Annotated in this window: 54 protein-coding genes and 2 pseudogenes; 21 read left to right on the top strand and 35 right to left on the bottom strand. The window is 53.2% G+C overall.

The window, feature by feature from the left end; all coding sequences use genetic code 11:
- The 11 genes and pseudogenes from C7J97_RS12170 to C7J97_RS12110 all read left to right on the top strand — a co-directional run.
- Nucleotides 1–267 (top strand): annotated as a pseudogene (locus C7J97_RS12170) (VirB4-like conjugal transfer ATPase, CD1110 family); the annotation flags it as partial.
- The gene (locus C7J97_RS12165) at nucleotides 264–1997 is read left to right on the top strand and encodes a C40 family peptidase (protein ID WP_113993098.1); all 1734 of its coding nucleotides are present in this window, start codon (nucleotides 264–266) and stop codon (nucleotides 1995–1997) included. The pseudogene C7J97_RS12170 and the gene C7J97_RS12165, both read left to right, overlap by 4 nt.
- Nucleotides 1998–2011: 14 nt before the next feature.
- Nucleotides 2012–2278 carry a DUF4315 family protein gene (locus C7J97_RS12160; RefSeq protein WP_113993099.1) on the top strand — a complete coding sequence of 89 codons (267 nt, stop codon included), beginning with the start codon at nucleotides 2012–2014 and terminating at the stop codon, nucleotides 2276–2278.
- Nucleotides 2268–2993, top strand: a complete 726-nt coding sequence (locus tag C7J97_RS12155) for a DUF4366 domain-containing protein (protein WP_170126669.1) — start codon at nucleotides 2268–2270, stop codon at nucleotides 2991–2993. Before C7J97_RS12160 ends, C7J97_RS12155 begins: the two co-directional genes overlap by 11 nt.
- Before the next feature lie 100 nt (nucleotides 2994–3093).
- Nucleotides 3094–5127 carry a DNA topoisomerase gene (locus C7J97_RS12150; protein ID WP_242983513.1) on the top strand — a complete coding sequence of 678 codons (2034 nt, stop codon included), beginning with the start codon at nucleotides 3094–3096 and terminating at the stop codon, nucleotides 5125–5127.
- A complete protein-coding gene (locus C7J97_RS12145) occupies nucleotides 5127–6014 on the top strand; it encodes an LPD16 domain-containing protein (protein ID WP_113993101.1) in 888 nt (295 codons plus the stop codon). The genes C7J97_RS12150 and C7J97_RS12145 overlap by 1 nt, the downstream gene beginning before the upstream one ends.
- Nucleotides 6015–6022: 8 nt before the next feature.
- The gene (locus C7J97_RS12140) at nucleotides 6023–6538 is read left to right on the top strand and encodes a YodL domain-containing protein (protein WP_113993102.1); all 516 of its coding nucleotides are present in this window, start codon (nucleotides 6023–6025) and stop codon (nucleotides 6536–6538) included.
- Nucleotides 6528–6731: a transposon-transfer assisting family protein gene (locus C7J97_RS12135; RefSeq protein ID WP_113993112.1), complete on the top strand. Its 204-nt coding sequence runs from the start codon at nucleotides 6528–6530 to the stop codon at nucleotides 6729–6731. Before C7J97_RS12140 ends, C7J97_RS12135 begins: the two co-directional genes overlap by 11 nt.
- A gap of 150 nt (nucleotides 6732–6881) precedes the next feature.
- Nucleotides 6882–7271, top strand: coding sequence for a hypothetical protein (locus tag C7J97_RS12130; RefSeq protein ID WP_113993103.1), 390 nt, complete (start codon nucleotides 6882–6884; stop codon nucleotides 7269–7271).
- 81 nt (nucleotides 7272–7352) lie between these two features.
- Nucleotides 7353–14927: a DEAD/DEAH box helicase family protein gene (locus C7J97_RS12115; RefSeq protein ID WP_455709121.1), complete on the top strand. Its 7575-nt coding sequence runs from the start codon at nucleotides 7353–7355 to the stop codon at nucleotides 14925–14927.
- Nucleotides 14924–15256, top strand: a complete 333-nt coding sequence (locus tag C7J97_RS12110) for a plasmid mobilization protein (protein WP_097791173.1) — start codon at nucleotides 14924–14926, stop codon at nucleotides 15254–15256. Before C7J97_RS12115 ends, C7J97_RS12110 begins: the two co-directional genes overlap by 4 nt.
- Nucleotides 15257–15308: 52 nt before the next feature.
- Here the strand turns inward: C7J97_RS12110 and C7J97_RS12105 are convergent, their stop codons facing one another.
- The gene (locus C7J97_RS12105; protein ID WP_242983512.1) at nucleotides 15309–15719 is read right to left on the bottom strand and encodes a hypothetical protein; all 411 of its coding nucleotides are present in this window, start codon (nucleotides 15717–15719) and stop codon (nucleotides 15309–15311) included.
- Nucleotides 15720–15746: 27 nt separating this feature from the next.
- Here C7J97_RS12105 and C7J97_RS12100 point away from each other — a divergent pair, with 27 nt between their 5' ends.
- The gene (locus C7J97_RS12100; protein ID WP_113993105.1) at nucleotides 15747–17132 is read left to right on the top strand and encodes a relaxase/mobilization nuclease domain-containing protein; all 1386 of its coding nucleotides are present in this window, start codon (nucleotides 15747–15749) and stop codon (nucleotides 17130–17132) included.
- A gap of 325 nt (nucleotides 17133–17457) precedes the next feature.
- On the opposite strand, the gene C7J97_RS12095 is transcribed toward C7J97_RS12100, so the two are convergent.
- From C7J97_RS12095 to C7J97_RS11930, 34 genes are all read right to left on the bottom strand, one after another.
- Entirely contained in the window at nucleotides 17458–18063 is a 606-nt protein-coding gene (locus tag C7J97_RS12095) for a DUF3885 domain-containing protein (RefSeq protein ID WP_015565836.1), read from the bottom strand.
- Between the two features lie 15 nt (nucleotides 18064–18078).
- Nucleotides 18079–18438 (bottom strand): hypothetical protein, encoded by a 360-nt coding sequence (locus C7J97_RS12090; RefSeq protein ID WP_015565835.1) that lies wholly within the window; start codon nucleotides 18436–18438, stop codon nucleotides 18079–18081.
- An 11-nt stretch (nucleotides 18439–18449) separates the two neighbouring features.
- Nucleotides 18450–18986: an SF0329 family protein gene (locus C7J97_RS12085; protein ID WP_006059612.1), complete on the bottom strand. Its 537-nt coding sequence runs from the start codon at nucleotides 18984–18986 to the stop codon at nucleotides 18450–18452.
- 26 nt (nucleotides 18987–19012) lie between these two features.
- Nucleotides 19013–19564: a DUF4304 domain-containing protein gene (locus tag C7J97_RS12080; protein WP_113993106.1), complete on the bottom strand. Its 552-nt coding sequence runs from the start codon at nucleotides 19562–19564 to the stop codon at nucleotides 19013–19015.
- 9 nt (nucleotides 19565–19573) lie between these two features.
- Nucleotides 19574–20437 (bottom strand): CbrC family protein, encoded by an 864-nt coding sequence (locus tag C7J97_RS12075; RefSeq protein ID WP_015565834.1) that lies wholly within the window; start codon nucleotides 20435–20437, stop codon nucleotides 19574–19576.
- Nucleotides 20438–20452: 15 nt separating this feature from the next.
- The gene (locus tag C7J97_RS12070) at nucleotides 20453–26650 is read right to left on the bottom strand and encodes an immunity protein Imm33 domain-containing protein (protein ID WP_113998226.1); all 6198 of its coding nucleotides are present in this window, start codon (nucleotides 26648–26650) and stop codon (nucleotides 20453–20455) included.
- A 3-nt stretch (nucleotides 26651–26653) separates the two neighbouring features.
- Nucleotides 26654–27124, bottom strand: a complete 471-nt coding sequence (locus C7J97_RS12065) for a DUF4259 domain-containing protein (protein ID WP_113998225.1) — start codon at nucleotides 27122–27124, stop codon at nucleotides 26654–26656.
- Between the two features lie 42 nt (nucleotides 27125–27166).
- Nucleotides 27167–28144, bottom strand: coding sequence for a hypothetical protein (locus tag C7J97_RS12060; RefSeq protein ID WP_097784802.1), 978 nt, complete (start codon nucleotides 28142–28144; stop codon nucleotides 27167–27169).
- Between the two features lie 11 nt (nucleotides 28145–28155).
- Entirely contained in the window at nucleotides 28156–28566 is a 411-nt protein-coding gene (locus C7J97_RS12055) for a DUF6966 domain-containing protein (protein ID WP_097784803.1), read from the bottom strand.
- The gene (locus C7J97_RS12050) at nucleotides 28566–28880 is read right to left on the bottom strand and encodes a DUF6881 domain-containing protein (protein ID WP_097784804.1); all 315 of its coding nucleotides are present in this window, start codon (nucleotides 28878–28880) and stop codon (nucleotides 28566–28568) included. The genes C7J97_RS12055 and C7J97_RS12050 overlap by 1 nt, the downstream gene beginning before the upstream one ends.
- 10 nt (nucleotides 28881–28890) lie before the next feature.
- Complete coding sequence (locus C7J97_RS12045) at nucleotides 28891–29154, bottom strand: hypothetical protein (RefSeq protein WP_003524806.1); 264 nt, start codon at nucleotides 29152–29154, stop codon at nucleotides 28891–28893.
- Nucleotides 29151–29591, bottom strand: a complete 441-nt coding sequence (locus C7J97_RS12040) for an Imm51 family immunity protein (RefSeq protein WP_097784805.1) — start codon at nucleotides 29589–29591, stop codon at nucleotides 29151–29153. The genes C7J97_RS12045 and C7J97_RS12040 overlap by 4 nt, the downstream gene beginning before the upstream one ends.
- Nucleotides 29588–29902, bottom strand: a complete 315-nt coding sequence (locus C7J97_RS12035; RefSeq protein ID WP_097784806.1) for a hypothetical protein — start codon at nucleotides 29900–29902, stop codon at nucleotides 29588–29590. The genes C7J97_RS12040 and C7J97_RS12035 overlap by 4 nt, the downstream gene beginning before the upstream one ends.
- Before the next feature lie 212 nt (nucleotides 29903–30114).
- Nucleotides 30115–31596 (bottom strand): hypothetical protein, encoded by a 1482-nt coding sequence (locus C7J97_RS12025; RefSeq protein WP_113993107.1) that lies wholly within the window; start codon nucleotides 31594–31596, stop codon nucleotides 30115–30117.
- A gap of 18 nt (nucleotides 31597–31614) precedes the next feature.
- A complete protein-coding gene (locus C7J97_RS12020) occupies nucleotides 31615–31848 on the bottom strand; it encodes a hypothetical protein (RefSeq protein ID WP_097784808.1) in 234 nt (77 codons plus the stop codon).
- An 8-nt stretch (nucleotides 31849–31856) separates the two neighbouring features.
- The gene (locus C7J97_RS12015; RefSeq protein ID WP_097775147.1) at nucleotides 31857–32816 is read right to left on the bottom strand and encodes an NTF2 fold immunity protein; all 960 of its coding nucleotides are present in this window, start codon (nucleotides 32814–32816) and stop codon (nucleotides 31857–31859) included.
- Nucleotides 32817–32827: 11 nt separating this feature from the next.
- Entirely contained in the window at nucleotides 32828–33559 is a 732-nt protein-coding gene (locus tag C7J97_RS12010; protein WP_330601408.1) for a DUF4241 domain-containing protein, read from the bottom strand.
- A gap of 221 nt (nucleotides 33560–33780) precedes the next feature.
- Nucleotides 33781–34107: a DUF5713 family protein gene (locus C7J97_RS12005; RefSeq protein WP_006877302.1), complete on the bottom strand. Its 327-nt coding sequence runs from the start codon at nucleotides 34105–34107 to the stop codon at nucleotides 33781–33783.
- Between the two features lie 36 nt (nucleotides 34108–34143).
- Nucleotides 34144–34647, bottom strand: coding sequence for a DUF2004 domain-containing protein (locus C7J97_RS12000; RefSeq protein ID WP_097775149.1), 504 nt, complete (start codon nucleotides 34645–34647; stop codon nucleotides 34144–34146).
- A gap of 4 nt (nucleotides 34648–34651) precedes the next feature.
- Nucleotides 34652–35275, bottom strand: coding sequence for a hypothetical protein (locus C7J97_RS11995; RefSeq protein WP_113993108.1), 624 nt, complete (start codon nucleotides 35273–35275; stop codon nucleotides 34652–34654).
- A gap of 4 nt (nucleotides 35276–35279) precedes the next feature.
- On the bottom strand, nucleotides 35280–36359 hold the full coding sequence (locus C7J97_RS11990; RefSeq protein ID WP_002569147.1) for an ankyrin repeat domain-containing protein: 1080 nt from the start codon (nucleotides 36357–36359) through the stop codon (nucleotides 35280–35282).
- Nucleotides 36360–36366: 7 nt separating this feature from the next.
- Nucleotides 36367–36708: a hypothetical protein gene (locus C7J97_RS11985; protein ID WP_002569148.1), complete on the bottom strand. Its 342-nt coding sequence runs from the start codon at nucleotides 36706–36708 to the stop codon at nucleotides 36367–36369.
- Nucleotides 36709–36728: 20 nt separating this feature from the next.
- Complete coding sequence (locus C7J97_RS11980; RefSeq protein ID WP_100932250.1) at nucleotides 36729–37886, bottom strand: hypothetical protein; 1158 nt, start codon at nucleotides 37884–37886, stop codon at nucleotides 36729–36731.
- A complete protein-coding gene (locus tag C7J97_RS11975) occupies nucleotides 37883–38095 on the bottom strand; it encodes a hypothetical protein (protein WP_008982527.1) in 213 nt (70 codons plus the stop codon). The genes C7J97_RS11980 and C7J97_RS11975 overlap by 4 nt, the downstream gene beginning before the upstream one ends.
- Before the next feature lie 13 nt (nucleotides 38096–38108).
- Nucleotides 38109–38342: an immunity 17 family protein gene (locus C7J97_RS11970; protein WP_002576934.1), complete on the bottom strand. Its 234-nt coding sequence runs from the start codon at nucleotides 38340–38342 to the stop codon at nucleotides 38109–38111.
- On the bottom strand, nucleotides 38343–38852 hold the full coding sequence (locus C7J97_RS11965) for a hypothetical protein (RefSeq protein ID WP_008982526.1): 510 nt from the start codon (nucleotides 38850–38852) through the stop codon (nucleotides 38343–38345).
- Between the two features lie 21 nt (nucleotides 38853–38873).
- Nucleotides 38874–39152: a hypothetical protein gene (locus tag C7J97_RS11960; RefSeq protein ID WP_015563520.1), complete on the bottom strand. Its 279-nt coding sequence runs from the start codon at nucleotides 39150–39152 to the stop codon at nucleotides 38874–38876.
- A 16-nt stretch (nucleotides 39153–39168) separates the two neighbouring features.
- On the bottom strand, nucleotides 39169–40284 hold the full coding sequence (locus C7J97_RS11955) for a hypothetical protein (protein ID WP_113993109.1): 1116 nt from the start codon (nucleotides 40282–40284) through the stop codon (nucleotides 39169–39171).
- Nucleotides 40285–40299: 15 nt separating this feature from the next.
- Nucleotides 40300–40470 carry a hypothetical protein gene (locus C7J97_RS15060; RefSeq protein WP_008723379.1) on the bottom strand — a complete coding sequence of 57 codons (171 nt, stop codon included), beginning with the start codon at nucleotides 40468–40470 and terminating at the stop codon, nucleotides 40300–40302.
- 107 nt (nucleotides 40471–40577) lie between these two features.
- Nucleotides 40578–40925 (bottom strand): SLOG family protein, encoded by a 348-nt coding sequence (locus tag C7J97_RS11950; RefSeq protein ID WP_242983511.1) that lies wholly within the window; start codon nucleotides 40923–40925, stop codon nucleotides 40578–40580.
- A complete protein-coding gene (locus C7J97_RS11945; RefSeq protein ID WP_015565820.1) occupies nucleotides 40912–41700 on the bottom strand; it encodes a DUF975 family protein in 789 nt (262 codons plus the stop codon). The genes C7J97_RS11950 and C7J97_RS11945 overlap by 14 nt, the downstream gene beginning before the upstream one ends.
- Nucleotides 41701–41891: 191 nt before the next feature.
- On the bottom strand, nucleotides 41892–42227 hold the full coding sequence (locus C7J97_RS11940) for a hypothetical protein (protein WP_015565819.1): 336 nt from the start codon (nucleotides 42225–42227) through the stop codon (nucleotides 41892–41894).
- Nucleotides 42228–42502: 275 nt separating this feature from the next.
- Nucleotides 42503–42706 (bottom strand): helix-turn-helix domain-containing protein, encoded by a 204-nt coding sequence (locus tag C7J97_RS11935; protein WP_223383275.1) that lies wholly within the window; start codon nucleotides 42704–42706, stop codon nucleotides 42503–42505.
- Between the two features lie 19 nt (nucleotides 42707–42725).
- Entirely contained in the window at nucleotides 42726–43553 is an 828-nt protein-coding gene (locus C7J97_RS11930; RefSeq protein WP_097776430.1) for an XRE family transcriptional regulator, read from the bottom strand.
- Nucleotides 43554–43801: 248 nt separating this feature from the next.
- Between C7J97_RS11930 and C7J97_RS11925 the strand changes: the two genes are divergently transcribed.
- From C7J97_RS11925 to C7J97_RS11885, 9 genes and pseudogenes are all read left to right on the top strand, one after another.
- Nucleotides 43802–43960 carry a hypothetical protein gene (locus C7J97_RS11925; protein ID WP_242959119.1) on the top strand — a complete coding sequence of 53 codons (159 nt, stop codon included), beginning with the start codon at nucleotides 43802–43804 and terminating at the stop codon, nucleotides 43958–43960.
- A 43-nt stretch (nucleotides 43961–44003) separates the two neighbouring features.
- Entirely contained in the window at nucleotides 44004–44285 is a 282-nt protein-coding gene (locus C7J97_RS11920) for a hypothetical protein (RefSeq protein ID WP_097775158.1), read from the top strand.
- Nucleotides 44285–44992 (top strand): ImmA/IrrE family metallo-endopeptidase, encoded by a 708-nt coding sequence (locus C7J97_RS11915; RefSeq protein WP_097784816.1) that lies wholly within the window; start codon nucleotides 44285–44287, stop codon nucleotides 44990–44992. Before C7J97_RS11920 ends, C7J97_RS11915 begins: the two co-directional genes overlap by 1 nt.
- Nucleotides 44993–45525: 533 nt before the next feature.
- On the top strand, nucleotides 45526–46017 hold the full coding sequence (locus tag C7J97_RS11910) for a sigma-70 family RNA polymerase sigma factor (RefSeq protein ID WP_015565818.1): 492 nt from the start codon (nucleotides 45526–45528) through the stop codon (nucleotides 46015–46017).
- 374 nt (nucleotides 46018–46391) lie between these two features.
- Nucleotides 46392–46619: a hypothetical protein gene (locus C7J97_RS11905; protein ID WP_097775161.1), complete on the top strand. Its 228-nt coding sequence runs from the start codon at nucleotides 46392–46394 to the stop codon at nucleotides 46617–46619.
- Between the two features lie 86 nt (nucleotides 46620–46705).
- On the top strand, nucleotides 46706–47380 hold the full coding sequence (locus C7J97_RS11900; RefSeq protein ID WP_097771475.1) for a type II toxin-antitoxin system PemK/MazF family toxin: 675 nt from the start codon (nucleotides 46706–46708) through the stop codon (nucleotides 47378–47380).
- Complete coding sequence (locus tag C7J97_RS11895; protein WP_097775162.1) at nucleotides 47371–48180, top strand: DUF6551 family protein; 810 nt, start codon at nucleotides 47371–47373, stop codon at nucleotides 48178–48180. Before C7J97_RS11900 ends, C7J97_RS11895 begins: the two co-directional genes overlap by 10 nt.
- A 113-nt stretch (nucleotides 48181–48293) precedes the next feature.
- Nucleotides 48294–48659: a helix-turn-helix domain-containing protein gene (locus tag C7J97_RS11890; protein WP_113993110.1), complete on the top strand. Its 366-nt coding sequence runs from the start codon at nucleotides 48294–48296 to the stop codon at nucleotides 48657–48659.
- Between the two features lie 2 nt (nucleotides 48660–48661).
- Nucleotides 48662–48852, top strand: a pseudogene (locus C7J97_RS11885) (tyrosine-type recombinase/integrase); the annotation flags it as partial.

Below are 48852 nucleotides of genomic sequence, written 5' to 3'. Positions count from 1 at the left end.
TCTTCCCGTGAAGTCGAGAATATTTTCGAGAACAGTGACATGATCATCATGCTGAATCAGGCGGCGGGAGACCGGCAAATTCTCGCAAAGCAGCTCAATATTTCGCCCCATCAGCTTTCCTATGTGACCCACTCCGGCGAGGGCGAAGGGCTGCTGTTTTTCGGCAATGTCATTCTGCCGTTTGTGGACCGTTTCCCCACCGATCTGGAACTCTACCGCATTATGACCACCAAGTTGGGTGAAGTCTCGGAGGGCGCGCAGAAATGAGTGAACCGAAGCTGAACATCAAAGAGGAAACGTCCGCAAAAAAGACCCGTTCTCCCCCGAAGAAAACCAAGGTAGAGCAGACGGTGCCCAAAACGAAAAAGCTGAAAACCGATGCAGATAAAGCTGCGGAAAAGGCACAGCATCTGCGGTTTGGCAAGGCGGAACTGACCCCGGACGAACTGAGCCGGTTGAGCAAGGCGCAGAAACGAGAAATGTACGCAGCCCATGCTGCCCGGTCTGCGGTGCATCGGGAGGTTGACCAGTACGAGGACGATAATGTGGGCACGCAGGCTTTAAGCGAGGGCGAAAAGGCAGCAGGAAATGTCCGTGATATTTCCAAAAGCCGCTATGCCCGGAAGCTCAAGAAGAAAGCCAAGATGCAGGGCAAGAAAGGCACCAAAACCGCAAAATCTTCTGCACAGAAGCCGACTTCGGCACAAGATGCAGGCGCATTCGGCACCGGTGAAGGCGGCTCCAACTGGCTTTCCCGCTGGAAACAGCGGCAAGAAATCCACAAAAACTACTATGCCGCCGCACGGTCGGGCACGGCGGCGCAGACCGCAGGCGGCAAAGCGGCATCCAACGGTGCATCTGCTGCCCGGTCCGGCGTGGAACAAACCGTAGAAAAAGGTAAAACCGCCGTCAGCACTGCCGTAAAGGGGCTGATGAATGCTGCCAAAGGCAACGCACACGTTCTGGTGATCGTGGGCGTTTTTCTTTTGCTCATCCTCATGGTGATGTCTGGCTTTTCCTCCTGCGGCATCCTCTTTTCCGGCGGCACACAGGTATCCGGGCAGACCATGTACTCCGCCGAGGACCGAGACATCCGGGGTGCAGAGCAGGACTACAAGAAGCTGGAAAAGGAACTGGACAAAAAGATCAAGCGCACTCCTACCGACCACCCCGGCTACAACGAGTACCAGTACCATCTTGATCCCATCGAGCACGACCCATGGCAGCTGACTTCGTATTTAACCACCCTTTACGACGATTACACTCGCAGCGAGGTACAGGGCAAATTGAAGGAGACCTTCAAAAAGCAGTACAAACTGACCACATGGGTAGAGGTGCAGATACGGTACAAGACCGTTTGGGTCATCAGTCCGGCAGGAATCCCGGTTCCCACGCAGGTGCCCTACGAGTACAAAATCTTCCACACCAAATTGGTGAACAAAGGGCTGGAAGTAGTTATCCGGGAGGAACTGGACAACGACCAATGGAAACGGTACGAGATCTTTCAGGACACCTTGGGCGGTCGGCCTTATCTGTTCAACGGTGGTCTGCCGCCCGGTGGCTCGGATGGTTCCGGCACGCCGGGCATCGACTATCAGGTTCCGGCAGAAGCCCTGACGGATGAGGAATTTGCCGCCATCTACAAGGAAGCCCAAAAGTATGTGGGCACGCCCTACGTCTGGGGCGGCTCTACCCCGGAAACAGGCTTTGACTGTTCGGGCTATGTCTGCTGGGTATATAACCAGAACGGCTACGATGTAGGGCGTACCACCGCCAACGGATTATGGCAGAAAAGCCAGCACATCTCCGAAGCCGAAGCAAAGCCCGGAGACCTTGTTTTCTTTGAAGGAACGTATGATACCCCCGGAAAAAGCCACGTTGGAATCTACCTCGGAAACGGCATGATGGTCAGTGCCGGAGACCCCATCAAGTACGCAAACATTCACTCGTCCTACTGGGAGAAGCATCTCGCCGGGTTCGGACGGCTTTCAAAATGATTGGAGGAATTACTATGAGCGAAAAATCGGATAAGCTGCGGGCGATGTTGGCAAAAGAGAAGGAACGCCGCATCAAACTGAACAATCGTATCGAGATTCTGGAGCGGCGCATTCAGGAGGAGGATTCCGCCGAGGTCAACGAGATGGTGCGAACTGCAAAGGTCACGCCGGAACAGCTTGCTGCCTTGCTGCGGCAGTCGGCAACCGCCACCCCGACCCCAGCTGCGCTGTCTGCCGTGGGTGCAACTTTTGAGAAGGAGGTCGGTGCAGATGAAGATTAAGAAACTGGGTGCGCTGCTGGTATCGGCGGCACTGTGCGCTGGCATGGCGGCTCCCGCTTTTGCTTTTGAGGGAGAAGCCGCCCCGGTGGAGCAGCCGGTTCTGCCGGAAGTCGTGGAGGAGGATGTTGTCACCATCACAGATGAAACCTCTGGTGCCCTGACCCCGGAGGGCAATCTGACGCTGGTAGATGACTACCACACCGACTATTCCGATGGCAGCGGTCAGCAGTTTATTACGCTGGTCAGCAAGTCGGGCAATACGTTCTACTTGGTCATCGACCGCAACGCCAAAGGACAGCAGACCGTTCACTTTATGAACCTTGTGGACGAAGCTGATCTTCTGGCTTTGATGGAGGAAGAAGATGCGGATGCCTATACCGCTGAAAAGGAAGCAGCGGCGCAGGCAGAACAGGACAGACAGAAAGCCGAGGAAGAAGCCAAGAAAGCCGCAGAAGAAGCGGCGGCATCTGGCGAGGAACAGCCCAAGGAAAACAAGGTCACAAAGATCGCATCGGGCTTTCTGGGTGTGGTCGTGCTGATTGCGCTGGCGGCAGGCGGCGGCTTCTATGCTTTCACAAAGCAGAAGCAGAAAAAGCAGGCCGAAGAAGAAGCCCTTGACCCCGATGCAAACTACACCGAGGACAAGGGCGATTTTGAGATTCCTGTGGAGGATGAGCCGGAAGAGGCCGGCGAGGAGGATACCGAACCCATCTGATTTTAAGGCGGCGTTTTGCCGCCGTACATATCCAAATGAAAACAGATTGGAGGGAACGCTTATTTCAATTCTAGTTGTAGCAGAAAAGCCATCCGTCGCTATGTCCTATGCAAAAGTCCTTGGCGCTACCAGCCGCAAAGACGGCTACCTTGAAGGCAATGGCTATCTGGTGAGCTGGTGTATTGGTCATTTAGTGGAGCTGGCACCGCCCAATGTCTACGATGCCAAGTACGTTAAGTGGAGCATTGCAGATTTGCCCATCCTGCCGCAAAAGTGGCAGTATCTGGTGTCTGCGTCCACCAAAAAGCAGTTTGGCATTTTGCAAAAGCTGATGCACCGCCCGGATGTGGATAGCATCGTGAACAGCTGCGACTCAGGGCGCGAGGGAGAACTGATCTTCCGCTTGGTGTACCAGCAGACTGGCTGCAAAAAGCCCTTTTCACGCCTGTGGCTGTCCAGCATGGAGGAAAACGCTATCCGAGAGGGCTTTGTCCACCTCAAACCGTCAACTGAATACGATGCGCTGTACAATGCAGCACTCTGCCGGGAACGTGCCGACTGGATGGTCGGCATCAATGCGTCCCGGCTTTTTTCATGCCTGTACGGTCAACCGCTGGCGGTAGGGCGTGTTATGACCCCGGTGCTTGCCATGACCGTGGTACGAGAAGCCGCCATTGCTGCCTTTGTGCCAGAGAAATTCTGCACGGTTGCCCTGACCCTTGCAGACGGCGGCACCGCATCCAGCAAGCGGTTTGCACAGAAAGCGGATGCTGAACTGCTGCTTTCCAAGTGCCGAAAGGAGGGGCGCGTTACGGTGCAGAAGATGGAACGCAAGGAGAAATCCGAAAGCCCGCCGCAACTCTATGACCTTACCGCATTGCAGCGGGATGCCAACCGTCTGCTGGGATTTACGGCACAGCAGACCTTGGATTATGCCCAAAGTCTTTACGAAAAACGACTCATCACCTACCCCCGCACAGACAGCCGATTTTTGACGGAGGATATGGCGGCATCCCTTCCGGGGCTGGTGACAGATACGGGCAGGGCGTTTACTGTGGAAGAGTCGTTTCCCATCCATGTGCAGCAGGTCATCAACGGCAGCAAGGTCACCGACCACCATGCGCTGCTGCCTACGAAAAGCATGGCAAACGCAGATCTTGCCGCCCTCCCTGCCGGGGAGCGGAATGTTCTACGGTTGATTGCTGCACGGCTGCTCTGTGCCGTAGGCGAACCGCACTGCTATGCAGAAACTACGCTCACCACCATCTGCGCTGAAGAGGAGTTTTCCGCAAAAGGCAAGGTGGTGCTGTCCGACGGATGGAAAGCTATCGAGCGGAAAATGCTGGGCGATTTGCTGGGCAAGAAAAAAGAACCTGCTGTTCTGCCGGATGTGCAGGAGCAGAGTGAGTGCGGCATTATCGGGGCCGAACTGAAAGAGGGTCAGACCTCAGCTCCAAAGCATTTTACGGAAGATTTACTGTTACACTCGATGGAAACCGCCAGTGCAGACAGTATGCCGGAGGGCGTGGAGCGTCAGGGCATCGGCACCCCAGCTACCCGTGCTGCCACCATTGAAAAGCTTGTGCAGAAGGGTTTTCTGGAACGCAAGGGCAACAAGAAAACCAAGGTGCTGCTGCCTACCGACAAGGGCAAAGCCCTGATTACGGTGATGCCCGAAGAAATCCAATCCCCGGAAATGACCGCCGATTGGGAAACGAAGCTGCTGCGCATTGAGCGCAGCGAAATGGAGCCGGAAATTTTTATGACTGAAATCAAAGAGATGATCTCCTCGCTGGTAACGACCACCGAGGCTAGGAAAGGAGCGAATGCGCTTATGAAAAACAGAATCATTGGTGTCTGTCCGAACTGTGGGAAGCCTGTCGTAGAGCGTGAAAAGGGCTGGTTCTGCGAGAACCGGGAGTGCCGTTTCGTGCTGTGGAAGGATAATGCGTTCTTCAAGCGTCTGGGCAAGCGTCTGGACGCTCATGTGGCGGACAAGCTGCTGCGGGATGGTCGGGTCCGTCTGAAGGACTGCAAGAGCGCCAAGGGCAAGACCTACAACGCCACCGTGCTGCTGTCCTGTGAAGCCGATGGCCGCAGCAAGTTTTCTCTGGAATTTGAAGGAGGGTGCTGATGGAGCAGATAAAAGAAGCGGTCTACCTTATCAACGATGAACGCTATCTGCATCTCCGAGAAAACGGTGCAGGGGTCGGCTTTTCCACTTATAACAAGGTAACTGGTGAGCCGCTGGAAAGCGGGCAGATCTCGGAAAAGAACCTGCCGCCCGATGGCAGGAACGCCATTCCTGCTGCCCGGAACTGGTATCTGTTTGAACTTTCGGACGATGACCGCAAGGCCATCCAACAGGAAAGCGTAAAGATCCTCGAAAACATCCCGCAAGCTGGTATCGGCAGACGGCGCATCTGGGAGCCTGAAACGCTACCGAAGGATATTCGTCTCATCAACAGCCACTATGACGACCTCTACCGCATTCCCGATGGCGGAGTTGTACAGGTGGATTACCCGGATGGGCGCAGCTTTACGGCACGGCTGGAACATCTGGATGATTACCACTTTGACATGGGCGGTTTGGGCAATGTGTTCCACATCTGCCAGTTTGCCGAGGTCATGGAACGAAACCATGCAGACTTCTACCCCGAAATTCAGACACAGGACGAGCAGGCTACATGGGAACTGGGCGGCAAGGGCTATCTTGCTATCCAGTCCTGTGAGGACGGCTGGGACTACACTATTTACCACAGTGATTATTCCGTAATGGACGGTGGGCAGCTGGATGCCCCGGAACTGACCATTCAGGAAGCCCGTGAGCAGATTCTGGAAGCGCACCACATGGAAAAGGGGCGGCGGCTACTGCAGGACTACGATGCCGTCATGGACAAAGTTGCGGAAGCCGAGGAGCTGAGTGCAGACCATCGCCCTTCCACACTGGAAAAGCTGGCAGAACTGGCAAGTGATACGTCTACGCCAAAATCGTCTGCACGTTCTGCGCCAGAACTGTGAGGTGGACGATGCAGCAAAAATGGAACCAGAATTTTGACGGTGAACCCATGACGGACATCCCGCAGAAGTTTCTGAACGCAGGGTGCGATGTTTATATGGTGATGCAGCTGCGGCATGACGAAAAAAACCTCGATGAAAGATTTGCTTCCATGCGGGAACTGCATCGTCGTGGCAAAACGCCAGACCCGGAGCATTATGAGGTCACCTACTATGCTGATTTGCCCGCCATGTGGCAGGATGTGCCGAACAACGAGATTTTGGAAGAACTATTTCAGATGTTCAACCTCTCCCGTCCGCAGGATTTTGAGGGGCACAGCCTGTCGGTCAGCGATGTGATCGCACTCAAACACAATGGCGAGGTGTCTGTGCATTATGTGGACAGCATCGGCTTCAAAGATTTACAGAGGTTTCTGGACAAGCAGCCGGAACGCCATTCGGTACTGATGAATTTCAAGGAAAAGTGCGATGCCCCGGAGTGCAATCCAACCGTCTGCCGGAAAGCGAGGGATGCCCATGAACTTTAACCACGAAGAGCTCATGCTGATGATGCTCTACAACTCCGGCACCCGGCTGGGGCTTATCCATGAACTGCGGCTCATGCAGTGCTACCTGATGCCCGATGAGACTGCCCTGCGGGAACTGTCGGAGGGAGTTATCGAAAAGCTGAAACTGCTGACCGATGCAGAGTTTGCCGAACTGAAATTCCCCCCGGACTGACCTTTGCCGCCTGCGGGCGGCGTACATAGGCTCTTTTGTTACGAAAAATTTTCGCAAACCGCAAGAAACTGGGCTTGATAGAATACTTCCATTCATGCTATACTAAAGCCAGTTTTAATGCACAGAAAAATTGAAAGCGGAGGATAGCCAATGGATACCACTAAAAGATCACCCATCGACCGCCTGCTCTTTGCCACTTTTCTGAAAGGCCGCACTTCTTCCCGTGATGTATGGGAAGAAAAAGGCGATATGACCCCCGAAGATAACCAGAAGATCATCGAGGAGACCAACGAGATCATCAACGATGATTCTACCTATCCCTTCATCAGCTACCTGTCCGACCTGCTTGCAAAATCCAAGCCTTCCGATGATGTCAAGAAGCTGCACGACTGCATTGAAAAAGTTGCAGTTGCATTGGGGCAGGACAGCACCGATGTGTTCCGTGCGCTCCTTGCCAAGCTGATCGAGGAGCCGGAAGAAAAGCAGACCTTTGACCGTCTGCTGGAGATGGCAGAAAAGTTTGCTGCAAAACACGAATAAAATACCATAGATTCCATAAGCGAGTGACCTGAAAAGGCCGCTCGCTTTTTTGTTTACCATGAACTTGAAGGGAGGAACGCTATGCCAAGCAAAACTGAAGAATATCTCGCCCTTGCCCAGCGCACAGCGAACGGGATGACCCGGTACTGGGAAAGCTGGACAGCATACCTGACCACCGCATCCCGGCTGTATAAGTACCCCTTTGCAGACCAGCTTATGATCTACGCCCAGCGACCGGATGCCACCGCCTGCGCCGACTTTGACATCTGGAACAACCGGATGAACCGCTATGTGCGCCGGGGAGCCAAGGGCATCGCCCTGCTGGACGAATCCAGCGGATTCCCTCGTCTGCACTACGTTTTCGATGTGTCGGACACCGGGGTGCGCCGCAATTCTCGTGACCCGGAGGTGTGGCAGCTCGGCCCTGATTTGGTGCAGCCGGTTTCGGAAATGCTCGCCGCCACCTATGGCATCAGCGGAGAGCGTGTCAGCCAGCAGCTTGCGGACGTTGCAGGGAAACTGGTGGCAGATTACTGGGACAACAACGGCGGGGACATCCGCGCCATCGTTGACGGTTCGCTGCTGATGGATTATGATGATGCCGGGGTGGAGATGCAGTTCAAAAGCGCTGCTGCAATCAGCGTCACCTACACGCTGCTGGAACGCTGTGGATTTGAGCCTGCCGGGTGGTTCGACAAGGACGATTTTCAGGCGATCTACAACTTCTCCACCCCGGATGCCGTCTTTGCCCTCGGCGCAGCCGTCAGCGACATGAGCCGGGAGGTCTTACGCCAAATTGAGCGCACCGTTAAAACAACCATTCGCCGCCGCAATGCAGAAAGGAGCCAATATGAATACGAACAGCAGGAACGTGACTTACTCGACCGTCGGGGACTACCAGCTCCCGAACCTGATTCTGAACCAGCCCCGGAAGCCGCTGGGCAAGTACGGCAGGCTGCGCCGGACGTACCTGAAAGACCATCGCCCAGTGCTGTACAACACGATGCTCCTGAACGGGAGCCTGTACCCGCACCTGATGGAGGTGGAGCAAACAGCAGAGGACCGGATGCAGCAGACCATAGCACAGCTCTTGAAACAGACCCCCGCCCCGGACAAGGAGCAGAATCAGATGGCATGGGTGCAGCACATGAACAGCCTGCGGGCACAGGCAGAGGAACTGGTGCTGATGGAATTGATTTACAGTTAAGTTTCTTTGATGCCCACATCCCCACCGAAGTCCAGCAAATTGAAAAAATCGACCAAGCGGAGAGCGAAAAAACGCCCTCCGCTTTTTCGTTATCTCAAGCGGAAATTGAGAACGAACTGCGCAAGCACGGTTCAGGATTTATGGGCGGTAAACAGCGCATTATGGCACTGTACCAGACCCAGCCTGACCGCAGCCTCCGTGCCAAGGCTCTGGCAAAGGAGTACGGTATCGGTGGGCACTCCCACGATTATCTGGATGGCAGCAGAGGGTTTGTCAACCACGACTGGAAGGGACTGGAATTCGACCATTATCCCGACCACCAGAAAATCACCTTAAAATGGGCACAGGTGGAACAGTATATCGACCTGATGATCCAGTCCGACCGTTACCTGACGGACAAAGAGAAAGAGCATTACACGCCCCCTGCGCCTGTCAACGCAGAGCCGGATGTTGAGCTTGCTCGTGCCAAAAACCTGATTCGGGAGTTTTGTCAGGAGGAATACGACTCTGAGCCGGACTTCTCCAATTTGTCCAAGATCGGCGTTGCCTACACCAACGCCACGGATGAGGAGATCCCCATTCAGGTCAACGTCGATCTGGTGGGATACCGTGTGGAGCGGTATCTGGGCGAGGTGCTGATAGACGAGCGGCAGTATGAAAGTCTGGAGGACCTGGCCGAAACCGAGCTGGAGGCGCTGGATTTTTCGGAACTGGTCAGCGTCACGGACGAGGAACTGGAGCACTACCACAGTAAGGCGGAGGAACGCCCGGCACTGTTGCCGCTGGATGCCGCTACCGAGTACAACGCCCTGAAGGAGCAGCACCCGGATGCGCTGGTGGGCTTTGAGCAGAACGGACAGTTTGAGTTTTACGCAGATGACGCGCAAAAAGTCAGTGAACTTCTGGGCGGAAAGCTTCTGGAAAAGGAAACGCCACTGGGCACCGTCCCGGTCACCGGCTTTCCCCGCGACCAGTGGGCATACCGTGCCAAGCAGCTGTGGCAGTGCGGCGAGAACGTCTATCTTGCCGGGCTGAACGAGGACGGCACTCATCACCAGACCAAGTACCTGCGCCGGGAGGATTATCTGCCGCTGGGTGCTACCATCCACATGGAAGGGCGTACCTTCCGAGTGGATACGGTAAACTTTGATAAGGACAGCGTTACCCTGCAGGATGTGGCACTGGCAGAAATGCGGATGCCGATTTTCCGGGAGGAGCCGCTGGCTCTTGTCCGGGAGTTGTACGAGCAGGAACAGGATGTGATGGAACACCCCCTACCCGATTACAAGGTCGGTGACAATGTTATCGTTGACCTTCCTACCCGAACTATCGAAGGCAAAATCGGCTATGTAGGCGAAACGGATGTGCGCATCGACACCAGCGCACAGGGGCAGTCGTGGGATAACGAAGTTATCAATAAGCAACAATTCGAGGACGGTCTGCGGCAGGTCACGCCGGAACTGACTGACGAAGAACTGGATGCGCTACCCATTTCTGCCGTGATGGACAGAAAGGTGCAGACCTTCCCGGATGCCGCAACCTTGGATGAAGCCCTGAATGCTGAACCTGCGCCAGAACCTGCCGGGAACTTCCACATCACGGATGATGATTTGGGTGTCGGAGGCCCCAAACAGAAATTCGCCCGGAACATCGAAGCCATCCGTACCCTGTTCAAGCTGGAGGAGGAGCACCGTGGTGCCACCGCTGAGGAACAGCGGGTTCTTTCCCAGTATGTAGGCTGGGGCGGTTTGGCAGATGCCTTTGACCCCGGCAAAGATAGTTGGGCAAAGGAATATGCAGAGTTGAAAGGACTGCTCTCCGAGGACGAGTATGCCGCCGCCCGTTCCAGCACTCTGAATGCTCACTACACCTCTCCGGTGGTGATTCGCTCTATTTATGATGCGGTCGAGAAGATGGGCTTCCAGTCGGGAAACATCTTGGAACCGTCTATGGGCGTGGGCAACTTTTTTGGTATGTTACCAGATTCTATGCAGAGCAGCCGCCTGTATGGTGTAGAACTGGACAGCATCACCGGGCGCATTGCGAAAAAACTGTACCCGCAGGCTGACATTACCGTTGCCGGATTTGAAACCACCGACCGCCGTGATTTCTACGATTTAGCGGTGGGCAACGTGCCTTTCGGTCAGTACAAGGTCAACGATAAAGCGTACAACAAGCTGGGATTTTCGATTCACAATTATTTTTTTGCGAAAGCCATCGACCAAGTGCGTCCGGGCGGCGTAGTGGCGTTCGTCACCAGCCGCTACACCATGGACAGCAAGGACAGCACTGCCCGCAAACACATGGCAGAACGCGCCGATTTGCTGGGGGCTATTCGATTGCCCAACAATGCGTTCAAGGCTAATGCTGGCACGGATGTTGTCAGCGACATTATCTTTTTGCAGAAGCGTGACCGCCCTGCGGATATTGAGCCGGACTGGGTGCAGCTTGGCAAGACCGAGGATGGCTTTGCCATCAACCAGTATTTTGTAGATCACCCGGAAATGGTTCTGGGCGAGCTGACCACCGAAAGCACCCAGTACGGACGAGAGGAATTGACCGTTGCACCTATCGAGGGCACCAGCCTTGCCGACCAGCTTGCAGAAGCGGTACAGCATATTGAGGGGCAATACACCGAAGTTGAGGTAGAAACACCAGATATTGCGGATGTCGAAAACGAGAAGCACATTCTCCCGGCTGACCCGGACGTGAAAAACTTCTCCTACACGGTGGTGGACGGCGAAGTGTTCTACCGGGAAAATTCCGTGATGACGCAGGTGGAGCTGTCTGACACCGCCAAGGGGCGCGTCACCGGCATGGTGGAACTGCGGCAGATCGTCAACGAGCTGATCGAACAGCAGTTGAACGATTACCCGGACGAGGACATCAAGGCAACACAGGAGCGTTTGAACACCGCCTACGATGCTTTTACCGCAAAATACGGTCTGCTGAACGACCGCAAAAACGGGCGGCTGTTTGAGCAGGATTCCTCCTACTATCTGCTGTGTTCGCTGGAAAATCTGGACGAGCAGGGGCAGCTCAAATCCAAGGCGGCGATGTTCACCAAGCGCACCATCCGCCCGGAGCGCACCGTCACCAGCGTGGATACCCCCAGTGAAGCGCTGGCAGTGTCCATCGGGGAACGCGGCAAGGTGGATTTGCCCTATATGGCAGAGCTGCTGGGCACTCCCGGTGAGTACGGGCGCATTACCACCGAACTGTCCGGTGTGATCTTCAAAGACCCCAGTGCCGACCCTGCCGATCCGGAAGCGGGGTGGCAGATGGCAGACGAGTACCTGTCCGGCGATGTACGGGCAAAGCTGCGAATGGCGCAGTTCGCCGCCGAAACCAACCCGGAATTTGCGGTCAATGTGGATGCGCTGATTAAGGCACAGCCCAGAGAACTGGAAGCATCTGAAATTGATGTGCGGCTGGGTGCCACATGGCTTGCGCCTGAAATCATTCAAAAATTTATGACCGAGACTTTCCAGATCCCCTACTATCTGCGTCATGCAGTCAAGGTGAGATATTCTCCGTATACCGCAGAGTGGCGTGTGGAGGGTAAAACTGCCACCGGGCGGGGCGATATTATCTCCTCCGAGACCTACGGCACATCCCGTGCCAATGCCTACAAGATTCTGGAAGAAACCCTGAACCTGAAAGATGTCCGCATCTACGACACCATCGAGGATGCTGATGGCAAACCCAAGCGTGTGCTGAACAAGCGGGAGACCATGCTGGCGCAGCAGAAACAGCAGGTCATCAAGGACGCTTTTGCGAACTGGGTCTGGCAGGACCCCCAGCGGCGCATTGCGCTGGTGAAGCAGTACAACGAGCTGTTTAACTCCACCCGCCCCCGTGAATACGATGGCTCCCACATCCATTTCGTCGGCATGAACCCGGAGATCACTCTCCGGGAACACCAGCGCAACGCCATTGCTCATGTGCTTTATGGCGGTAATACGTTGCTTGCACACGAAGTTGGCGCAGGCAAAACCTACGAAATGGCGGCATCCGCTATGGAAGCAAAACGGCTGGGGCTGTGCCAGAAAAGTCTTTTTGTAGTGCCCAACCATTTGACGGAGCAATGGGCATCGGAGTTTCTGAATCTCTATCCTAACGCCAAACTCTTGGTGGCACGGCGCAAGGACTTTGAAACTGCCAACCGCAAAAAATTCTGCGCCCGCATCGCCACCGGCGACTACGATGCCGTCATCATCGGCCATTCGCAATTTGAGCGCATCCCGCTGTCCTTTGAACGGCAGGAGCGCATCATTCAGGAGCAAATTGATGAAACGCTTGCCGCCATCAACGAACTGAAAGCCCATGCAGGTGAGAATTTCTCCATCAAGCAGATGGAAAAGACCCGGAAAACGCTGGAAACCAAGCTGGAAAAACTGCGCTCCGATGAGCGTAAAGACGATGTAATTACCTTTGAACAACTGGGCGTTGACAGGCTTTTTGTGGACGAGAGCCATTTTTACAAGAACCTCTTTTTGACCACAAAAATGCGGAATGTCGCAGGATTATCCACCAGCGAAGCGCAGAAATCCAGCGATATGTTCGGCAAGTGTCGCTATCTGGATGAGATCACCGGCGGGCGGGGCGTGGTGTTCGCCACGGGCACGCCCGTGAGCAATTCCATGACCGAGTTGTACACGGTCATGCGGTATTTGCAGTACAGCACCTTGCAGCAGAAAAAGCTGACCCACTTCGACTGCTGGGCATCCACTTTTGGAGAGACCACCACTGCAATCGAGCTTGCGCCGGAAGGTACAGGCTATCGGGCGAGAACGAGATTTGCCAAGTTCTTCAACCTCCCGGAACTGATGTCCATGTTCAAGGAGGTTGCGGACATTAAAACATCCGACCAGCTCCATCTGCCTGTGCCCGAAGCGAAGTTTGAAACCGTGGTGGCGAAACCGTCCGACATCCAAAAGGAAATGGTGCAGGAACTGAGCAAACGTGCCGCAGAAATCCACTCCGGTACCGTGGATGCCTCAGTGGACAATATGCTCTGTGTCACCAACGACGGCAGAAAGATCGGCTTGGATGTGCGCCTGATGAACCCCATGCTGCCGGACGACCCCAACAGCAAGCTGAACGTATGCGTTCAGAACGTGCTGAAGATCTGGGAGGAAGGCAAAGACCAGAAGCTGACCCAACTTTTGTTCTGTGACCTCTCAACACCAAAGAACGATGGCAATTTCAACGTCTACGATGACATTCGCAAAAAGCTGGTTGCTGCCGGTGTGCCGGAAAACGAGATCGAGTTTATCCACAACGCAGATACCGAAGCAAAAAAAGCGGCATTGTTCTCCAAAGTGCGCTCCGGCGATGTGCGAGTTTTGCTCGGAAGCACGGCGAAAATGGGAGCGGGCACCAACGTCCAGTCCCGGCTTGTGGCGGTGCATCATCTGGATGTTGGCTGGAAGCCCAGCGACATGACCCAGCGCAATGGTCGCATCATCCGTCAGGGCAATATGAATAAGGAAGTCAAGGTGTTCAATTACGTCACGGAAGGGACATTTGACTCGTACTTGTTTCAGACCCTTGAGAATAAACAGCGGTTTATCAGCCAAATCATGACTTCCAAATCTCCTGTTCGCTCCTGCGAGGATGTGGACGAACAGGCACTTTCCTATGCGGAGATCAAGGCATTGTGTGCTGGAAATCCATTGATTAAAGAAAAAATGGATTTGGACGTGCAGGTGGCAAAGCTGAAGGTGTTGAAAGCCGACCACCAGAGCCAGAAATTCCGCTTGCAAGACAAGCTGCTCACAAAATTCCCGGCTGACATTCAGGAAACGAACGCCTATATTGCCGGGCTGAAAGGGGATGCACAGCTTGCCGACGCCTATCCGCAGGGCAAGGAGGAGTTTTGCGGCATGACCATCAAAGGTGTTGCCTACGATGAGAAAAAGACCGCCGGTGAGCGTCTGGTGCTTGCCTGCTCCGAACTGCCCAACGCCGAAGAAAAAGTGATCGGCAGCTACCGGGGCTTTGAGTTGTCTCTGCGGTTCGATACCTTCCGCAGCGAATATCAGGCGATTCTGAAGGGGCAGCGGAGATACCCGGTGCCCTTGGGCACCGACCCACTGGGCAACATCATCCGTCTGGATAACTCCCTGAACAACTTCCCGGAGCGTATCACCGCCGCAGAAAACGAGCTGGATACCCTGCATCAGCAGCAGGCAGCGGCACAGATTGAGGTGGAAAAGCCCTTCCCGCAGGAGGAAGAACTGGCAGAGAAGTCCGCACGACTTGCAGAATTGAACGCTCAGTTGGATGTGGACGAAAAGAGCCACGAGCCGGAACAGGATGAGGAAGAACAGGAGGATGCACCTCGCCGTCCCTCGGTGCTGGCGGCACTGGAAGAAAAGTCGGACAAGACGGAGCCGGTGAAGCCCTTCCGCAGTTATTACGACAAGGATGGTGATGCCCGGTGAGCGACCGCCGCGACCAGCAACTCCATTTCCGGGTCAGCAAGCCGGAATTGGAGCGGATTCGGAACAAAATGGAAGCCAGCGGCATCCTGAGCATTGGCTCCTATCTGCGCAAGATGGCACTGGACGGGTATTGTCTGCATCTGGATCTGCCGCAGCTGCGCCGGATGGCGTATCTTTTGCAGATGTGTAGCAACAATCTGAACCAGTACGCCAAAGTAGCCAATGAAAACGGTCAGATTTATACTGCCGATCTGGAGGATTTGCGCGCCCGGTTGGATGAACTGATCAGCGTCAGCAAGCAAATTCTTGCAAAGCTGACCGAGCTGTAACACTGCCCGCAGTCAAACACTGCGGGTTACATAAATTTTATTAGCATAAGGATTACCACTCATCTTCGTCCTCGTCATCCTTATTGAGCAGTAAATCTTCAAATTCATCGGCATCATCCGACGCAAGCCGTTCCGGGTGGAAGCGCATATCAAGCTGCTCCTGCGCAAGCTTCCGAATCTCAGGCCGCTTGTCATGGGCTTTGTTGTTCAGCCATTTTATTTGTTCTTTGGAAAGTCTCCATGGCAAAGAAAGCAGCTTGTTTTCGATCATCTGCGCAGAGCGTACATCTGGCGGCAGAGCAGCGCACTTTTTACAGATGTGCGCTGTATGACCTTTGCCCGAAAACTTTTCATTTGCTTTGTACTCGTCGCAGACTTTACAATAATGTCCGTGCTTTTTCATGGGACAGATTCCTTTCACAGATATTTTTACCAGTGTATCAGATTTTGAAGTCAATTCCAATTTATTTTTAAGAAAAGGGGGCGTTCGATGGCCGCAACACGTTTGATTGCGCTGCACAAAAACAGGGGCAAGTCGGTTGCGGCCTGCCTGAAAAGCCGCACGGACTACGCGAAGAATCCTGACAAAACGAACAAGGGAGAACTGGTCAGCAGCTATGAGTGCAGCCCCTTGACCGCAGACGAAGAATTTATGCTTTCCAAGCGGCAGTATGAATTTGTCACTGGGCGCATACAAAAAAATGATGTGATCGCCTATCAAATTCGACAGTCTTTCAAGCCCGGTGAGATTACCGCCGAGGAAGCCAACAAGGTGGGCTATGAACTTGCCATGCGGTTTACCAAGGGCAAATACGCTTTTATCGTTGCCACCCACACAGACCGGGAACACATCCACAATCACATTATCTACAACTCCACTGCGCTGGACAGCACCCGAAAATTTCGGGATTTTTTATTATCCGGGCTGGCCGTGCAGCGGTTGAGCGATTTGATTTGTCTGGAACATCAGCTGTCTGTTATTGAAATCAAGCCGTACCGAGAGCGGCAGAAGCGCACCCTTTATCCACCCAGAGAAAGTAATCGTGATAAGCTGTGTGCCGTAATCGACAACATCCTGCTGAACGAGAGGCCCGCAAATTTCGAGGGCTTTCTTCAGAAGCTGGAACAGCAGGGCTACGAAATCAAACGGGGAAAGTACACTTCGGTCAAAGGAACACGGCAGAAACGCTTTATCCGTTTTCGGACACTGGGCGCGGGATACAGTGAAGATGAAATCAAGGCGGTCATTGCCGGAGAATCCGAACACCGCCCGTATCAGAAGCAGCCACCGAAAGAGCAGCCGTTCCACCTGTTGGTGGACATTCAGGCAAAACTCTCCGAGGGCAAAAGCGAAGGCTATGCACGGTGGGCTAAACGCTACAATTTGAAAGAGATGTCCAAGACCCTGATTTTTTTGCAGGAAAATAAAATCGGCAGCATTGAGGAGATGCAGGAGCGTGTGGATGCTGCTACTGCTCACTATCACGAACTGGGCGATTCCATTAAAGATTCTGAAAATCGACTGGCAGAAATTGCGGTGCTGAAAGCACACATCATCAACTACGCCAAGACGCGACCAGTCTATGATGCCTACCGAAAGACCGGATACAGCAAGCACTTTCTGGAAGGTCATCGTGCAGAGATCACACTGCACAAGGCAGCGAAAGCGGCATTCGATGAAGCTAACCTGAAAAAGCTCCCCAAGGTGAAAGAACTGGATACGGAATATTCCAAGCTGCTGACGGAAAAGAAAGCACTCTACCCGGACTATCGTAAAGCGAAAGAAGAAATGCAGGAGCTTCTTCGTGCAAAGAGAAACGTAGAACTGTTCTTTGCAGAGGAAAAGAGCAGCACCGAAAAAACGAAGTCCCGATAAACGAAGATAGCCTAGGACCCTTCCCTCATGGAAGAGCCCTAGGCTATCTTTTTTGTTATAAAAGTGTTTGGAACAAACGCGCAGCCTGCATCGCACGATGCGGAACGATAGGGGATTGGGCACAGCCCAACAAGCATTTTGAATTTGGATTTGAAAAATCTGATTCAAAAATCGCGAGTTGGTACCAGCTCGCCCTGCTTGCCACAACAATGCGTCCTTTTTGTCCGCAATTTGTAATTTTCAGATTGGAGAAAAACGCCATGGCAAAGACGAAGGCTGAAGAAAAAGCTCTCAACCTTGATTAGATTTTGTTTAACTGCCGGGATTATCTGCGCGCTGCGCGCAACTCCGGCTCGTTCTTTGAAAAGCGTGATAGCAGCTTCTGTGAGCCGCCCAGCACATCCAGCCCACGGTCATCGTACAAATGGTAGAGGAACGGCCCCGGCCCAGCCAGATAGACGCTGGACACAAAGCCGTTCCAGCCGCCGATGTCCCCCAGAATGATTTCCCGAAGAAGCAGCTCTGGTTGAAAGCTGATCTTGCTGAGATCCCAGTAAAACTGCACTTGTGCATGGGTATCCCCATCTTCATCCTGCTCTGTGGCCGAAAGTTGTTCATCGGGAACTGGGAGGCCCACTCGCTGCCGGATAACGGTCAGCAGGGACTCGGCGGGTTCTTCATCGGGATACCCGTCGATCCGCAGAAGGTCCGGCACCGCCGGAAGTGCCCGATAGATCGCGGCGGCTCGGTCCAGCGCCCCCTGAACATAAGCGGGGTTGGTTTTCAGCTTCGCCGCACGCCTATCCAGATAGATTGGTTCCTCCCCGCCGATCTTAAAACGAATGCCCACCGGTGCATGGTAGAACAGAGGGTGTTCCAGCCCAGCCATGCCCAGATCATGTAAAATGTGTTCAAACCGCTTTGCCAGCATGGTATCCCTCCGTTCTCATGTCATTTCATACAGCAGAGCAGCATCGCCCTGCACCAGTTCCAGATGGGAGCGCAGCGTATTAAGCCCGCTTTGCACCGCCTCGGTGGGCAGATCCCAGTCCGGGGCAATTTCAGCGGCCAGCTCCGAGAGATCCTGCTCCCGCAGAGCTGCCAGCAGTTGAGACGCCAGCTCTCCCTCCAGCAGAGCGCAGTCCAGGGTGTCTTCCGTCTGGGGAGCAGGAAAACGGACATCCAGATCCAGTTCGCTCTCACACCAGTCCCAGATGGCCATATAGACCGCGCCGGAGCAGTCACCGTCGGACAACTCCTGCCGCTGGTTATTTTTTATCAGATAAAAGGACGCGATCTGTGACATGGTGGTTCCTCCTAAATGTTATTCGCTTCCATCAGCCCTTCGGCCTGCAACCGGATCACATAGAAAGCCCGCACCCAGTCCAGTTCCTGCTCCATGGAGTCCTCCAAAGCCAGCAGGCGGCGCTTGCCAAGCCTGCGATCCAGAAGGGCAAAGATACGGACAAGGGGATTCTCGCTGACAAGGCTTTTCTCGATGCTCTGGTTGTCAAAGATCCCAAACGCCTCATAGAACACCTTTTGGTCAAAGGTGCCCTGCTCCAGCGCATAGGCATGAGCCTGATTGATGGCCTCTTTTGCGGAGTCGTGATCTTTCAGCGTGGTGGAGCGCAAGTGATGAAATTTCGTCCACACATTTTCAAAATAGGTGTAGTAGTTGCTCCGCAGCACTTCCACGCCGTCCACACGAATGGCGGCCCGGCCCTCATGGTCGGCGCTTTTGCTGTAACTGGTGGCAAAATACTGGATGTGGCCCCGGAGTGCCGGGCACAGGTAGTCATTCTCCAATTTGTTCCGGATTCCACTCCAAGTGGATACTCTACTGTTTGACATAGGTGTTGTTTCCTTTCTGCTGATTCCTACTGCTTTTGGAGATACTCCCGGAAGCATTCGATGAACTCCCGATTCCGCTTAGGGACATCGAACCCCTTCCGATGGGGGAAGAACCCCTCCTGTTCCACATCGTCCAGCAGCTTGGGCAGATTGGAAAACCGGGCAAAGAATGGTAGTGCATAGTCCTGGATCTGCCCGGAAATTTCCTGGATAGAGCGTTCCCGCTCCAGCAGAGTAGATATCTCATAGCGGGGGAAGTCATCATACCGGTGGGTCAGCCGGGCGATGGAGGTACCCACGATACCATCATAGGTTTCCTCCGTCCCTTCCTGCTCACTGCGCCACTGGGCAATCACCGGGGAACTCACATCGAAGAAGGCAGTAAAAGTGGTGGAGCCAAAGCGGATGGAGGGGGAAAAGTAAAAGGAGAACACAAAGATGCCGTCTTTTTTGTAGATGTCATTTTTGCTCTTGCGGTATTTGTAGCCCAGCGGGTTCAAAGGCTCCGCGATCCGCTCACAGGTATAGACGAAGATCTCACGGGGCTTGGTTCCCTTGGGAAAATCCTTCTTCTCCATGTTGCCACCTCAATCAAAATCCATCCAGACCAGGTGTTTTCCGCAGTGGAGGCACTGGAACAGATAGCATTGCAGATGCCCGCCATTGACAGATTCCCGGATCATTTCTTTTTGCTCATCGTCCCACATCGGATCGTCCAGTACCTCCTCCAGCACACCCAGGGCCCGCAGTTCCCTGGCACCCACATGGCCCAGGTAGGCGCAGTAGTCGCCGCAGTGGGCGCGCCAGTATTCCTGCTGCCAGCCGGAGTAGCCCGGGGTGCGGTGGATCGGCTCGTCCAGCTTCTCCGGATCGTCTACACCATCATCCACAGAGAAATCATCTTGAAAACTACCGTCATATTTCCGGGCTGCTTCGCCGTTGGCGATGCACTCTGGGCACAGATATGCAATATCCTCCACGGCGTAAAAGGGGGCTGTATAGAAAATATGGGTCGTCTTGCCACAGCAGTCGCAGACAACGCCGTCTGCGGATTCCTCAAAAGCCCCAGTTTCCAGAGGATTGGGGTGATACCGGAAGGCGGGCAGGCCCAGCTGGGCCTGCCGTTCCTTCTCTTTCTGCTTCTCCTCCGGCGTTTTGGGCCTGGGGAGGGCATAATGATTGCCCCAGTTTTCCGCATAGTCCTTCAAGATGCCCAGCCGCTTGAGGGTCTTCTTGTCGGAACGATTTCCGATTTGGCAGAGCAGTTCGTAGGCATCCTTCTTGAAGTCCAGCAGATCATACACATCCACCAGCACTTCCTTGGCCTGCTTGTCTTCCGACAGCTCCAGTTTCTCCTTGAAGGTATAGAGAGCACGGACACTGTCCGGATCTCCTTCTGTCTCCCGAAACTGCTTTTGGAGTTCAATATATTGCTTCAGGTATTCGTTCATGGTCACAATCTCCCATCAATCCCACCAGAAATACCAGACGGTGGACAGCCACAGGACATCTGCCAAGGAGCCAATGCTTCCATCCTCATTCTGATCCAGATCTGGGCAGAAACCATATTGCTCCACAGCCACCTCCATAGCTCTTTCCTTGGAGATCGGAGTTGGAAGTTCAAACTCCAATTCATCGTGGCTCATGGCGGCAGGGATGGCACCATGTTGCTCGAACCAATATTTCGCCACTGCCATCAGGTCCGGTGTGTCGGGACACTCATTCCAATTTCCAAAGGGCAGGTAGGCGAAGATCTCCCAGGGGTTCTTTACCGGAATTTTAGCCAGAATGAGCGGATATGTCATTCCGGTATCATCGTTCCAATAGTTTGCGAAGCGGTCGTTGGGTTCTCCGCCCTCCATCTCGCCCAGGACTTCCTCCTCCCAGTCCAGATCATCGTCCTCGGCTTCTTCCTTGCGCTGGCCGGTCAATTCCTCCAAAATCGCCTTTCCGTCCTTAACAGGAGCGGAGAGCATCTTCTTCCGGTACTCCTCTACCGTTTTGAGGTCAAATTCATAGCAGTCCGCATCATGCTCCGGGTCGGCGTTCATTACCAGACATTCCAACAGCGTTTCATCATCCGCCTGGATAAGTACGGGAACAAAGCCCTCCCGTACCCCCAGCCGCTGGGCGTAGCTGTATGCCGACATGATGGGGTCATCATCTGCCATGGATGGGAAATAGGTACACTCGCAGTCCAGATACTCCATGATGGCATGAGCCACTTCGGAAGGCTCCAGCGTGTCCTCGTCGAAGTCCTGTCCCTGCCAGTTTTCAAAGCGTTCCTCAATCACTTGAGCCATGGTCTGATAGTATTTCTCATCAAATGGGATGAATAAGTATGCCTCCTGTTGAAATTCATTGGAGTGGTATCGGGACGGACCAAAATATTTCAGGGCATAGCCATCAATGTCGGCAGGATAGTAGGGACTGTCGCCCTCTCCGTAGTAATAGCCTGCAAAGGCACGGCCTTGCTGATTGAACAGCACAGAGAACAGACAGCCGTCCAGCTCATCCCGGATAAACTCCCGCAGATCCACGCTGGCAGGGTCGGCTTTGACCTGTTTGGCCACTTCGCTGTATTCTTTCAGGAAGTCCTCGCCCATCAGGTCGTGCTCCATGCACCAGCGCAAGTAGATGGCCATGTGGTTATAAGCATTGATGGGGTCAATAGGCAGTTCCTTCTCCTCAATGCTCTCAAGGTGATAGGAAGCGTCGTCCATCTCACCGTCAAAATTATCATTGGAAAGGGTGCCACGGGTGATCGCATTCTGACGAGTGGGGTTTACAACAAAACTGATCCCCCTCATCTTGTTCAGCAGAGCGTCTACATCATGTTCCAGTTTATAGTCCAACTCGTCCTCATAAAGCGGAATGACCTGATAGAAGTTGACCTCCTCGCCGCCCGGCAGGGTGCAGACCTCGCCGCCCTCCTCTGTACTTTGGGGGCCGGTGAGAATGGCGGCACACAGCTTCGTATTTTCCGCAAAGTTCTCCTTGTTATCCATGGTATGTCCAAAGCCCAGCCAGGTATCGCTGGCAATGGGAAGGCGGGCCAAGGATTTCAGCAGGCGGATGGGCCAGTACCACTTTTCGTCTTTCATGGACTCCTGATCCAGCTTCCAGTCCGCAGGCAGGGCAATGGCCAGCTCCGCCCGCTCCAGCTTATATTCCGCCAGTTCCTCCGGCACATTCATCCGGTGAGCGCCCATGCCCATGGTGACCAGGGTGCAGTAGTCCCGCTCCTCAGAGGGCGGCACCACACAGATGTCCACATGGATGTCGGGAGAAACCAGCTCATGGAACACATTCTCGAACTTGCCGAAATACTGCTCAATGTGCTCCTCGACGGCTTCCATCTCCTCCTCGGTGTAGACTTCGGGATTACTGAATTCTTCCTCATCCTGCGTGTCATCATTGTCTGAGTGGTCGCAGCTGTCATCCTCCGGATCTCCCTTTATAGGCTCGTAACCGATCTTCAGGGTCATCTGTTCTTCTGGCAGAGAGATGCCGGGGCTGCGGGTGATGGTGTGCTTATCGTCCGCAGAAAAACCGATGGTCTCGCCGTCTTGCAGCGTCACATCACACGCCAGCACATAGGAGGCAAGGCTGGCCAAAAAGTCCCGCAGTTCCTCCGGCTCAGCGTCGGTGTTCAACACCTCCATTTCCTCCTTGCCAAACACATCCATGCCGTAGGTGTAGCCGTTTAGGCCCCCCTCGCTCCGGTACAGGCCGAACCAAACCCAGTTGAAGATGGGCAGTTCGTCCTTTTTGAGCATATCGGCAAGGCCCTCATAGAAACGAGGCTCAAATACCACGCCGCTGGTGTAGACACCGGTGGCGTATTTCTGCTTGCAGCACACTGCCATCGCCTTGGTGAACAGCTTACCTCGTTCCAGCAGTTTTTCCTCCTCGCCCAACACAGCCACCATGATATGGGCCTTGTGCGCTTTGGCCACTTCTACGGCCTCTGGCCACATATAGTTGTTTTCGGCGTTGATCTCTGCTTCATTGTCCGGGATGTGACCGTGGAAGAGTGTCACGATCAGCATCATATTGCCGACCCGCATTACCACAGCGTCATCGCTGTTCTCAACATCTTCGTCGCCCTCATCCGGCTCCTCATCTACGATGCCCCATTCTTCCCGTAGATTCCGGATCAACTGCTCCTTGTCCCATTCCGCTTTGGAGAGGAGCACAGACCCGGCAAAGGAGCCCTTACGGTCAGTTTTCTCCTCGTCGGCGTCATCCTCAAGATCCTCTACATCTTCATCCGGATCATAGAGGGATTCATGCTCCAGTCCGCGGACAAATTCCTCAAAGCTGTCTGTCAGATGGGTAATCTTGTAGTCGTTTTCCTGATCCACATGGACTACCGCAGGCTCTCCCTGGGGGCCACAAACCCGGTAGTCCAGGAAGATCATATCGTGTCCGGCGCTGGGACAGTCGCAGATGGCCACTCCGATGGCAGGATACTCCCACTCATCGATCATAAACTGGCTTCCCAGCTCTCCGCAGAGGGAGCAGCTCTTTTCCCGCCCGATGCCGAAAATGCCGGTGATGGCCACATGGTCATCTGCCCAGCAGGTAGGTTCATCGCAGGGATAGCAGGTGTTCACCGGAATGCCGCCGTTGTGCTGCTTCATCAGCCAGATGTAGGCGGCGGGCAGCTTGTAGCCCAGTTCCTCCTCCACGCTGGCAATCAGCTCATCGGAAGGCGGCTCACTGACATATTCTTTCAGTGCATACCAATTATCATCCCAGAAGTTGGTGAGGTCGAAGCCCTCAAATGGGGTATCACCGGGCACGAATTTGGCCTTCTTCTTCCGGCTGCGCTGGTGTTTCCGGATCTCCGCCTTACACTCCCGAATCACCGCCGGAGCATTTTCATCCTCCGGGTCCAACTCTGCCCACCGCTGGGCGTAGGGAATGGCCTTTTCCTCCTGGCCGTAGAGATACTGATAGCCATAGGCCATCCGCATATTCCACTCCGCCTTGTCCTGGCCTTCCTCCCGGACGGACTCCAGCACCTCAATGGCCCTCAGAAGGGCTTTGTCTCCCTTGGATTTCAAAGTACCTTCGTCATGGTCCCCGATGATGGCGTAGTTCTCCAGTGCACGGGCCAGGGCGTAGGCGGTGCGGTAGTTCCTCCAGTTCTCCGGGATGGCATTCAGTGCCTGGATACAGCGGGTGTACTCGTCTTCGGCGTTCCACTGCTCCAGCTGAGCGAAGAATGCTTCGGCGTTCTGTTGGGTATAAGGAATATAGTCCATGCCCGTCAGCGTTTCGTCCAACTCGTCATCCTGATTCTTAGTTTCTGGCCCATCATCTTGTTGCTTTAGGGGTACAGAACCTGCTTCACGGCGGAAGGTGTGGAAGATGGCCCAGGGGATGTCCGTGCCTTCAAAGAACTCTTTCGCCATGTTCAGCGCCTCTCGGATGTCCCAGGCGATGAAGTCCACATAGCCGCAGTAGAGGCCGGTTGCCCCGCCGGTGAGAGTGAGCACTTCCGAACCATCCCCGCCGGTGAGCACTTCCTCCAGTTTGTCCCGGAAGTCGAAAATTTTCTGACTGCCTTCCTCCTCCCGCAGGGTATCCAGGGGATAGCAGAAGAAGCCCGCCACCGCGCCGTCGGCATGGAGATCGTCCATAAAATCATTGTCGGCATTCAGATAGCCGTTGATGAGCGGCACACAGCAGGTGGAACCGGCCATTACATCCAGCCGCCAATCGGCGTCCGGGTCCTGTTTGGGTTCCATTTTGTAACCAAGGTAGCTCTCCAGATAGGCTTCCGGGTCGGTGGAGAGCTCCAGGCCCTGCTCCCGCAGTTTGTCGGGCAGCTGGGACAGGAGGAAGGACGGCTCTGCCTTGGGTTCCTCCAGCACATCAAAGCTGTCTATGTATCTCATGTGGGGGATCTCACCCAGCACCTGATCGGTGAGGGTGGTGAGCATCCACCAGGCCCGGCCTTCTTCCTCCCGGAGCATAGGCAGCAGCTTTTCGCAGTAAGCGGAGATGGCGAAGCTGTTTTCACCCTGCTCCTCCAGCCAGATCTGCACATCCTCCCCGGAGATATCCCAGCCGTCCTCGGTGCGCAGGCCGATGTTCTGGAGGGGCTGACGGCCCACCAGGATGTTCCAGTGCTCCAGCACCTCCTTGGGGGCGTGCTTCTGGAAGTAGACCAGCTCAAACAGCTTGACCTTGTCGCCCTCCGGGGTGAGGATCAGCTCATGCTTTTTGCCGTTGAAGCCCATCTCGAAGGAGATTTCGTCAAACGCCTGGTTCAAAGCCCCTTCCATTGGGGCCACGAGTTCTGCGCCGCGGGTGTAATCTTTGTCCTCATCCATCATCTGGCGCAATTCTGCTTCCATCTCGGCAAAGGTTTCCCACCAGTTCTCTGTCCGCTCCCGGAAGCACTCCCAGAACTGCGGCAGAGAAATACCCTGCTTGCACCGTTCGATAAACTCTTTGGTGTCATCGTCACCAGGGCGGACTTCCAATGCCTTTTCAAAATATCGCAGAGCCCGGCCCTCCTGATCCAGATAAAAGTAAGAGTAACCCATGCGGAAGTTCCAGTAATAGTCGTCCTCGAAGTATTCCTCATGGGGCTTTAGCAGAGCGAGGGCCTTTTTGAGCATTTCTTTGCAAGTTGGCTTATGTGGGTCTGCCAGATTGTTATAGGCGCGGGCCAACTCGCTGTCCATCTCAGGGGTACGCTCCTCGGCGGGGATGGCCTCCAGCGCATCAATAATTTTATATTGTTTGCTCTCCTCATGCCACTTCTGGCACTGCTTCAAAATGTCCATATCAGGGTCCTCCTCGTCCTCATCCGGCTTCCAGTCTTTGATCTTCTGGAACACGCCATTTTCATCCCGCTCAAAGGCGCAGGGAGCGGGGGTGTTCAGCAAAGGGATGATGTCGGGATCGTCATTGCAGATCGTGTTCAGCTTGTAGATCCCGGCGTTGTTAGGGTCGTCCATGTACTCGTCGCTCTCATCACCGGCGGTAAAGCGCCAGCCGCTGTCCCAGCCGCCGTCCGGCTCCTCCCGGTAGCAGTAGCCAATCTTGCGGCCCTCTACTGTGATGCGGTTGGTGGCGATGCAGCCATCGGCGCCCTCCCAGTCAGGGAGCAGAGATTTCACATCCTCCGCTTTCACATGGTAGTCCCGGTTGCGGCCAGCGGCCTCGTACAGTTCCTTCCGCAGCGCCTCCACATCCCGAGCCATCTCCTGGATCTCCTCGTTGTCCATCATCTCACTGAGGTCATATTCCAGCGGATTCTGGGCAAAATCCGCCAGTGCCTTGTTCATGGCGTCATGCTCCTCTGGCGTGACGGTGATGCGGATGCGGCGGGCAGGGGTGTTGTACTCGTCCAGATCCTGAAGGTTCACACTGCCACTGACGCTGCACTCCAGCAGGATGGCGGCCAGATCAGTGACCACATCAATGGCGAAGTGGAAGTCCATCTCCACGCCATCGGAGTGTGTAAACTCCAGATACTCCACGGTCTGGCGGAAGTCCCAGTTCTGCTTGTCCAGCCCGATCTTGGCGAAGATCTCGCTGAGGGGGATCTCCTCCTTCTTCTGATCTACCAAAAAGGCCACAAGGTTCAGGCTGTCGTCCGAGCCTCCGATAAAGTTACCCCAGTATTTTTTGATATACATTTGTTACGCCTCCTGTTCCGAAATTAGTCGCTTGATGAGCCAGTCCAAATGCTCTGGCCACGCAGGAGCGATCTCACCGCTGTCCTCGTTCTTCCAAAGATCCACAATCTCACGGATGCCGTCCTCGTCCGGCACCTCGTTTTTGATGTCGGTGAGTTGCCGCAGCAGGAAAGCAAGGGCTTCTTTGGATGCTGTGAAACCGGTGACTTTATCCCATATAGCTTCTTCATGATCGTAGTCCAGCTTGCCATTATCCTTCCATTGGAAATACAGCTCCGCCAGAGCCATCGCAGTATTGTCAAAGAGGAAGTCGATTTGTGAGAAGTCAGCTCCCAGCATGACTTCCTCTTTCATCAGTTCGATCATCTCGCCCAGATCCATTACCGGATGCTCCGGTACATATTCATTTTTGAGGATGTCCAGTACATCCAGTCCTTCGTCACGCTCTAATGCTTTTATGCCCCATGCTCCCATGTCGGCACCTCTCTTTCTTTATTTTGTATCAAGCTTCTATTGTCAATCATAGTTCTCCAGCCGAATGATAGGCCGATAAAAGTCATAATCTCCGTTTAGTTCATTGTCCTCCTGCACTTCCGGCTTACAGTGGGGCGAACAGGGTAGGAAACCGAGAAATGGACCCAGCCCGCCGCAGATATTGCACCCGCCATCGCCACCGCAGGTGGTAAGCCTATCAGCCTGCACCACTTCCCGCATATAGGGATCGTAGGCGATGGACAGGCCGAAGAAGTTGGGTTCCTCCATGTCATAGGGCCGGTTCTCATCCTCATCCATGTCCTCAAACCAGCGCAGACGCATGGAGTAGTCTAACCCATCTCCCCACGGGAACAGGGTCCGACACCCGCCGCCACACAGGTAGGCCCACTCGTCCGCCGTGGGCAGGGAGAAGCCCCTGTTTTCCAGCATGGCAAGGAGTTCATCGTAATCAGTGCGGTTATAGATCCAGGTCTGAAATCCATCTTCCGTCCGCTCAATACGGGCCGACTGATGCAAGGTAAGACTGCTGCTGTCACTCCAGGCAAAATCCCGGAACTCCTTCAGCCAGTCAGGGTGGGCAGTCAGCCTGGGATCGTCCATTTTGACTGGCTCCCAGTTAATTTCCTCCAACTCCCGGCCCACCAGCATGGGGCCAATGGCCGCTTTCCGGACGGGAGCCATGCTTTCCCGGATCATCTCCTCCGGGTTCTGCGGTTCCATTTCCCATTCCCGGAACAGATACTCCAATTCCTCCCGGCTCTCCTGATTCAGTCCCACGGCAAACTGCTCCCAGCCCAGGGTGACGGTATCGCCGGGGACAAAGACGAACTCCCGACCATCTTTCTTGAAGATGCCGGTGGTGCAGTTCTGGCCCCAGCGGTCAAAGGTATGTAGACCGAGAAAGGTCATATTATAACGAGCAGCCAGGCTTTCCATCAGTGCCTGCTTCTCGGTGGTTTCCATTTGATTAAATTGGGGGCGGAATAGTCTTTTGTTCATAACAAGTCCTCCTACAGCCTATCCAGGTTTTCCTGTAAATCGCCCTGCATCAAGTGCTGGGCAATGGCTCGGTTCAGTGGCTTATGTGGGTGATAGGCTGCCTGCTCTACATCGTGCAGGCACTCCTCCATCAATGCCTCTGGCGAAATGCCTTCCCGTTTGCCATAAAGGTGGCCGAAGGTATAGCACACGGACTTGAGAAAGCCGAAAATATAGTCGTGATTGCCACGCATACTGGGTAGGTCGTTGAACGAGCCCATACCTCCGTATGCCCGAAGGTGGTGGGCGACCTCACGGCGCTGGGTCCAATCCTCAATATCCCGTTCCAGCCAGTCGATCCAGTTTTGGAATTCTGGATGGTCTGCCAGAAGGATGGAGCGCAGACAGGTCAGAGCCTCGGTATAAATATCGGTCTGTTTCATCAGAACCCTCCTGATTCTTTTAACGCTCCATTATAGGTGTGGCTTTCCCAGATAGCCTCAAATTCCGCTTTCTCTATGACGCAGGCGTGGAACTCCTCGCCCCAGATATGGGCGTTTAATTCCTCCACGGTGGGGATGGGCGTGATTTCAATGGCTCCATCGTAAAGGTCGGGTATGTTGTGGGTGTGACCGTCCATAAAGATGTCAATGGAGCGGAGAGCCAGCCGCTCATTTCCTGTATCCACTTCATAGAGGATGACCGATGGTTCCCCCTCCGGTGCGTCCTCCCAAAAGAGCTTGATGTACTCGATCATTCCATTTCCTTCATTTAAACCAATGCCACCCCGTCATGGTGCCGGTTACTTCATCTATCTGTACCGCAATATCATAATTGCCACGACAGCCCAGCAAAGCTGTAGGATGGTCGTTTTCCAGAATCAAATCATAAAACTCAACCGCTATGTCTTGAAATTCCTTCGGAATCTCCAGTGCAGAGAAGAAATCCACTGATTGAGCATTTTGGAAAAATTCAATGGCCGTTTTACTGCATTTTACTATAATCCCTGTTTGAGTGGTCAATTCTTTCATGCTTTCGCAACCTCGCTCATGTTCAGATACATCCCCATCGTTTTTTCATTGTCACAGGCCGCCCGGATCATTTTGGACAGCAGCATCAGGTCATCGATGTATTGGGAGTACACGCAGAACACATCTTCGTCGGAGTCGAAGTGAAACAGATCCACGCCGCTGTTGTTTTCCTCGAACTCCTGGATCACGCCCCGGACAAGCCGCTCCCAATCCTCGCTGCTGCCGATCAGTCCCAGCCGTCGGAATTCCTCTGTCCGGAATCCGTCACTGATTTTCAGCAGAAGGGAGATCGCATAGGGGTGGTGGGGAACGAGAAAGAATGGCGCGATCTGCTCCGGCTTTACCCAAATTTTGAAGGGCGGGCGCGGGTCAGGTATCCAGGGCAAGATTTCCCATTCGACCTCCGGTCGGTTTCCGTATTTGCAAAGGTCTTTCATGGCTTCACCGCCTGTTCAAGTTTCTTTCTGCATTTCTCAATGTGGGCTTGCTTGGTAGCTGTGATCTCCCGCACCAACTCTGTCTTCATCTGCAATAGAAGCGCAATCTTCTCAGCAGGCATCCCGTCCGCTGCCAGCATACAGAGAATTTCCTTCTGTGCGGAGGCTTTTCCAGCAGCAAAACCAGTATCATAGTCGTGAGACAGCAGGGCAAAGAATTGCTCTGGTGTCAGAGTGGAAATCAGTTCCTGCTCCCCGTGATAGATCCTGCTGCGGAGCATTTCCAGTTCATAAAGTTTCATTTCTGCCATGCTGTACTCCAATCGTCAAATCGGTCTATGTAATCCTCCCCATAGCCCATGCGCCAGCCAATGGAGTATCGCTCGATTTCCCGGTGGGCCAGCCAAGGGGGAGGCATGATTTTCTTATCTTGTAGTGCCATATTGTTTTCCTCATTTTTCTTTCAGGCTTCGCATCCGTTTCATGATCTGCTCCTGTTTTTTCGCGGTTTTACGCTACCTTCTCAAAAATCCCGCAGCTGTTCAAACTGCTCCAGCAGAGCATCTTTTTGGAGCGTTTCGCCCGGCAGAGCATCCAGAATATCCCGCAGGGCCATGTAGATTTCATCCCGTTCCTCGGTTTCGATAAAGCCCATCTTGTTGAAGGTCTGGGTATAGGCTGTCACCGCATCCAGCGCCTGGGACTGGGCGTCCTCGCCCGGTTTAGCGGCCAGCTGCATCAGCTGGGAACGAGTCTTTCGGTATTGATTGGCTGCCTTTTTCGCAGCAGAAGCAGGGATATGCTCCGCGCCGTCCCAGCCTCGGAAGGGATTGTCCAGGTTTTGCGCCAGCCACTCCGGTTTCCGGGGCTTGGTGATCCGCAGATCCATTCCCGGCTTGCCTTTCCAGATCTGCTTTGCCGCTTTTGCCGCCGTCTCCGGCAGGCTGGTCATCCAGAACCAGCGAAGCTCCGGCATCTGCTCCGGGGTAGGGATGTCAGCTGCGCCGAAGCCGAACAGGTCGAAGGTGGAAAGGTTCGTCAGTTCCCGAGCCCCTCCCACGGCGGAGAAGTTCTCCAGGTTTCCCGGCGCGCCCCAGAGCCGCAGTTCCTTTAAGTGGGGATGGACAGCAGCCAGTCCGCTCAGATCAAAGTCCTTCAGCTCGATGCCATGCAGCCCCCGTAGGTTCGGCAGTTCCGTGTGCGGGCGGTATTCCCCGATAAATTGGAGGGTCAAACCGCTGCCATCTTCGGGGGCATGGATGGCACAGGCGTCCGGCCCCTTGTTCTGGAACAGGAGCAGCTCCGTTCCCTCACACAGCCACAGTTCCTCCAGCCCGGTCATATCCAGCATCAGCTTTCTGATGCTGGTGCCCCGCAGATCAAGTGTCCTCTGACCGTGGTTCAGCAAAGTCACTTCATCAACAAAGGGGGATTCCCGCAAAAACTCCAGCAGATCCGGGTGCCACCGCTGGCAGATGAGTTCGGAGAGGCAGGGCAGAGCCTTTAGTTCCAGCGCCGAATCGAATGGTGCGTACTGGTCCATCACCCGATGGTTGTTGACCTTCAGCTGGATACCGCCGATCTCCGTTTGCTTGTCACTGTCCATGGCCTCCTTGAAGGCCCGCCGCCGTTCCTCCGGAATGGCCTGCCACCGGATCTGGAGATACACATCATAGCCGTCACTCCAGCCTCCGTAGGAGCGGCAGGGCTGGTCGGTGAAGGGCGGAAGTGTGCCCACCAGTTTATATTGGGGCGGGACCTCCAACGGCACCCGCAGCAGGTGGAGGTCGCGGGACCAGTACATGAAGTCCTTGTAGAGCGGGCGGAGATGGGGCAGTTCCTCCGCAGTTAGAGGGGCGTCGCCCACCCAATCCAGAGAGAGGATCACCGCCCAAGACTCTTTGCTCACCGTGTCTGGCGGCGCAATATAGGCCACCTGGCAGGCGGTGTAGCGTTTCAGATATTGGTTATAGACTGTATAGACCTCTCCGGCGGTGGCTTTCATGGTATCACGCTCCTCTCGTCAGTTCTTTTCCAGATAGAATCCCCATACGCAGTTGGAGAACTCCCCGGCAGCAAAGCGGTGAATCTGCCCGTTGATCTCCACCTGCCAGACCTCGAAGGTATGGTCTTGATGATAGATCGGGTCTTTGACTTTTACTCGCTTGCCGGTGGTTTGCCAGTTGTAGTCAAAGATGTTCACACCGAACAATTTGCATTGACCGTCCGGGCCAAAGGTTTCATATTCCCAAGCCATGTGATGCCTCACACTTCCGTGCGCTGCCAGCCGTTCAGCCGCTCCTGCACCGCATCAATCTTCCAGCCTTCGCCCACACGCTTCATAAGAAAGCGGCGGTCAAAGCCGGTGTTTTTCTCCCTGGTGTAGATGTAGAGCTTGTTTTTGGTGATCTGCTCTGCGTCAAGGAATTCTTCCCCGTTGTAGGTGCCTTGGGCGCTGTATGAGAGGCCCAGAGGTCGATAGCCCGGACGGGGCTTTTCGCTCACATATTTCTCCCAGATCGTCAGCAGACGGGGCACTGCCTCAGCACCTTCAAACCCGGCCTGCTCCATGTACTGCTCCCACTGCGTCATCTCGGCAAAGAAAGCGGACAGCACCCTGCGGCATTCCGCCGCCGCCTGCTCATCCAGCTGGACGGGCTTTTTGGCCTTTTCCCGCTGGAGCTGGAAGAAGTGTTCCATCTGCTCCTGGGTGAATTGCACATGGGCCACTGGCTCGATGCGGTTGTTGCCAGCGATGGCCAGCAGGCCCTCATAGGTAACGGCGGTATGGTCGATCTGGATGTGGGAGAGCTTGGGGATGGAGGCCGCCTGGAGCAGACCGGCATCATCCAGCCCGGTACGGTTGAGCGTCAGAAGGTCCAGCTTGCAGCCTTGCAGAGCGGACAGACTGCTGCCGTGGATGGCGGCGTTACCGTCCAGCAGCAGATAACGCAGCTTGGGCATAGCGGAAAAAACGGGGAAACAGGCGTCAGTGAGCGCACCGTCCTCCACGCCGAAGTTGGCCATGCTTTTATGTCCGGCAAAAGGGGCAAGCAGTTCATCCGTCACCGGATAGCTTTTCACATGGAAGCCCACCAGGGTGTAACCGGCCAGCTGCTCCATGATCTCTACGGTCAGTTCCGGGACTTCAAACTGCTTTTCTCCGTCTAAGGTCAGGACACCGCTCTCCCAGTTCACTGTCCGCGCCCGTTTTGGTAATTCCATAGCGCGCCTCCTTATTCCTGCTCTTTGTAACTGGCTTCAATGTCGATGAAGCGCACATACACGGCGCAGACTTCGCCCTTTGCGTCATAGCCGAAGTAGACGGGATAGTAACCGTCACCCCAGCCAGAGGCAAAGATGGGCAGATTGCAGTCCGTGTCCGGCACCGTCCAGTTGAGCCAGTCGCCGCAGTCTCCCTGATATTTGGGGTGGGCTTTGGCGTTTTCCTCCAGGAGATCGCAGAACAGGTCGTTGTAGGGGTCGATGTCCGGGTCCTCCTCCAGCCGCTTGGCCCAGTAGGTCTTGAAGGCCGCCTGGGTCTGGATGTCCGCAACACAGCCCATTCCAGCGTCTACGCCAAAGCCAAAATACTCGTCCTCGCCCAATTCCTCGTCCAGATCCTCGTTGCCCACCATGCCCAGCTCATAGCGGACAGGCTTTTCCTGAGAAACCTCCACCTTGACGCAGGCATAGCGGTCGCCGTATTGTTCGCTGGGCACCACACAGATCTTTACGGGGTAAGTCCCGGCGGGGATGGTCTGCATAAACGGCAGAGTGTCCTCCAGCTCCACCAGCGGATCGCAGGCGAAGATCTGCCCGGTGGGGAAATGGACGGCACCGATGTCCAGTACATCCACCGCCATGTTCCCAATCACTTTCTCTGTGAAATGGGCCTCCAAGTCATCTTTACAGGTCAGTTTGTTCTTGATTGCTTCGTATTTGTTCAGCCATTCAGTTGTAGGCATATCAGTTTCCTCCTGTTGATTTTGTTTCTTGATGTACATACTCTTTGAGCCATCCCAATAGCAGTTCACACACCGGCCATCCTGAAAATGATGGTCACAATTCGGGTAGCCATAGAGAATATGGGCACATTCCGGGCACAGCCCCATCATCTGTGAGGAGCCTTTGAAAAACAGGCTGCCGCACTCATCACAAACGGCCAGTTCTTTTTCTGTCATAGGGCTCACCAGTCCCGTTCCCGGATAGCCTCCTCGGTGTCGATGGGGATGTTGAACCACTCCAGAATGTAGGCCACAGTTGCCGCAATGCATTCCCGTGCCACCGTTTCGATCTCGCTGTCGTTCTCGTCAAACTCCTCCTGGAGATCATTGATGCCGCAGACCGCCTCGTCCAGCGTTTCCTGTACCACTTCGGGGTCGGTTTCGCCGTTCTCCAGCAGGTCGATGACCTTCTGAAGCTCGTCCTTGACCTTGTCCACCAGAGAAGCAGGATAGTAATCGTCCTGATACATCTCGTCCAGCAGTTTGTAATTGGGATCAAATGCTTTCATCGGGATTGCTCCTTTCCTCGTGTATGTCAGTCACGCTCAGCTCTCATGGGTGATACAGAAAATCTCCTTGTTCAAGTCAAAGTAGGTCACCATCAGTTCGTCAGTAATCTCCGGATTGAAGGACAGGTCCAGAATGAAAACTTGCTGATCCATCTCGTCATCCACCAGACTGCCGAACCGCTTGAGCTTCAAAAAGTCCACCATCTCGGCAAAGGACAGCTTGGATGGGTCGGTTCCCGGAAAAAGTTCCGCCGCAATATCCGGGCCTACATCGTCCCGGTGGAACTCCATGAAAAATGTCACAACGCTATGGTAGCGGCTATCCTCGTCCGCCAGTGCTGCTTTGATGGCGGCTTTGGCCGTCTCCGCCAATTTCTCCGCCTCATCCAGCATTTCTCCCACCGCATCCATGGCAGCAGGATCGCCGGTCAGTTCTTCCTCTACATCGAAGATAAAGGGTAGTCCCGATTCCCCGGGAAAGTTGAAGATTTCCTCGCCGGGTGTATATGTAAAATCAATGCGTTTACAGTTCAGCTTCATAATGTTATACTCCTGTTATCTGGTTGCGGTACTCCTTCTCCAGAGCGGTGTACCACCGTTGCAGCATGGTTTCCAGACTGGTTTTTCCTTTGCGATCTGTAAAAACAAGGAACTTTTGCAGCAGTCTGGGGAACAGATATTTGCCCGCTTCTGTCAGGTCCTGATTGAGATAGACCATCCGCAGGATACGGCCCTGCCGGTCCAGAGGGTTCTTTTTCAGCAGTTCCTTTTCAAAGCAGAAGCGCAGGAATACCACATTCTCGTCATAGAAGTCCTCCACTACAGCCGCGCCGATGCTGGTGTAGGTGATGTCGTACACCAAACGGCTCCAGTCAAATTTCTCAGCATAGAGCAGTTTCAGCGCCTTCGCCCAGTGTTCCTCCGGGATTACCAGCATCCTGTGCTGGGCGGTACTGGAGTAGCCACGGTAGACGGGTTCCGGCTGCCCCAGCAGCTCACTCACGCTGTCGGCGTAGACGAAGCACAGCTCCTCATCGAACAGGCCGCCGATGAAGTTGCCGTTGCAGTACAGCATATAATTCTTGGACTTCGCCGGAGAATAAGAGAGGCTGTATTCCTGCGAGTCCAGGCTTTTATGTACCTTGTTCAGAAAGTCTATTGATGTCATGGCTTTACTCCTCAAACTCACCCTCGATCATCCCGTTCAGATACCGGCCGGGATCTGCGATGAAGTCATCCCATTTGGCCAGAGGGTGGAATTCCTCATGCTCGATGTCCAGATACCACAGCTTTTTGTCCCTGGGGCTCCACAGCAGCAGATAGTCGCTGTAGTTGTCCATCTGCACCATCAGGGAGAGCAGCTTCTTCCGTTTCCAGGTCATCTCCTGCACATCCATGAAGGAGTAGAGCTCCGCCCACTTCACCCATTCCTGATCCGGGAACTCCAGCCGCAGGGGGCCGGTCTTCAAGTATTCCACCAGCTTGGCGGGCAGCTTGTAGGGCATGAGCTGCCGGATCTTTTCCTGCTCGTTGTGCCATTCCTCCGGCTCCAGGGCTTTCAGGTAGTCGGCCAGCTCTTGATTTTTGTTCTGCACCGCCACGGTATAAGGCCGGTCGCCGTATTTGTCAGCAATGGTGATGTCGGCTCCTTGCTCAATGAGCCAGCGCACCATAGGGAAATTGTTGGAGCGGGCGGCCTCGGTGACAGGGGTGGAGGCGTAAGGGAACACCATGTCCGGCTTGTGATAATTGATGTCTGCCCCTTTTTCCAGAAGCAGCCGGGCAAGTTTGGTATTGCCCTCGGACACAGCGGCCCGGAATGCCTCGCCGCCAAACTTCTCCACTGTAATCCCGGCTTGCTCCAGCACCTGGATATTCTCCGGGCGCTTGCCCCAGCGCACCTCCTGGAAGGCCCGCTCTTTCTGCTTCGAGCTGAGCTTTGCGGCCTGTCCAGCAAAGAGCGCCACCACCTCCGGCCCACAACAGCGGGCGGCGGTGAGCAGCAGGGGCTGTTCCTCTGCCAGACTGGAATCAGCTCCATGCTCCAGCAGGAAGTGGATCATAGGCACATCGTTCCGAAAAACCGCAATCTCCAATGGCATCAGCTTGATGTATTCGCTGAGCTGGATGGGAACATCTAAATCCAGACCGCCTTGAAGCAGCGCCTCCAGCTTGGGCGTGTCATGGTCACAGATGGCGGCAGCCGTTTCCGGGAGGGTCTCCCAGCGGCCAATATATGCAATTTGGTACATAAGGCACCTACTTTCGTTGTTGTTTCACTTGATAGGGAACGGTCCGGCCCAGCACCCGGCCTTTGCCAACGGCATTGGCTCCCTCATAGATTAAAAATTCCGCATTGTTTTCCAGCGGAGCATAGTCAATGGTATCTGGATAGAGGGGCTGGGCATTTCCCAAGGCCGGTGTATCAAATGTACACTCGGTTCCGTCCAGAAAGCATACACCCAGATATTCCGTAGTTCCAATAACCACAAAATGGGGACAATACTTTCCACTGACCAGGCTGGGTGGTATTTTTCGTTTGCCGCTCCAGAAGATGACCTCCACATGAAGCGCCGCCCGGTTTTCATCTGTTCCAATCATGCCAGTCGCTCCATTCCTGCTTAATCGCCAAACCGCTCGGCGGCATCCTGGTAAACGGTGATGCTTTTGGCAACCTTCTTTTTCTGGCTTCGGATGCGGAAGTAGTCCCGTAGAATGTGCTTCAGTTCCGGGTTTTCCACCTTGCGGGGCAGCAAACTGATGAACATTTCGTCGTAGCTTTCGTACAGAACACCACTCCGGTTGTAACTTTGCCAAGTCACCGTAGGCTTTCGACCTTCAGGGTCTTTGGCCAGATCAAAAAGCCACCGCTCATCCAGCTCCACATAGCGTTCAAACATAAAGGTCGTGTCATAGGACCCGTAGCGTTCATGGCCCCAAAAGATGAACGCAGTCATTCCATCAGGCCCCAGGCGTTCATAGATCCAGTCCTCCGGATAACAGCGGTAATCCAGCATCCCCAGAGCATTGAACAGGTAGATTTCTTTGGGAGTTCCCAGCAGGAGCGAATAGGTTTCATACACCTGTTCCTTGGGCTGGGTGATAATTGCTTTCATAAAGACTGGAATCAGCCAACTGCCGCCATAGCGTTCATATAGTTCATCGGCCAGTGCTTGTAGTCGTGTATCCGGGTTTCGAATCAAGGAGGCGGTCAGAATCAAAGCCGGAATCTTCTCCATTTCCTTTGGCTTTACTTTATAGAGCCCCAGTCCTTGGGAAATGTGCCATGTAGTGCATTTGTCACCATCATAAAAGGGGGTGTGCTTGAGATGGCCGATCCGTTCCGCATTTTCCGCCAGAAAACGGTACACCTCCAACATCTTGGGGGAGGCTTTGCCCAGCATCAAATGAAAACAGAAATTCATCTGTTCCACCTGTCCCTCTTCCAGCGGTTTTGTATCCGCCTCATCCAACAGCAGGGAGAGGGTTTTCAGGATGACTGGGGCAATCTGCTCCGATACACAATCCGAGCAGGCATCCGACATGATATGGCTGCCCATCCATTTGCCCTTGACCAGCTTGGCCCACAGTGGGGCAGCAGGGGCATACTCCAGCTGCGCCAAAGCCTTTTGAGCAGCCGTTTTGCACTTGCCCTTTTCTGTATTCACAAGCTGGAGAAACAGTTCGCCGTTTGCTTCCTCTTTGCCCAGCGCCAAAATGGCCTGTTCTCGCTTTACACCCTTGGGAGGCAGTTGTTCTAAAGTCATCGTAGTATTCATAGCGTCTCATCCTCGTTCATAAGTTGTCCCTGCACCTCTCTGGGCAGGTCGTTCCACAAAATATCGTATGTAAAATCCCGAATCTCCGGGTAACACTCCCGTGCGGTCTTTTCCGCAATATCTCTATTCAGGTAGTGCATCTCTTGGTGGAAAAACCAGTTGAGTTTTTCCATCAGCCGATAGAGTCGGATTTGTTCTTCTTGGGTCATGGGATTGCTCCTCCTATTTCAACTTCAGCACAAATCCCCAGATACTCACCACAATCAGGAGGACACCCAGCAGAAAGAAAACCACACGCCGGTATCCTCTGCTGTGTCGATGAGCATCCCGCGTACCAGTGGGGTCGCAGAGCCAGTTCCAGTTGCGGATCGCCCCAATTAAAATCACGGCCCCGATGAGCACCGAGGCAATGTACCAATGCTCTTGCAAAAATGCTGTGATCTGTTCACTGTTCATTTACAGATACCCCCCTTTTTTTACATCATCGGGAGTTTCCTTTCGGATGATTTCCTCCCGCTCTTTTAAATCCAGCTCCAGAGCTTTTTCCTCCTCCAGATATTCCTCGCAGTCCCGAACCAGCTTTTGAGCGGCTGGGGCATCCGGGGCCAGGGCCAGCCAGCATTTTGCGTATTCATAGGCGGTGGCTGCGGAGCGGTATGCCATCAGGCAAGAATAGCCCATCCGGGAGTTCCAGTAAGGGTCGTTCTCTCCCTGGGTGCGGACGGACTCCAGCAGATCAATGGCGTGTCGGATGAGATCCCCGTCCACTTCACCGTCGGTCCCATGCACTCCATGATCTCCCAGAACCGCCAGATTGCTGTAAGCCCGACTCAGCTTGACGGTCAGCAAATAGCCCCGCTCCTGTTCCGGGATAGCTTCGATGGCCTGGATGCACTGGGAATACTCGTCCTTGCTATTCCACTGTTCGAGTTGCTCCAGCAGCTCTATTTCTTCTGTCCGATTCATCGTTTCACCGCCTTTTCTGTGTTATCCCTTGCCTTTTTTGAAGTGTCCACTGCCTCGCCAGGTGTTGACCACACAGGTGAAGATCTGACCACAGTGCTTGCACCGAATCATGTGAGCCATAATTTCGTCTGCCCATCCATCCTCAGTCTTTACCTCCTCCAGCGGGCAGGTGGACTCCTCTGCCATCAGTTCAAATTGGCCTTGTCCCACCAACTGCTGAATATAAGCAATACAGGCCAGGTAGTCCTTGGGCGCATCAAATTTTCTCCATGTTTGAATGTTTCGGTAGTGCTCACACATATAGCAGCGTCTCCTCTCAGGTCTGCTGATGCTGCATGGATATGATTTGGCAGTCTGGACAGAATTCCACATAGAGCGTGCCCTCCGCACAGTCAAACACCGTATCCCACTGAATCTGCGCCAGATACTTCATGGGCTTACCGCAGTGAGGACAGGTCGTATATTCCGCGTCCTGTACCCAGTTGGCAAAGCCACCCACCGTGTTCACATCCTGGCAGGCCGCACCGTAAAACAGGGGCACGGGCGCTTCGCCCAGCACAAAGGGATTTTCCGTGAGGGCCTTGTAGTCCTCGGGACTGACATAGCAATCCGTTTTCTCCGCCCCTTCAAAGAACTCGGAGGGAAAGACTTCCACGCCGCCATCCAGGGTAAAACTGTTAAAGGCTGGACCTTTCAAGAATCCCACACAGTTGGGGCAGCAGGTGGCAGTCAGAATACCATCCAACCCCAGAAATTTCAGCCGCTCATCCCGGCCATCCAGCACCAGCATGTCCACCATGCGTCCGCCACAGTGGGGGCATGTGTCCTCCCGTGCCCGGCCAATGCGGACGGGAGATTTCTCGCTGGTGGTTCCTTTGACCATAGGATAGCAGGTATCGAAGTTGAGCTGGATTTTCTGGCCCTCCTTGTCGAAGGTCCAGCCTCCGATCTGCGCATAGCTGGATGGGTCTACATAGAGGCCCTTGCGCCAGGGCCGGGGATTTCGCTCCAGCTCCAGCAGAGTCTCCATTGCCTTGTCATCTCCTTGCATAGCAAGGCAACTCATCAGGTTGGAGGCCGCGCTGAAATATTCTGCGGACAACAGCGCATGGATCAGACCATCCCGCACATCGGCGGGAGCATGATAATAGATCTCACAGGGCCAGAACACCTCTGCGGCCAGTGCCACTCGCTGAATCTCCGGGGTGATGGCATCATGGTAGCCAAGCAGCTGCCAAAAGTCGGCGAACTCTGGGTCCTCCATATCAGCCAGCCTCTGGATGTTCTGTATCAAGTTTCTTTGTTTTTCGACAATTTGTTCCGGCATCCAGGCCAGAGCAGCTTGCCGTTCTTGCTCGCACTTACATTTCCAACACAATCCCTCATAACCCAATGGGGTTCCACAGCTGGGGCAGGTATATTTCAGACTCATGTTCTCATACTCCTTTCAGGCAATAAAAAAGCCCCACGCCGCACTGTCATAAAGACAGGCTGACGCAGGACATGAAGAAGCCGCGTTGAAGGAGCCGCATCCACCAGCAGATGTAGTTTCTTCAACAACCAAAATATTTTTTTCGTATCTTAAAGCAGCAAATTGCTGTCCAATATATTTGTTCATAGCGGCACCATTTGTTCTGAGCGTAGTTTTATATCTTATTATATCACAGCACCCCTTCAATGAAAATATTTTGTTGGAAATGCTAATGAAAAATTTTTGTGAATTTGTTAAGGCGCAGGGGCTGTTATCTCCATAGTGTCTGGATGGATCAGAGTGATTACTTTTCCCTGATGCAAGGCATAGTTGACTGTCTGTGCTGTACCTGAGCGCAGCTTTTTCTGATTATCAAACACACCGATAAGGTACTCTGCATGATCGACCATATCATGATCGACCATATAATAATTTCTTTTTTTATAACTGGAAACATCCGCAGAGTGTGAAATAACAATAGAATCGTTTGCGTTTTGGATCAGCTTTTTCAATCTATGTTTACTCTGATCCGGCCATTTAGAGTCATAGCCGATGAAGGGAACTACAACGATAATTTTAATATAAAAGTCAATATGCTTCATCCGGTTCGGTAGGTGCTGCGGTAATATCGCGGTAGAAAGTAGCCCATGCAGCTTCCTCATAGGGGTGTACAAAAAAGAAGCCAATGCTCAATGGAATTGTCAGCAGAAGAACAAGAGAAATCGCCAGAGCCTCTGAACCGGTGAAATATTTGAGAACCAGAAAACCCTCGGCATACAGTGGCACCGAACAGAGCAGCTCCCAGCCAATGAAGCTGAAATCCAGACAGAACAGCCGCCATTTGTTGCCATTCATGATCCGCCGGGATTCTGTGATCGCTTCATTTGCGGTCAGCGAAGGATGCTCGGACATGATGTAAGGTGTCATCGCATAGCTGTATGTTTTCACGATTCCCGGAATCACCAACAGCAGCGACCAGAGGGCGATGTACAGACCCTGCAGGAATTTCATGCAGAAGCCATCCCACAGACGGTCTTTCTGAGAGAACAAGTCCGAGATGGCAGCATCATTTCCATCTACAAGGTTCAGATTAAAATGAGCATATCCCAGTTGAACTGCACCGCCCACGATCAGTTGGAGGACTGCCCACAGAACAATGCCGGCAAGCAGAACAGCAAGCAGCCGACCGCCGTTGGGCTGGGAGAACAGTTCAAAATGGATGTCCTTTGCCTGATTGGAATTGGATACGGCACTGTTGGAACTGCTCACAATGGTAGCACCGAGCGCACTGGCGGCAATACCTGTCAAAACAGCAGTTTTCCATTTTCCGCGCAGGGCATCGAGAGCGAGCATACGATAGTCGGCAGATACTTTCATAAAAGCAACCTCCTGTCTGAAAACGGCAAGGATTTGTGAAATAGGAAGATGATATGCCACTTTAATTTAGATACGTTTGAAAAGCTGAAAAAATTGCAGCATGAATGAAAAAGAGGCTGTTACACCGGTTTTATCCTTGTGCAACAGCCCCTTCCTTTACTTCAGCAGCTTGTCCAGTTCATCATATTGCATTACTGGAGCTTTGCAAGGATTTCTTCAGCCGTCATACCGCTGGCAAGCAGCTTCTTCAGCACATCTTCTGCTTCGCCCTTCTTTGCTTCTTCTGCTGCTTTTGCTTCGGCGGCAGCTTTTTTGTTTTCGGCTTTGGCAAGTTCCTTGGTGGCGGCTTTCAATTCTGCTTTCTTGGCTTTCAGCTGCGTCTTCAGATCATCGAGATTTGCAGTCAACGTAGCAACCTCAGATTCGATTTTCTCTTTTTTTGCGGCCTTTTCTGCAATGACTGCTACATAATCAACGCTGGCCTTTACAGTACGAGCCTTATTCTTGCTTCCCTTGGGTCTTGCCATAATAATTTCCTCCCATAAAGTGAAATAATTTGATACTTACAAGTATATTTCCAAATAGTCAGAATTGCAATAGGTAACATGAGCCGTCTTCAACTGCCAATGCAAATCTTATTCGGTATGCCCGAAGATCGTCGCAAATGTATTCCTTCAATGGTAACAATCATGGAGATTAGTGTTTATCTGGAGATTACCAAAGGATAAATAGAAGCAGTATTAAAGCCGTTCACCACGCAGATTTTCCAGCGTGGCGAACGGCTTTTTTGCTGCCCCTATATTTACAGGTAGGAGGAATCGAAGAAGTCTTTTAATGTAATTCCTAAACCCTGACAAATTCTTTCAATCGTCTCTACGCTTAACTGCCCTCCCCGACGGGCGGTGGTTTGAATCGTGGAGTACGATATTCCGCATTTCTTTGCCAATACACATAGATTCATATCACGCACTTGCATCAAATCCTGAACACGCTTGATCGTATCCACAAAAACTCCTCCCATCTTTTTAGTTCAAAACTTTTCCAACAACCTCGAATCTTTGCTCTGGAGATATAAGGATCGGCGAATATTTGGTGTTAAGAGAAACCAAAACCGGTTGGTTATGCACCACGCCATAGCTGTCGGTAAGGAACTCTGCTTGGGATTTGTCTGGGGTATGTTCATCGTATTTTTTCAGATATCCACAGTCATCATATACGAATATCCCGATATCCCCGCACTCAAGTTCTTCGCAGCGCTTCACCCATACAATCTGTCCGTTATGATAGCGTGGCTCCATACTATCACCGCTAACATATATCCCGAACTCGGCACCAGCCGGAACGCTACTGGCAGGCACTTGTATCTGCTGGAACATTTCACCCTCAAGAAAAGCTCCTAGACCTGCCGATACTGGCAACTCTGATACAGGCATCATTATGTAGTCGATTTCCGCGGGCTCTTCTGCGTCTGGCTGGTAGCGCCGGGATGCAATCAAGTCCATTTCGTACTCAGCGACTTTTTTTTGCCCGATGTCATTTAGAAGGGCGGGTTTCTGGAAGTTCTTTGTAAAGTAGGAAGGACCCTCCTTGATGTTCAATGCGTAGCAGATTGCAACTAGTTGGTAGATGCTAGGAGTGGTATAGCCTTTTTCCCATTTGCTGATTCCTTTATCACTGACATCGACGCCATAGTGACGGAGAAGTTCAGAGAAAGTTACAAGTGAATAGCCATTCCTTTTTCGTGTGCCTGCGAGAATCTGACCAACCTCATTGCTATCCCTCGCAGCGACTGCATCATAGCGCACTGTGGATGGGGCTATGTGCATTTTGGTGAGCGTGGTTTTCTTTTTCATAACAAGAACACTCCTTTGTGATCCGGTAGCTCTATTATAGTATAGAAAATATAAGAAATCAACAGGAAATCTCTAAAATGGAGACAAATGCGTAATTGACATCTCCATAAAGTGGGTGTATAATCAAACCAAATCCACAAATAACAGCCTTTTGGTGTTATTTTCGTATGGGATTGTGTTTGTTTGGCGTTTTTTTGCGAGGTGATACTATGAGAAAAGAAAATGTAAGATGTCCAATGTGCGGAACCATGAATTATGATGTGGATCTTGATGAAACCGGTGGCTGGACAAAATGCCGTCTGTGCAAAGCAGTGACCTGCTCTATGGATGAGTGGAAAAAACATACAGTGTCCGTTCCGCTGTTGAACGAAAAACAGCTCGTGGCACGCAGTATGATTCGCAAGTAATGCACGCCGTGTTTTGATAAATCCGCAAAAAGGAGGAATTCTGATGTGTGGTGATTACAACCTTCGCCGTGAGAAAAGATACGTCGAAGTGGACGTTCGTTTTACTCCTGACGGTAAGATCCGCCCTCTTGCCATAAACTATGACAAGGCTCACACTTATGGAATTGATCGTGTCTTGGCAGTCAAACATGGGACATCACGCCTAGGCGGAAAAGGTCACTGCTTCACCTGCCTGATCTGCGGTCAGAAGCGGAATCTTTGGCTTGAACGGGGCAAGTGGTTCGTGGAAGCCTACTGCTCCGTGCCGGAAAGCTGTGCTTCGTAATGGCAAGATACTTATCCCGCGCAGATCTTTCGCACATAGCGGGTAAGTATATCGACCAGTACTATACCCGTTTCGGGATCAGTAAAGATGACCCAGAACCCATTGACCCTGAACGGCTCGCAAGTTCTGTTCTTGGGCTGAATGTGAAAATGCTGCCGCTATGCAGCGATGGAAGTATTCTAGGACTGACTGTTTTCCAGAAATGCGGTTTTACCGTAACCTTGGGGGATGGGACAAAGCTTGTGGAGGTGTTCATGCCGAAGGACGTTGTAATCGATTCCGCCCTTGCGTCAGACAGCTGCACCGGATGCCGGAATTTCACGATAGCGCATGAAGCGGCGCACCATATACTGGCTGACCTGTTTCCGAACGACTACGGAAAAGCAGTCAAGTGCCGTGGGCACATTGCCTATCGGGAACGAAACGGACAGCCCTCATGGGAAGAATGGCAGGCGAATACCCTTGCAGCGGAGCTGCTGATGCCAACATTTCTGGTCAACGCCGAAATAGAACGTGCAGCGCTGTGCCTGCCAAATGGAATCCTGTACAAATCCGCATCGGACCCGAACTATGAAAGAATTCTGGAGATGGCTGCACGGATCGGGGTATCGTGGTCTGCGATCAGGATCAGATTACAGCAGATGCAGGTCATCAACGGAAAACCCATCCACTGCCATCCATTGGACGTCATTCGATTTGGAGAATAATATGACTTGGTCAAATAATCGCTCTTTTAAGAGTAAACCGCTGAACAATATACAGCAGGCACAATTCAGCATTGGCTGGAGGTTTTGTCCGGTTTGCGGACACAAGCTCTACCAAAAAAACGAGAGCTGTTCAGGCTCTATCAGCATAAAGTGCCTCAAGTGCGGTAACATAGCAACAGTTGACTTAGCCTACCGCAGACGCTGACTTTTTTAGACAAACCACAATTTCAAAAATCGGGTGCATTGCACCATGAATATGGACTGTTCGTCACCGAGCAACGGGCCATTGCCGCAAGGCAATGTATGAAACGCGCACCAAATAGCCGGGCAACAGCTGATAGAGTGATTCTGCTTTAGAACCGCTCTGTTAGTTGGTTGTCCGGCTATTTTTTTAGCCTTCAGGTAGCCTGCTCCCGTAAAAAGGAGCAGGCTTTATGTTTGTCCGTTTTTCATGGATGCCCCAAGCGGCGAAATATCCGTAGCCTTCCAAATTTTCGACTTTTTACGACTTATCGAAAATTTGGAGGTTTACGATGTCTTTTAATAAAGGCTATGAGTTGAAGAAGTTTGAAGCACACTGGGAAAAGTTGCGCATCGAGTACGCAGCTGCGGGAATGACGAAAGAGGCCATCCAGAAGATGTACGATTATGACCGTCAGCAATTCAATTCGGAGCGTACCTTTATCGAGCGGACGCAGGAATTCACCGCTCCTGCGTATGAAAGCTCTGAGGAAGAAGCGTCGCCTTTGATGCTACGCTATCAGGATGCGATTACCGTGACAGATACTTACCACGAAACTAAAAGCCGTTTTGCATGGATTGGTGAGATTGAGAACGAGCAGTTGCTTACTGCACTCGAAACTTTGAAAACCGAAGATTTGGAAATCATCACCATGTACGCTTACGAGGGATACGACATCACTGAAATTTCTAAAGTCTACGGCGTATCTCGGCCCACTATTAGTATCAAAATCAAGAGAATTACTAAATTTTTGAAAAACTTCAATTTCAATGCTACGAATTGACCTTTCTCGTCGGCTACCAAGTGAGAGGACGATTTCCCAAGCGGCACCTGCCGCAGGGCGAAACGTCCGACCTCAGGGACCTTGAAAACTGAATAGTTCCGTCATCTGGTACTCCGATAATGATACTTCCGTAATTCGCGGCCCGGTCACAAAGCAGACGGGGTGGCTGAAATGCCAATGAAGCGGTACAAGTCCGCTGCCAGATGTTCATGCCCCACTCGCAGGGAGCCGAGGGCGAATATGCGAGACCTTTAATCATATTGATCCGGGAACTGTCGGGTACGTTCCACGCATCCGGCAGTTCCCGTTTTTTTACGTACTCTTATTTATTCTTTATCCGAATATTCACTTTTGATACATAGGAGGACACTTTTATGGACGAGTTGAACCCCACGGTGCGCGAGCAGGAGATCTACGAGGAGATGGAGCTGACCCCTGAGATGGTCAAGTCCATCCGAACTCTCTGCGGTACCTGTCTGCGGCACTTTGTGGATGCAAAGGCTTTCAAAATCGCGCTTGTACCCAGCCCAGACCGGAGCATGGACACATGCACCGTCTGCCAGATGCGGCGCGGCTATGATTATGTGGTCATGCACCGCTGACCCAACCATACCACCATACCTTGAACGAAGCTCGTTGCGGAACATCCGGCAGCGGGCTTTGCACATAACAACATGGAGGTACAATTTTGCAGCAAAACTGGAAATTCCAACGCGGAGACATCTTCTTCACCCATTTCGGGGCGAGCACCGGCTCGGAACAGCACGGTGACCGCCCGGCGGTCATTCTTCAGAATGACGTGGGCAATTATCACTCTCCGACCCTGATCGTTGCGACCATGACAAGCAAGGCGGAAAAGAAAGTAAACCAGCCGACCCACTGCCTGTTGGAAAACGCAGGGTTGAATATGCCGTCCGTTGTGCAGGCAGAGCAGATCTTCACCATCGACAAAAGCCGGGCACTGAAGTATCTGGGGCATCTGACCCCAGAGGAGATGCGCCGGGTGGATGATGCGGTTCGCATCAGCCTTGCGCTGAACCCTATGGGCAGCATCCAGCAGATAGAGCCTATCCGGCGCTCTACGGCGGTTTATGCGCCGCCTGAGGTGGTGGATGGCAAACCGCCTGTCTACCCCTATACGCCCATCCGGTCGTCCTTTGAGAACGCCGGAAGCATCGAGGAAATGATGCTGTACACCGAACTGCAATCCGCGGTTCATGCCATGATCCAGCGGCTCGAATATAGCTTCACCTTCAATCCCAGCCTGCTCACCAGCCCGAAGCGGAAGCAGCAGGTGACTGAGATCTTAGAGGAAGCCGAGAAGTACATTTGGAGAATCAAGGAGGAAATGCGATGCGCCTGAACGACAACAATACTTTCATTGGTATCAACCCGCCGTACCAGCTTTCGGTCATCCACAGCAGCAAGCTGATCTATCCCCGCGAGATCTACCAGCGGGGCGTAGAGCGCAAGAGGGTGGAGCTGATTGCAAGGGACTTCAACGAGTACATCGTTAACGAGCCGAAGGTCAGCTTCCGCAACGGCAGGTACTATGTAATGGATGGGCAGCACACCATCGAGGGCTGCATCCTCCTCAACGGCGGCGAGGACCGCCCGATCCTCTGCAAGGTCTACACCGGTCTGACGATGGAGCAGGAAGCCCTGCTCTTTGCCGAGCAGAACGGTCACGCCGCACCCCTGTCGGCGGGCATCAAGCTGCGCGCCAAGGTGGTGGGCGGCGATGCGCCTTCCAAGGCGTTTGTCGCAGCCACTAACCGGGCGGGGCTTTCCCTCAACTACGACAGTATGCAGCTGAGCGACTACCGCATCGGCTGCGTGGGCACGGCGCTGAAGCTGTACGACCAGCTGGGCGAAGAGATCTACTGCGAAGCTCTGCGGCACATCGTGGAAGCGTGGGAGGGCAAACCGGATTCCTTCCGGGCGGCTGTCCTGCGGGGCGTGATGTACTTTGTGCAGCTGTATCATGGGCAGTACAGCGAGGAGCGGCTTGTCCGTGCGCTGAGCGGCGTCCATCCCATGGAGCTCTACCGTGTCAGCCGGGATAACCCCGCCAAGCTTCCGGGCTGGCGGCGGTACGTTTACCCCATCTACACCACCTACAACGGCAAGTGCAGGAAAGACGCACTGCCGATGAAGTTCTAAGCTCAAATATCTCCTTTGGCAAGTGAGATGGTCCCCGAAAAAGACCATCACACTTTACATATAGTATTTTTTGCTGAATAATCGACATATTGAACTAGAAAGAGAGGACAGGAATGAGCGAGATCGCAGCCTGCACTTTGATTCAGGAAGAGCCTGACCGAAAGACGGAGAGGTATCTGACGATGTTCAAGGACTACCCGGATGTGGTGACGGTGGAGCATCTTCAGGAAATGCTTGGCATCTGCCGGAAGAATGCGTATCTGTTGGTCAAGCAGAATAAGATCCACTCGGCGCGTGTAGGACGCAGCTATAAGATACCAAAACTCTGCGTGGTAGAGTACCTGCTCGATCAGGATCGGCAACTTGGAGGGATGCACCTTTCAAACTCCCTTGTGCCATCCTTGCAAAACACTCCAGAATCTTCTAAACTTATGATGCCTAAGCAAAGGACGTTTGGCTGCGAACAGAAAGGAGCATAACTATGACAAATGTGGCCGGACATTTAAGAGAACAAAACGGTATGTATCAGATGATTCTGAGCTGGAAAGACACAGATGGAAAGCGCAGAACCAAATCCATCAGCACAGGACTTCCTGTTAAAGGAAACAAAAAAAGAGCTGAATCTCTGTTGCGTAAAACACAAAAAGAGTTTAACCCTGAAACGATGCAGCA

This window comes from Faecalibacterium prausnitzii, from assembly GCF_003324185.1.
Lineage (GTDB): Bacteria > Bacillota > Clostridia > Oscillospirales > Ruminococcaceae > Faecalibacterium > Faecalibacterium prausnitzii.
Note: the sequence above shows the minus strand (reverse complement) of the source record. Positions and strands in the feature narration are given on the sequence as shown.

Excerpts from the sequence above, each read along its gene's own strand:
- C7J97_RS11990 (WP_002569147.1), bottom strand. The coding sequence starts at position 36,359 with ATGTACCAAATTGCATATATTGGCCGCTGGGAGACCCTCCCGGAAACG.
- C7J97_RS11930 (WP_097776430.1), bottom strand. The coding sequence starts at position 43,553 with ATGAAAAAGAAAACCACGCTCACCAAAATGCACATAGCCCCATCCACA.
- C7J97_RS12070 (WP_113998226.1), bottom strand. The coding sequence starts at position 26,650 with ATGTATATCAAAAAATACTGGGGTAACTTTATCGGAGGCTCGGACGAC.
- C7J97_RS12090 (WP_015565835.1), bottom strand. The coding sequence starts at position 18,438 with ATGTCACAGATCGCGTCCTTTTATCTGATAAAAAATAACCAGCGGCAG.
- C7J97_RS12165 (WP_113993098.1), top strand. The coding sequence starts at position 264 with ATGAGTGAACCGAAGCTGAACATCAAAGAGGAAACGTCCGCAAAAAAG.
- C7J97_RS11940 (WP_015565819.1), bottom strand. The coding sequence starts at position 42,227 with ATGGCAAGACCCAAGGGAAGCAAGAATAAGGCTCGTACTGTAAAGGCC.
- C7J97_RS12100 (WP_113993105.1), top strand. The coding sequence starts at position 15,747 with ATGGCCGCAACACGTTTGATTGCGCTGCACAAAAACAGGGGCAAGTCG.
- C7J97_RS12050 (WP_097784804.1), bottom strand. The coding sequence starts at position 28,880 with ATGATCGAGTACATCAAGCTCTTTTGGGAGGACGCACCGGAGGGGGAA.
- C7J97_RS12040 (WP_097784805.1), bottom strand. The coding sequence starts at position 29,591 with ATGAAAGACCTTTGCAAATACGGAAACCGACCGGAGGTCGAATGGGAA.
- C7J97_RS12155 (WP_170126669.1), top strand. The coding sequence starts at position 2,268 with ATGAAGATTAAGAAACTGGGTGCGCTGCTGGTATCGGCGGCACTGTGC.
- C7J97_RS11890 (WP_113993110.1), top strand. The coding sequence starts at position 48,294 with ATGAGCGAGATCGCAGCCTGCACTTTGATTCAGGAAGAGCCTGACCGA.
- C7J97_RS11970 (WP_002576934.1), bottom strand. The coding sequence starts at position 38,342 with ATGAACAGTGAACAGATCACAGCATTTTTGCAAGAGCATTGGTACATT.
- C7J97_RS11895 (WP_097775162.1), top strand. The coding sequence starts at position 47,371 with ATGCGCCTGAACGACAACAATACTTTCATTGGTATCAACCCGCCGTAC.
- C7J97_RS11965 (WP_008982526.1), bottom strand. The coding sequence starts at position 38,852 with ATGAATCGGACAGAAGAAATAGAGCTGCTGGAGCAACTCGAACAGTGG.
- C7J97_RS11980 (WP_100932250.1), bottom strand. The coding sequence starts at position 37,886 with ATGAATACTACGATGACTTTAGAACAACTGCCTCCCAAGGGTGTAAAG.
- C7J97_RS15060 (WP_008723379.1), bottom strand. The coding sequence starts at position 40,470 with ATGAACAAATATATTGGACAGCAATTTGCTGCTTTAAGATACGAAAAA.
- C7J97_RS12055 (WP_097784803.1), bottom strand. The coding sequence starts at position 28,566 with ATGAAACAGACCGATATTTATACCGAGGCTCTGACCTGTCTGCGCTCC.
- C7J97_RS12005 (WP_006877302.1), bottom strand. The coding sequence starts at position 34,107 with ATGAAAGCATTTGATCCCAATTACAAACTGCTGGACGAGATGTATCAG.
- C7J97_RS12150 (WP_242983513.1), top strand. The coding sequence starts at position 3,094 with ATGTCCTATGCAAAAGTCCTTGGCGCTACCAGCCGCAAAGACGGCTAC.
- C7J97_RS11950 (WP_242983511.1), bottom strand. The coding sequence starts at position 40,925 with ATGAAGCATATTGACTTTTATATTAAAATTATCGTTGTAGTTCCCTTC.
- C7J97_RS11995 (WP_113993108.1), bottom strand. The coding sequence starts at position 35,275 with ATGACATCAATAGACTTTCTGAACAAGGTACATAAAAGCCTGGACTCG.
- C7J97_RS12010 (WP_330601408.1), bottom strand. The coding sequence starts at position 33,559 with ATGCCTACAACTGAATGGCTGAACAAATACGAAGCAATCAAGAACAAA.
- C7J97_RS12015 (WP_097775147.1), bottom strand. The coding sequence starts at position 32,816 with ATGGAATTACCAAAACGGGCGCGGACAGTGAACTGGGAGAGCGGTGTC.
- C7J97_RS11905 (WP_097775161.1), top strand. The coding sequence starts at position 46,392 with ATGGACGAGTTGAACCCCACGGTGCGCGAGCAGGAGATCTACGAGGAG.
- C7J97_RS12060 (WP_097784802.1), bottom strand. The coding sequence starts at position 28,144 with ATGAACAAAAGACTATTCCGCCCCCAATTTAATCAAATGGAAACCACC.
- C7J97_RS12145 (WP_113993101.1), top strand. The coding sequence starts at position 5,127 with ATGGAGCAGATAAAAGAAGCGGTCTACCTTATCAACGATGAACGCTAT.
- C7J97_RS12045 (WP_003524806.1), bottom strand. The coding sequence starts at position 29,154 with ATGAAAGAATTGACCACTCAAACAGGGATTATAGTAAAATGCAGTAAA.
- C7J97_RS12080 (WP_113993106.1), bottom strand. The coding sequence starts at position 19,564 with ATGGAGAAGAAGGATTTTCCCAAGGGAACCAAGCCCCGTGAGATCTTC.
- C7J97_RS12000 (WP_097775149.1), bottom strand. The coding sequence starts at position 34,647 with ATGAAGCTGAACTGTAAACGCATTGATTTTACATATACACCCGGCGAG.
- C7J97_RS11925 (WP_242959119.1), top strand. The coding sequence starts at position 43,802 with ATGAATTATGATGTGGATCTTGATGAAACCGGTGGCTGGACAAAATGC.
- C7J97_RS12035 (WP_097784806.1), bottom strand. The coding sequence starts at position 29,902 with ATGGCAGAAATGAAACTTTATGAACTGGAAATGCTCCGCAGCAGGATC.
- C7J97_RS11920 (WP_097775158.1), top strand. The coding sequence starts at position 44,004 with ATGTGTGGTGATTACAACCTTCGCCGTGAGAAAAGATACGTCGAAGTG.
- C7J97_RS11985 (WP_002569148.1), bottom strand. The coding sequence starts at position 36,708 with ATGATTGGAACAGATGAAAACCGGGCGGCGCTTCATGTGGAGGTCATC.
- C7J97_RS12025 (WP_113993107.1), bottom strand. The coding sequence starts at position 31,596 with ATGAAAGCCACCGCCGGAGAGGTCTATACAGTCTATAACCAATATCTG.
- C7J97_RS11960 (WP_015563520.1), bottom strand. The coding sequence starts at position 39,152 with ATGTGTGAGCACTACCGAAACATTCAAACATGGAGAAAATTTGATGCG.
- C7J97_RS11910 (WP_015565818.1), top strand. The coding sequence starts at position 45,526 with ATGTCTTTTAATAAAGGCTATGAGTTGAAGAAGTTTGAAGCACACTGG.
- C7J97_RS12140 (WP_113993102.1), top strand. The coding sequence starts at position 6,023 with ATGCAGCAAAAATGGAACCAGAATTTTGACGGTGAACCCATGACGGAC.
- C7J97_RS12115 (WP_455709121.1), top strand. The coding sequence starts at position 7,353 with ATGCCAAGCAAAACTGAAGAATATCTCGCCCTTGCCCAGCGCACAGCG.
- C7J97_RS12075 (WP_015565834.1), bottom strand. The coding sequence starts at position 20,437 with ATGAACGAATACCTGAAGCAATATATTGAACTCCAAAAGCAGTTTCGG.
- C7J97_RS11955 (WP_113993109.1), bottom strand. The coding sequence starts at position 40,284 with ATGAGTCTGAAATATACCTGCCCCAGCTGTGGAACCCCATTGGGTTAT.
- C7J97_RS11945 (WP_015565820.1), bottom strand. The coding sequence starts at position 41,700 with ATGAAAGTATCTGCCGACTATCGTATGCTCGCTCTCGATGCCCTGCGC.
- C7J97_RS12130 (WP_113993103.1), top strand. The coding sequence starts at position 6,882 with ATGGATACCACTAAAAGATCACCCATCGACCGCCTGCTCTTTGCCACT.
- C7J97_RS12135 (WP_113993112.1), top strand. The coding sequence starts at position 6,528 with ATGAACTTTAACCACGAAGAGCTCATGCTGATGATGCTCTACAACTCC.
- C7J97_RS12095 (WP_015565836.1), bottom strand. The coding sequence starts at position 18,063 with ATGCTGGCAAAGCGGTTTGAACACATTTTACATGATCTGGGCATGGCT.
- C7J97_RS12160 (WP_113993099.1), top strand. The coding sequence starts at position 2,012 with ATGAGCGAAAAATCGGATAAGCTGCGGGCGATGTTGGCAAAAGAGAAG.
- C7J97_RS12065 (WP_113998225.1), bottom strand. The coding sequence starts at position 27,124 with ATGGGAGCATGGGGCATAAAAGCATTAGAGCGTGACGAAGGACTGGAT.
- C7J97_RS11915 (WP_097784816.1), top strand. The coding sequence starts at position 44,285 with ATGGCAAGATACTTATCCCGCGCAGATCTTTCGCACATAGCGGGTAAG.
- C7J97_RS12085 (WP_006059612.1), bottom strand. The coding sequence starts at position 18,986 with ATGTCAAACAGTAGAGTATCCACTTGGAGTGGAATCCGGAACAAATTG.
- C7J97_RS11975 (WP_008982527.1), bottom strand. The coding sequence starts at position 38,095 with ATGACCCAAGAAGAACAAATCCGACTCTATCGGCTGATGGAAAAACTC.
- C7J97_RS12020 (WP_097784808.1), bottom strand. The coding sequence starts at position 31,848 with ATGGCTTGGGAATATGAAACCTTTGGCCCGGACGGTCAATGCAAATTG.